Below are 53869 nucleotides of genomic sequence, written 5' to 3'. Positions count from 1 at the left end.
CAGTTCGACCCGGAGGTGCCAAGCAGCGGGAGCGGGCTACGGGTCCTGAATCTGCTATCCGGCGTGATCTTCCTCGGCGCCGGACAGTGTTTCGATGTCCAGAAGGATCGGCCCGGGCCCGGTCTCGCCGAGGACGTCGTGGGGATTGCGGAGCGGACAGTCCTGCATGGAGAGACAACCGCAGCCGATGCAACCGCTCAGTTGATCTCTCAACGCCGTAAGGCCGGCGATCCGCTCGTCAAGCTGGCGTTTCCAGGTCTCCGACAGCTTTTGCCAATCCTTGGCAGTGAGGGGGCGGTCGTGGGGCAACACGGAGAGGGCATCGCGGATTTCGGCCAGCGGCACGCCCGTCTTCTGGGCAACCTTGATGATGGCAACCCGCCGCAATATCGACCGCGGATAGCGCCGCTGATTGCCGCGATTGCGGCGGCTCTGGATTAGGCCCTTCTCCTCATAGAAATGGAGCGTCGAGACGGCAACGCCGCTTCTGCGGGCCACGTCTCCGACGGAAAGCTCGAGCTGGATCCGTTCATCGAAATTTTTCTGCATTGCAACCCTTGACCTCAATATTACTTGAGGTTCTATAGCAGGTGCTCTGGTGAAACAAAACCCAGGGAGCGTCGTCTGATGAAGACAGAAACTGCCGGCAGCCTGTCTGCCAATCCGCATTTTTCCCGCAATGCCACCCTGCTTTCGGTCAGCACCTTGACCTTCATGTCCGGGGCGACGATTTCCGCCTCGCTTCCTGGTATTGCCGCACGGTTCTCCGGCGTGCCGAATGTGGAACCGCTCAGGGAGGCGAGGGCCGAAGGAGGCCGCTCATGACCTCGCACGGCTCAGTTGCGCGGTTCGGCGAGGCGAAGGCGGCTTTCGACCAGCATGCCGCTGTCGTCGAGGATCGGATGGGCGACGGACACGATATGGGCGTTGATACGTTTGAGATCGCGCAGCAGATCGAGATGCAGCGAGCTCGTCTGGAGGCTTTCCATCCTGCCATCGCGAAGACGCTCCAGGTGGCGCTCCGCCGATCGTTTCTCGAGGCGGCGGACATCGACCTTGATCTCCATCAGCTGGCGGGCGAGGTTGAAGTCGCCCGTCACGAAGATGGTCTGGGCGGCGCGCAGATTGTCGATGGTCAGATTGAAGAGGCTTTCAAGTTCCTGGTAGCCGTCGTCGGAGAATTTCAGGCCATTCGAGACCTTCTTGCGCACCTGCTCGCAGAGGCCCTTTTCGATGATGTCGCCGATATGCTCGAGGTTGATGGCATAGTCGATGATGGCGATCGAACGGCGCGCGCTCTCGGCATCGAGGCCCTGACGGCCGAGCTTCGACAGGTAGATCTTTACCTCTTGCTGAAGGCTGTCGACACGCTGCTCCAACGCGGCAATCTCCGCAAGCGGCGCAAGGTCGTTGTGCTTGAAGGCATTTTGCGCACGGATCAGCATCCGTTCGATCGCGTCGCCCACGCCCAGCACCTCGCGGGTGGCGTTGGCGAGCGCCATGACGGGATTTCCGAGCGCCTGGGGGTCAAGGAAGCGCGGTTCGCTTTCGACTTCCGGATCCGCCGCGACGAGGCGGGCGGTGATGTCGGATAAAAGCCTTGAAAAAGGCCAGGCGACAAGCGCCAGAAGGATGTTGAAGGCAAGATGCGCGTCAACGGGCAGTTTCGCGGGCGAGAGCGGCAGCGATTGCATGATTTCCGCGCCGAAGCCCGCGAGCGGCAGCGCGATGGCGCAGCCGATGCCCCGGACGATCAGGTTGCCGAGCGTGATGCGCCGGGCAGGGGCCGGCCCGGAGAGTGTGGCGACCACCGGCGGAATGGCGCCGCCGAGATTGGCGCCGAGGACCAGCACGATGATCAGGCCCGTCGACAGGATTCCCGTCGAGGCGAGCGACAGGATGAGCACGATGGCCGCCAGACTGGACGAGGAGACGAAGGCAAGTGCCGCAGAGACGACAAGTGCAACCGGCCAGGCGTTGTCGAGGAGGCCGATGAACGCGCCGAGCGCCGGCGACTGGCGCATCGGTTCGGTCGCGAGGCCGAGCAGCTGCAGCGACAGCAGCATCAGGCCGACTCCGATCAGCGCCGTGCCGGCGCCTTGCCGCGTACCCGAGCGCGCCCGATGGAGAACGAGGCCGATGAGAATGATGAGCGGCGAAAGCCATTCGATGCCGGTAGCGACGAGCCAGGCCGTGACGGCAGTGCCGACATTGGCGCCGAGCAAAACGATCTGCGCCATGCGCGGGCGGATCAGGTTGCGGTCCGCGAAGGAGGCGACGGTGAGCGCGGTTGCGGTGGAGCTCTGGAGCGCGATGGTCGCGATCAGGCCGGACACGAAAGATCGCCAGCCGCTGCGGGTGCCCGTGGCAAGCCCGGCGCGGAGACGGGTGCCGAAAGCTCTCGTCACACCATGCTTCACCTGCCCAAGGCCGAACAGCAACAGCGAGACGGCGCCGAGGAGGTTGATGATGACGATCGTCGATTCCATGCGGATGCTCCTTGGTCCCCGACGGCCGGCGACGGCGCAAACAGGCGGGAATTATAGGTTGCCGGCTAATGAATATAGGCCGGCTGCACACCTGTGCACAGTGCCGTTCGCGACAGTATATGGCTATATTGGTGTAGGATTAGTTCCAGCTGGTTTGACGGAGCGCCTCGCCGGCGATCATCGCCGCCGACATGGCGACATTGATGGAGCGCTGGCCCTCGACCATGGGGATCAGGATACGCGCTTCAGCCGCCTCGTGCACGTGATCGGGCACGCCGGCGCTTTCGCGGCCGAAGAGAAGAATGTCGTCCGCCCGGAATTCAAAACGTGTATAGGGCAGGGCGGCCTTGGTGGAGGCAAGCACGAGGCGGCGGCCATTCTCCTTTCGCCATTCGTCGAAACGCTGCCAGTTGACGTGGCGCTCGAGAGCGACGCTTGCCAAATAGTCCATGCCGGCCCGCTTGAGATTGCGGTCGGAGATGTCGAAGCCGGCGGGCTCGATGACATCGACGCCGAGCCCCAGGCAGGCGGCGAGCCTGAGGATCGTACCGGTATTCCCGGCGATATCGGGCTGGTAAAGGGCGATGCGGAGCGTGGTCATTTCCGGTGCTTACGGGAAACCGGCAACAGGACACAAGTGTTTTCAGTACCCGGCATAGCTGTGACGATCGGGCAACATGAAAGCTGCGGAGGTAATGTTTGCGTCGATTTACCCTTTCCAAATTGTCGTGGACGGGATAGAAGGAACCTGCATTTCAACGCCAGCCGACGGAGGCCTACATGGATATGACCGTGCTCTCGCGCCTCCGCTGCCAGAACATTATTCGTCTGGCCTAGGCGTTTCGCGGTTTCACGCAAACTTTCCCATCTTTGATTCGTTCCGTGGCCGGCACAAGGCCGCGCTATCTTAAATTTCGCCGTCCGCCGCTGGTCTCTACCACGTCCACGGGAGAACGACGGCAGTCCGACTTACGGAGCTTTTTCATGTTCTCGTGGTTCGAACGGCGCATCAATCCCTATCCGGATGAGACGCCTACCTTGCCGCCTTCCGGCCTGCTGGCCTTCTTGTGGCATTATACCAAGCCGGTATGGCCATGGGTCGTGATCATGTCGATCTGCACGATGCTGATCGCGATCGGCGAAGTGATGCTCTTCCAGTTCCTCGGCGACATTGTCGACTGGCTGTCGAACGCCGATCGGGCGACCTTTCTTCAGAGGGAAGGGACGAAGCTCGTCTTCATGGCCTTCGTTGTCCTGATCGCGCTGCCGCTGATTGCCGGGTTCAATTCGCTGATCATGCACCAGATCCTGATGGGCAACTTCCCGATGATCGCCCGCTGGCAGATGCATCGCTTCCTGCTCCGGCACTCGATGACGTTTTTCGCCAACGAGTTCGCCGGCCGGGTGTCGACCAAGGTGATGCAGACCTCTCTCGCGATCCGCGAAACGGTGATGAAGGTGCTCGACGTCTTCGTCTATGTCGTCACCTATTTCGTGTCGATGGTGGCGGTGGTGGCGTCGGCCGACCTGCGCCTGGCCGCACCTCTGGTGTTGTGGATCATTGTTTATTCGCTGACGGTCGCCTATTACGTGCCGCGCCTGCGCAAGATCTCGTCCGAACAGGCCGATGCACGATCGATGATGACCGGCCGCGTGGTGGACAGCTATACCAATATCGCGACGGTGAAGCTGTTTTCGCACGCCGGTCGCGAGGAAGCCTATGCGCGCGATGCGATGGACGTCTTCCTCAAGACCGTTCACGCGCAGATGCGCAAGGTGACCGGCTTCCAGGCGCTGGTCTACTTCTACAACTGTGCGGCGCTGTTCGTCGTTGGAAGCCTGTCGATCTGGTTCTGGCTGGACAGCGCCATTTCGATCGGAGCCATCGCGATCGCCATCGGCCTCGCCATGCGCATCAACGGCATGTCGCAATGGGTGATGTGGGAGGTTTCCGCGCTCTTCGAAAACATCGGCACCGTCTATGACGGCATGTCGATGATGACGAAACCGCATGATGTTGTCGACCAGCGCGAGGCGACCGGGCTTGCCGCGAAGAAGGGTCATATCCGCTACGACAATGTCCGGTTCCACTACGGCAAGGGCAAGGGTGTCATCGATGGCCTGACGCTGGATATTCCGGCGGGGCAGAAGGTGGGCCTCGTCGGTCGCTCGGGCGCCGGCAAGACGACGCTGATGAACCTCCTTCTTCGGTTCTACGATCTGGAAGGGGGGCGCATCACGGTCGACGGTCAGGATATCTCCGCTGTCACCCAGGACAGCCTGCGCTCGCTGATCGGCGTGGTGACGCAGGATACCTCGCTGCTGCATCGCTCGATCCGCGACAACATCGCCTATGGCAAGCCGGATGCCAGCGATGCGGATATCATCGAGGCAGCAAAGCGGGCGAATGCCTGGGAGTTCATCGAGGGACTTTCCGACATGCAGGGGCGCCAGGGGCTCGAAGCGCATGTGGGCGAGCGGGGCGTGAAGCTCTCGGGCGGCCAGCGGCAGCGGATCGCGATCGCCCGCGTGTTCCTGAAGGATGCGCCGATCCTGGTGCTCGACGAGGCGACCTCGGCGCTTGACTCCGAAGTCGAGGCGGCGATCCAGGAAAACCTCTTTGCGCTGATGCAGGGAAAGACGGTAATCGCGATCGCACACCGGCTCTCGACCTTGACGGAAATGGACCGGCTGATCGTACTCGACCGCGGCCGGATCGTGCAGGCCGGGACGCATCAGGAACTGGTCGCTTCCGGCGGGATCTATGCCGACCTCTGGAACCGCCAGTCCGGCGGCTTCCTCGGCGATCACGCGCTCGAAGACGAGGCGGCGGAGTAATCCGCCGTCTCTTCCATCATTCTCCTTCCCTCGTGGCCGAAGTTACCAAAATGTAAGCCGGTCATCGGTCCATTCTCCTTTGCCGGAGAGGGGAATCCGCCTATATCGGGGTGATGTTGAAAACGGTCTTCCACACTTTCGAAAACTGGATCAAGCCGTTCGAGAGGCGGGACGACCTGAAGCCGCCTGCCGGTCTGGTCAGCTTCATCTGGTTCTACGTGCGGCAGGCCAAGCTTCCCTTCTTCGCCATGCTGGTGCTCGGCGGTCTCGCCGCGGGCGTCGAAGCGGCGATGTTCTGGTATGTGGGCCGGCTGGTCGATATCCTCGATACGGCCAAACCCGCGGACGGCTGGGCCGGGCTCTTTGCTGAACATGGGACAGAGCTGGTCCTCATGGCGCTGGTCGTTTTCATCGGCCGCTTCCTGATCGGCCTGTTCACCGCGCTGGTCGATCAGCAGATCATCACGCCCGGTTTCTACAACCTGGTGCGCTGGCAGTCGTATATCCATGTTTCCCGCCAGTCTCTGAGCTTCTTCCAGAACGATTTTTCCGGCCGGATCGTCACCAAGGTCTGGTCGGCGGGGCAGGCGACGGGGGACGTGCTGACGTCCTTCATGGAAAGCGTCTGGTTCGTCGGTATCTATTCGGTCTCGACGATTGCCCTGGTGGCGCAACTGGACTGGCGGCTGGCTGTCGTCGTGGTCGCATGGCTTTTGATCTTTGCCGTGCTTGCAAGATATTTCGTGCCGCGCATCCGCGAGCACTCCAAGGCATCGGCAGAGGCCGGTTCGATGATCAGCGGGAGGATGGTGGACGCCTATTCCAATATCCAGACGCTTCGTCTCTTCGGCCGCGACGAAGCGAACGACCGCTACATGCGGTCGGGGTTCGAGACTTTCCAGGAGACGATCATCGCTTTTACGCGCCTGCTCACCAGCGTGCGAGCCTCGATGGCTTTCCTCTCCGGCACGATGATCGTCACCATGGCCGCGATGAGCGTGCATCTCTGGCTGTCGGGGCTGATCAGCTCCGGCGCCGTCGCCTTCACGCTGGCGCTGATGCTGCGGCTGAACTTTCTCCTCGGCCGATTGATGACGCAGCTGAACAGTATCATGCGCAATATCGGCACGATCCAGAATTCCGCGGAACTGATCTCGAAGCCGATCGGGCTCATGGATGCGCCCGATGCGGTGCCGCTTGTCGTTACGCGTCCGGAAATCCGATTTGAGAATGTCAGCTTCCATTACGGGAAGGGAAGAGGCGTCATCGACAACCTGTCGCTGACCATCCGACCGGGAGAAAAGATCGGCATTGTTGGACGCTCGGGCGCCGGCAAGTCGACGCTCGTCAACCTGCTGCTGCGCTTCTACGACCTCGAAGGCGGGCGCATCCTCATCGACGGCCAGGATATTGCCAAGGCGACCCAGGAATCGCTGAGAGCGCAAATCGGCATGGTGACGCAGGACACTTCGCTGCTGCACCGGTCGATCCGTGACAATATCCTGTTCGGCCGGCCGGATGCGACGGAGGAGCAGCTTGTCGAGGCGGCGCGAAAGGCGGAGGCTGACGCGTTCATCGCAGCGCTGGAGGATCAGCGCGGCCGCAAGGGTTTCGATGCGCATGTGGGCGAACGGGGCGTCAAGCTTTCGGGCGGTCAGCGGCAGCGGGTTGCCATTGCCAGGGTGATGCTGAAGGACGCGCCGATCCTGGTTCTGGACGAGGCCACCTCGGCGCTCGATTCCGAGGTCGAAGCCGCCATCCAGTCCAATCTCCAGCGGCTCATGCACGGCAGGACGGTCATGGCGATCGCCCACCGGCTCTCTACGATCGCGGCGCTCGACCGGCTGATCGTCATGGACCAGGGACGGATCATCGAAGATGGTTCGCACGGCCAGCTCATCGGCCGCGGCGGCCTCTATGCCGAGCTCTGGGCACGGCAATCGGGGGGCTTTCTGGCGGCGGATGCGGCCCAATAGGGTTCAGGGCGCGGCGCCGGTAATGGCGATCTCGGCCATCAATCCGTAGTGGTTCGACCCGTGGGCGTTGGCAAGCCGCGTTAACGACTTTATCTTCAAGGGCGGCCGCGCATAGACGTGGTCGATGGGGACGCCGAAGACGCCCGCGCGAATGGGCCAGGTCGCCGGCTCCCATTCCACCGTCTTGAGCCCGGTCAGGCGCAGGAAACGCCGCATGTTCGGCGCGAGGCTCGACGCGTTGAAATCGCCCGACACCAGGAGTGGGCCTTCCGCTTCCGAAATCGCCAAAGCCGCCCGGATCAGTTCCTGTGAGTGAAAGTTGTCGAAATAGGGTTTCGTCGTGTGGATTCCGACGAGATTGATGGTTCGGCCGGCAACAGTGACCTTTGCGAGAATGAAGCGCGAGGGGAAGATGTCGCTGAGGCTGCGCACGATCGGCGTTTCGATCGGTGTCTTGGATAGCATCAGCTGATCGCAGAGCGGAATGATGACGCCGCAGCCCACGCGGTAGGGATATGTCTTCGCCAGTTCATCAAGGTGAACGCGCAGCGGAGCCGCCTCCATAATGTTGACGAGATCGGCGCCCGATCCCGCAATGGCGCGGACGATGTCCCCAGCGTTTTCGTAGTTGTCGTTGAGGATGTTGAAAGAGAGGAGACGGACGGTCGGCGCTTGGGCCTCCTCCGCGGACGGCACTGCGGCAAACTCCCGGCCCATCAGCACCGCGTGGCCGGTAAAAAGAAGTGAGGCGGCAAACAGCAACCAGACGAAGAAGTGCCGCTTCACCGCCAGGGCAAGGATCATGGCGAGGACGCACAGCGCCGCTGCATGCAGCTGCAGGCTGTAAAGCGTTGCCAATATCCAGTGAGGATGGACGTAGCGGGTGCCGATTGCGGCAAGAACAAGCGACACGATGACGCAGATGGCAACCGATAATGCTTGTCTCATTCAGGTCCGTCCGCAGCGGCCGCCTTTCGCCGTGCGGTTCGCCTATCATGCGCTCCGGTCTGTTGCAATGCGGTGGGCTCGAAAGCGGTTAACGGTCGGCCCGGCGATTTTCGAACGAGCGCCATGAAAAACCGAGATTTTCGGGAGGCGCGGGATCGGTCCATTCTCGTGTCTGGGAGGCTTGTAGCGACCGCGTTACTAGAGCGCCGCAACCGTTCAGTTTTCCCGCGACAAACTGGCCCGCAGCACTTGCCAAGACTGGACATATTTTGCGATCAAGCATAGAACGCGCCGAATTGCCGGGGAATCTATGTTCGAATTGTGTTCAACCGAGATTCGCCTGGGACGGGAGCAATGCGGTTTTCGCGAATTGCGTGAGAAGGAAGATTGAGCCGTGAGCGAGCACGAGACACATAGCGAAACACTGGGCGAGCCTACGCGCCGTGATTTCCTTTACCTGACGACCGGCATGGCCGGCGTAGTCGGCGCGGTATCGGTCGCTTGGCCTTTCATCGATCAGATGCGTCCGGATGCCTCGACGTTGGCGCTGGCTTCGATCGAGGTGAATGTCGGAGCGCTCGAGCCGGGCATGTCTCTGACCGTCAAATGGCGCGGCAAGCCGGTCTTCATCCGCAACCGTACGCCGAAGGAAGTGGAAGAGGCGAATGCCGTTGCCTTGGCTGACCTGAAGGATCCTGTCGCCCGCAATGCCAACCTTCCGGCCGATGCAGAAGCGACGGCAGTTGATCGTTCGGCTGGCGAAGGCAAGGAAAACTGGATCGTCATGATCGGCTCCTGCACCCATCTCGGTTGCGTTCCGCTCGGCCAGGCCGGCGATTTCGGCGGATGGTTCTGTCCCTGCCACGGCTCGCACTACGATACGGCGGGCCGTATCCGCAAAGGTCCGGCGCCGGAGAACCTTGCCATTCCGACTTTCACGTTTACGTCCGACACAGTGATCCAGATCGGGTGAGGGGATAAATACTTATGAGCGGTCATTCCACATACCAGCCATCGACCGGCATCGAAAAGTGGATCGATTCGCGGCTTCCGCTGCCGCGCATGATCCATGACAGTTTCGTTTCCTACCCCGTTCCCCGCAATCTCAATTACGCATACACCTTCGGCGCCATGCTGTCGGTCATGCTGATCGTGCAGATCCTGACGGGCGTTGTGCTTGCCATGCATTATGCCGCTGCGACCGGCGTCGCCTTCGACAGCGTCGAAAAGATCATGCGCGATGTGAACCACGGCTGGCTGTTGCGCTATATGCACGCCAACGGCGCGTCGTTCTTCTTCATCGCGGTCTATCTGCATATCGCCCGTGGCCTCTACTACGGCTCTTACAAGGCGCCGCGCGAAATCCTCTGGATTCTCGGCGTCGTCATCTACCTCCTGATGATGGCGACCGGCTTCATGGGCTATGTGCTTCCGTGGGGTCAGATGTCCTTCTGGGGCGCAACCGTCATTACCGGCTTCTTCTCGGCCTTTCCGCTGGTCGGCGAGTGGATCCAGCAGTTCCTGCTCGGCGGTTTCGCCGTCGATCAGCCGACGCTCAACCGCTTCTTCTCGCTGCATTACCTGCTGCCTTTCATGATTGCCGGCGTCGTCGTCCTGCACGTCTGGGCGTTGCATGTCACCGGCCAGACGAACCCGACCGGCGTCGAAGTGAAGACCAAGACGGATACCGTGGCCTTCACCCCATATGCGACGCTCAAGGATGCGCTCGGCGTATCGGTCTTCCTGATCGTCTATGCCTGGTTCATCTTCTACATGCCGAACTATCTCGGTCATCCGGACAACTACATTCCGGCTGACCCGTTGAAGACGCCTGCTCACATCGTTCCGGAATGGTACTACCTGCCGTTCTACGCGATGCTGCGCGCCATCACTTTCAATGTTGGCCCGATCGACTCCAAGCTCGGCGGCGTTCTGGTGATGTTCGGCTCGATCATCATCCTATTCTTCCTGCCCTGGCTCGATACGTCGAAGGTCCGCTCCGCCGTCTACCGCCCTTGGTACAAGCTGTTTTTCTGGCTCTTCGTGGTCGATGCGATCATGCTCGGCTGGCTCGGCGCCATGCCGGCAGAAGGCGGCGGTCTGCTGGCGCTCCTGTTCAAGGGCGAACTTGCGGGCAACTACGTCGGTTATTCCCAGCTCGGCACGCTCTACTACTTCGGCTTCTTCCTGGTCATCATGCCGTTGCTCGGCCTGTTCGAGACGCCGCGGCGCATTCCAAACTCCATCACGGAAGCTGTTCTCGAAAAGAACGGTAAATCCGCCGCAGCCGCTGCCACAGCCCGCGCCTGACAGTACGCGACCGAGAGGGATTAAAAAAATGAAAAAGCTTGTTGCAAGCCTCGTGTCGCTGGCCTTTCTGGCAGGGTTCGGCGCTGCTTCGGCGGTCGCGCAGGACGATCACGCTGCAGCACCTGCCGGCGGAGAGCACGCGGAAGGCGGCACGCCGCATTATCCGATCCAGCATCCGAAGCAGGTTGACTGGAGCTTTGCCGGTCCGTTCGGCCACTATGACAGGGGCCAGCTTCAGCGCGGCCTGAAGGTCTATACCGAGGTCTGTTCCGCCTGCCATTCCATGAAGCTGGTGTCCTTCCGCACGCTGGAAGACCTCGGTTATTCGGAAGCGCAGGTTAAAGCCTTCGCGGCGAACTACGAGGTTCAGGACGGCCCGAACGACGATGGCGAGATGTTTGCGCGCAAGGCCGTGCCGTCGGACTATTTCCCGTCGCCGTTCCCGAACGTGCAGGCCGCAGCCGCTGCCAACAACGGTGCGGCGCCTCCGGATTTCTCGCTGATCGCCAAGGCGCGCGGCGTCACCCGCGGCTTCCCGCAATTCGTCTTTGATATCTTCAGGCAGTATCAGGAAGGCGGACCGGACTATATTTATTCGCTGCTCACCGGTTATCAGGAGCCGCCTGCCGGTATGGAAGTCCCGGAAGGCACGCACTACAATCCTTATTTCGTTGCGTCCGCATCTCTTGCCATGGCTCCGCCGCTTAGCGCGGATCAGGTGACCTATGACGATGGGGCTCCGCAGACGGTCGATCAGTATGCCAAGGACGTTTCTGCCTTCCTGATGTGGGCTGCAGAGCCGCATCTGGAAGAGCGCAAGCGCACCGGCTTCATGGTTATGGTCTTCCTGGTGATCTTCACCGGCCTGATCTACCTGACGAAGAAGTCGGTCTACGCCAACAAGGAACACTGAGGCTTTCGTCTCGCATGAAAAAGCCGGCAGCGATGCCGGCTTTTTTGTTGGGAGAGGATTGCCGACTTGATTGGCTAGCCTCCTGCCATCTGCCATTTTTCTCTCGGGGTCTCATGTCCAAATCCGATCTCTCCGCCGCAATCCGTTCTATCCGGGACTATCCGAAGCCTGGCATCATCTTTCGCGACATCACCACGCTGCTCGGCGACGCGGTCGCCTTCCGGCAGGCTGTGGACGAATTGGTGCGGCCTTACGTGGGGCTGGGCGTTGACAAGATCGCCGGCATCGAGGCGCGGGGCTTTATCCTCGGCGGCGCGCTCGCGCACCAGCTCTCGGCTGGCTTCGTGCCGATCCGCAAGAAAGGCAAACTTCCGCATGACACGGTGCGCATCGCCTACAGCCTGGAATATGGCGTCGACGAAATGGAGATGCATGCGGACGCGGTGAAGCCCGGCGAGAAGGTGATCCTGACGGACGACCTGATTGCGACCGGCGGCACTGCCGAGGGCGCTGTGAAGCTGCTGCGGCAGCTGGGCGCGGAGATCGTCTCGGCCTGCTTCGTGATCGACCTGCCGGACCTCGGCGGCCGCAAGAAGCTCGAAGCGCTCGGCGTCGAGGTCAGGACATTGGTGGAGTTCGCAGGCCATTAGGGAGGAGGGCGAACGCCAGCCCGGCCTACGCAAACTCGAGAACAGTGCCTTCGTAGCGCATCACCACGTCGCCGTGCTGGTTCACGCCGTCGTTGATGGTTATGTTGATAAAGGTGCCGGAGCGCGAGGTGAGAGGGCGGCTTTCGGTGAGCTGGACGGAATAGGTGATAGTGTCGCCCGCATAAACCGGCTTCAGCCACTGAAGCTTCTTGAATCCGGCGGAGGGACCGAGCTTCGGAGCGATGAGACCTTCGCTCTCAAGGCGCGCGACCTCTTTCGTCCAATAGGCAATGTAGGTCTTCATCCAGCCGGCGCAGGTGTGCCAGCCGGAGGCGCAAAGGGCGCCGAAGACATAGTCCTTCGCCGCTTCCGCATCCACGTGAAAGGGCTGCGGATCGAACTTTTTCGCGAAACGGATGATATCCTCGGTGGTGAAAAGCAGGGTGCCGGTGACCACTTTGCGGCCCGGCGGGGAGAGTTCGATCAGCCTCATGCGGCGTCCTCGCGGGCCGCGCGCAAGCGCATCATGATGGGGTTTTCCCCGCGCATGACGATCTCGCCACGCTGGTTCTCCACCTGATGAAGGAACCTCACGAGGCCAATACCGGGGCGCGAGCGCAGGGGGCGAGACTCCAGAACGGTGGACCTGCCGGAAAGCGTATCGCCGGCAAGCACCGGCTTCTTCCATTCCATGAATTCGATGCCGGGAGAGCCTTCAGACGAGGAACGCGACAGCCAGCCGTCGAACATCATCCGCATGAATACACTGGCCGTATGCCAGCCGGAGGCCGATAGCCCGCCGAGAATGCTGGCCCTGCCGGCTTCCTCCGACAGGTGCATGGGCTGCGGATCGAACTCCCCGGCGAATTCGATGATTTCGCCGGCCGTCACCAGTTTCGACGCGAGGGGAAAAACCCGCCCGGCCGTAAAGTCCTCGAAATAGAATTCGTTTCCCGCCATGAGGCCCTCCCGCCCTCGATATCAGGTGTTGAAGCGGAAGTGGATGACGTCGCCGTCATTGACGACATATTCCTTGCCTTCGTCACGCCCCTTGCCGGCTTCCTTGGCCCCGACTTCACCCTTGAAGTTGATGTAATCGTCGTAGGAGATCGTGAACGCACGGATGAAGCCGCGTTCGAAGTCGGTGTGGATGACGCCGGCGGCTTGCGGCGCCTTGGTGCCGCGCACGATCGTCCAGGCGCGTGTTTCCTTGGGGCCGACGGTGAAATAGGTGATCAGGTCCAGCAGATGGTAACCGGCGCGGATCAGCCGGTCCAGGCCTGCTTCTTCAAGCCCGAGCGCGGAGAGAAATTCCTTGGCCTCCTCTTCCGGAAGTTGCGCCACTTCGGACTCGATCGCGGCCGAGATGACGACGCATTCGGCGCCCTGTTCCTTGGCCATCGCCGCGACGGCCTCGGTGTGCTTGTTGCCGGTCGATGCATCGGCCTCCGCGACGTTGCAGACGTAGAGAACCGGGTGCGAGGTCAGAAGGTTGAGGCCCTTCAGGATCTCGATCTCTTCGGGCGCCAGCGTCTTCAAAAGCAGCCGGGCCGGCTTGCCGTCGTTCAGGAGCTTGATCACCGCTTCCATCACCGGCAGCTGCGCGATCGAATCCTTGTCCTTGCCGGTCGCCCGCTTGCGGGTCTGCTCGACACGGCGTTCCAGGCTTTCCAGATCGGCGAGCATTAGCTCGGTCTCGATGGTGTCGGCGTCACCGACCGGATCGATGCGGCCTTCGACATGGGTGATGTCGTCGTCCTCGAAGCAGCGCAGCACATGCACGACCGCGTCGACTTCGCGGATGTTGGCCAGGAACTTGTTGCCGAGGCCTTCACCCTTCGACGCGCCGCGCACCAGGCCGGCGATATCCACGAAGGAGATGCGCGTCGGGATGATTTCCTTGGAGCCGGCGATTGCCGCAAGCTTCTGCATGCGGGGATCGGGAACGGCCACTTCGCCCGTGTTCGGTTCGATCGTGCAGAAGGGATAATTGGCGGCCTGCGCTGCCGCCGTCTTGGTGAGTGCGTTGAAGAGGGTGGACTTGCCGACATTCGGCAGGCCCACGATACCGCATTTAAAACCCATGGGTCCGGACCCTATATCGCTAGAAATTTCGTTGCTGTGGCTATGGGGGAAACTGTCCTGACGGTCAAGGCTTGGTCGGGACACTGCAAGGCGAAAGGGCCAGAGCGGTTGCCTTGCGGGCAGGGCCATTTGATCTTATTTTAACGGAGAAGGAGTCGGCAATGACCGTTTTCACAGTGACGAAAGAGGGCGAGGTAACGCTCACTCAGGATGTCCTGAAGCGTCTCGGGATGCGGCCGGGCGACCAGGTTGCCGTGGTGGAACGCGCCGACGGAACGCTCGAACTGTCAGCCCTGAAAACCACCGGTAAGGATGTCGTCAAAGATAAGAAGACAGGCGGACTCGAAGCATTTTTCGGAAGCCTCAAGAATAAGCACAACGTTCACTTGACCATCGAGGAAATCAACGAAGAGATCGCGAAGGCCTGGGCGGGCGAAAATGATCATCGCTGATACGAACCTGCTCCTACGGGCGGTGCTCGATGACGATGTATGGCAGTCCCACCTGGCAAGACGTTATCTTGCCGAGCTTGATGCAATCGCGTTGCCGCTCCCGGCGATTTGCGAATTTGTCTGGGTCCTTTCGCGAAGCTATAAGCTTGATGCACCCGATATAGCATTGTCACTGCGTAAGCTTGTCGATGATCCAAGGATCTCCTGCAATCGCGACGCCGTTGAGGCCGGCCTCGCCTTTCTTGATGCCGGCGGAGATTTCGCTGACGGCGTGATCGAATTCGAAGGTCGACGAGTAGGTGGTGATACGTTTGTGAGTTTCGACAAGCGTGCGGTCGCTATCATCCGCGCAAAAGGCCGCGACTGCCTGTTGCTTTCCGATGCAGGCTGACCTGCCGTTCACCAACCGGTTGCTTGAAATATGGCGGTTGCGGTGCGATATAGCCGGCATGTCTCCCGATAGGATTGCATCGTCAGGAGAGGCCGATGGCCGAGGACACTACCCTAAAACCGAAAACGACCACAAAGCCCAAAGTCGAGCGGCCGAAGCTCTACAAGGTGATACTCGTCAATGACGACTATACGCCGCGCGAATTCGTCATCATGGTGCTGAAGGCCGTCTTCCGCATGAGCGAGGAGACCGGTTATCGGGTCATGTTGACGGCGCATCGCATGGGCACATGCGTGGTCGTGGTCTGCGCCAAGGATATCGCCGAGACCAAAGCCAAGGAGGCCGTGGATCTCGCCAAGGATGCGGGTTATCCGCTGATGTTCACGACGGAACCCGAGGAATAGGGCTTATTCCCCGGCTTGGACGCCCAGTGCTTCGGCGCTGACCCAGAAGACGGCATCCTGGGATTCCGCCGTTTCCAGCCACAGCAGTTCGAGATCCGGAAATTCCTCTTCAAGGATCTCCCGCCCCGAGCCGATCTCGCAAAGCATGCCACCGCCCGGGTTGAGGTGCTTTGGCGCTTCGGCAAGCAGCTGCCGGACGATATCGAGCCCGTCTTCACCCCCATCGAAAGCCATGGCGGGTTCGGCGCGGAACTCGTCTGGAAAGCCTTCCATTGCCTCATGATCCACATAAGGCGGATTGGTGATGATCAGATCGTATTTCTTCTTGCCCAGTGGCGCGAACAAGTCCCCTTCATAAAGGCTGACCTGGCCCTCGACCCCGTGCTCCGTGACATTGAGTTTCGCGACTTCCAGCGCATCGGGAGAGAGGTCGACAGCGTCGACTTCCGCATTGGGAAAGAACTTGGCCGCCAGAATGGCAAGGCATCCGGAACCGGTGCAGATGTCGACCGCGCTTTCCACGCTGAGGGGATCCGGGAGGAAGGACGAGCCTTCCCCGCTCAGGTATTCGGAGAACAGGATTTCGCCGATATGCGAGCGCGGCACGATGACCCGCTCGTCCACGTGGAAACGCACGCCCTGAATATAAGCATGGCCGGTAATGTACGACGTTGGTTTGCGGGTTGTGACGCGCGCCTCGATCCGCTCGGCGAGGAGACGGCGTTCAGCCGGCAGCAGGCGCGCATCGAGAAACGGATCGAGCGCGTCGATCGGCAGGTCGAGCGAATCGAGGATAAGAAACGCGGCGTCGTCACCCGCCGTCGTCGTGCCGTGCCCGAAGCTCAGGTTGGCCGCGTTGAAGCGGGAGATGGCGTAGCGCCAGTAGTCGCGAAGCGTGAAGAGCTCGCCGGTGACGTCGCTCGGGTTGGTAGCCTTGTTCATTCCAGATTTTCCGATTGTATCTGTTTTCTCGGGAAGCAGCCGGAGCCGTCTCACTTACCCTTGTCGCCGAACATCTTCTTCAGGATCTCGGCCATCGGGCCGCTAGTTGGGATATTCGCCTTGGCGCCGCCGCGGGCCTGATGAATATGCGATTTGCCGGCCAGCTTCGGTTGCGTGGCCTTCTCGGCCTTCGGCTTCTCGTCGTCCGGTTTGCTGCCGATGGCAAGCGCCAGCTTATTCATCAGCTGCGAATCCTCGGCTCTCACCAGCATCTCGGCATTGTCCGCGATCGCGTCGAGGAGAGGCGAAAGCCAGGACTGATCGGCCTTGGCGAAATCGCCCAGCACGTGATTATGCACCAGTTCCTTGACGCCGGGGTGGCCGATGCCGAGGCGCAGGCGCCGATAGTCCTTGCCGCAATGGGCGTCGAGAGACTTGATGCCGTTGTGGCCCCCGTGGCCGCCGCCTGTCTTGATGCGGGCCTTGCCGGCGGGCAGGTCGAGTTCGTCATAGATCGCGACGACGTTTTCCGGGCCGAGCTTATAGAAACGCATCGCTTCGCCGACGGCTTCGCCGGAGAGGTTCATGAAGGTCTGCGGCTTCAGCAGCAGCACCTTTTCGCCGGCGAGTTCGCCTTCGGAGATTTCTGCCTTGAATTTCTTCGACCACGTGGAAAAGCCGGGCCGCCGCTGGATCGCGTCGACCGCCATGAAGCCGATATTGTGCCGGTTGCCCGCATATTTGGAACCGGGATTGCCGAGACCCGCAATGATAAGCATGAAGAAATCCGTCCTTCGCTGATGGTCTTCACCAACGCGAAACGCCGGCAATGTCAACCGGTTTCATTGTCGAGCAGTGCTACTTGGGCTGGTTGATGCCGTAACGGTTGAAGATGGCGGTCTGAACGCCGTCCTTGATGAGCCTGTCGAGATTGGCCTGCATCGTCGTGATCAGCTCATCGGGCGTGGCCCTGTTGCAGGCAATGCCGAGATCCTGCTCTGAAAACACAAACACTTTCTCGACTGCGGTTCCAGCCGCTCTAAGCTTTTCGTAGGCGCCTTCCGACATGGGCATCATCTCGATGCGGTCCTCAAGCAATTTGCGAAGCGTCGTATCGAAGTCGGAACTGAGGTCGATCTTCGGGAAGCCGAAGCTCCTTAGAAGACCTTCGGTATAATCGGCACGATGGGTGCCGACCGTATAGTGCTTGGCTTCGTCCATTGTGGTCGCCGAAACTTTCGAGCTGCCGTGCCGGACCAGAATATTGCGGTCAATGAAAAGCGGAACCACCCACTTAAACCGGGCCTCGCGCTCCGCTGTTCGGGCTGCCGCGAAGATACAGTGGTCGGCTTGCGTTTCCGCCATGGCGATCGCTCGGGCCCAGGGCAGGATTTCCAGTGTGTATGGAACCTGGGTCTCCCGCATGATGATCTCGATCTGGTCGATGCCGGCGCCGCGATATTTGCCCCCCGGTTCCTGATAGCTGAAGGGCGGGTAGGATTCGGTCATGAAGACAACGGGGGTCTGGGCAGCGATACCAGACGCGAAACTGAAACTGGCGAGAAGCAGTAATGCCCTTTTCATCTGTTCCCCTCCAAACGAGCACGTTGTCTTCCTGACTCAGCATGTCGTCCGGCGGAGACGATGCTCTAACTCGCCATGGACCTCACTTCGGCCTGCCGGGCAGATAGGGCCGAGACCAGTTCGGAAATTTCGCGGGGCCTCGAGAAGAGATAGCCCTGAGCGTAGTCGATGCCCATCTGGCGGAGCAGCGCGCGCTGATCTTCCGTTTCAACGCCCTCGGCGACGACCTTGCAATTCATCTTATGGGAAATCGCGCTTATCCCTTCGACCAGCATCCGATTCTTGGTGGAGATATCGCCGGCCTGTTCCGTCAGCGAACGGATGAAGGACTGGTCGATCTTCACGATGTCGACCGGAAAACGGCTCATGTAGCTGAGCGAGGAATAACCCGTTCCGAAGTCGTCAAGCGCAATCCGACATCCGAGATTGTGAAGATCGTTGAGGATGGTGCGGATCTCGGGATTGTCATGCATCAGCACCGCTTCGGTAATCTCGATGACGAGGCGCGATGGGGCGATGCCATGACGGCCGATCAGTCCGGCAAGGCGGGCGAGCAGGCCGGGCTCGAACTGCAGCGGCGAAAAATTGACGGCGACATAGGTTTCTTCCATCCCGGGCAGGTGCGACACCCGGGCAAGGTTGGCCATCGCCTCTTCCAGGATGAGGTTGCCGATCTGGCCGATAGTCCCGGTTTCCTCGGCGACGCTGATAATGCCTGCCGGCGACAGCAAACCTTTGCGCGGATGACGCATGCGCATCAGCGCTTCAAAGCCCGATGGCACGCCGGTGTCGATGTCGACGATCGGCTGGAAATGTGCCTCGAACCAGTTGGCGGCAATGCCGGCTTCGATATCACTTTCGATCTCGGCCCTTTCCCGTGTTTGGTCCAGAATGGCCGGATCATAGACCTGCGACCCATTCTTGCCGTCGCGTTTGCGCGCATACATGGCCATATCGGATTTCTGCAGGAGTTCTGCGGCGCTGGCGGCATGGGTGGGATAAAAGGCGAGACCGATGCTGGCGCTGAGCCGGACGCCGGTGCCGTGCGCGCAGAATGGCACCTCGAACATGCCGACGATCGTCTGGGCCAGGTCGATCGCGCGATGCTGGGCGTCGGCGCCAGCAATCAGGATTGCGAACTCGTCGCCGCCGAGACGCGATGCGCTGTCGTTCTCGTGCAGCATCGGTTTTGTTCGTTCGACAAACTGGCACAGGATAGCATCGCCGGCTGCATGGCCGAGATTGTCGTTGATCGCCTTGAATCGGTCGAGATCAACGAAAAGGCATGCGACTTCGGTTTGTGCCTCATCCGCCTCGGCAATCTTCCGGTCGAGCATCGCCTCGAAGCCCTGGCGGTTCAATAGCCCGGTCAGGTGATCGGATATGGCCTGCTGGTGATTGCGCAGTTCCGATTGCTTCAGTTCGGTGACATCGGTCATGACGCTGAGCGATCCGGGAATGCTGCCGCTTGCGGCACTCAATTCGGTTTCGACGATCAGAACGTCGATCATGCGGCCATCGGCACAAAGGAAGCGGACCGTCACCTCGATCACCGGACCGCTCGATTTTCCCTGTACCTTGCGCTGGTGGTAGATCTCCCTGTCTGCGGGAGCCACGAGATCGGCAAAGGGACGATTGATCACATCGTCGCGGCGATAACCGGTGGCAAGCAGCCAATAGTCACTGACGGCAGCTATCTGATCGTTGCGGTCAAGCGAGAACAACATGGCCGGAGTGAGATTGTAGATCTCCGTCGTCTGCTGATGTGCCCGTTTCAGTTCCCGTTCCTCGCGTTCGAGGAGGCTCTGCATCTCGTTGAAGCTTTTGGCCAGCCGGCCCATCTCGTCATTGGAGCGCCAGTCGACGTGGTGGCGCGAGCCGAGGCGGCGGGTTGCCTCGATAGCGGCCGTCAGCCGCATCAGCGGCTTGATCACCATCACGCGGTTGCCGAGGATGGCGGCTCCGAAAACGGTCAGGATCGCGATGATGAAGATGGAAATGAAGGCCATTTCCATCTCGTGCAGGGCGGAAAACCATCCTAGCTTCGGCACGTAGACGGTGATGCTGCCGACATTGCGCATTCCCTGCTGGGATTTGTAGAAGATCGGCTCGGAGATCGATTGCAGCCCGCGGAAATCAACCGGGTTGACATCCACCTCTGCAATATTGAGCTTGCCGGTGTTGTCGTTGATCTGCACGCCGAAAATGGCGGAGTCTGCGATGAGTACGGAGGCGATTTGGCGGATGCTGTCGGTGTCCAGGTCCCAAAGCGGCTTCCCAAGCGCCTGGGAGTTGGTGATCAGCATGACATTGACATGCTCACCCTGGTTCTTGGCTGCCTGTTGCGAAGAGAGCGCCAGAAACAGCGTGAAAAGCGGAGCGACGACGACCAGCAGGGCGCTAGAAATGATCGCGATGAAACGACTCTCCACAGAACGAGTCATTCGTCTTTCCCGCACTTATCCTCCGGCGATGCCGGATTGTTCCCTTATCCTAAAATTCAGGTCATGCTTTCATGCATTGATTAAACTTCACTGAACCGGGCCGGCGAGATTTGTCCGGTTGTAGAACCGTAGTAAAGAAGTTGTATATTCTGCAATAAAAAACCCGCCTTCCGACGAAGGCGGGTTCTTTTGTTGGATTGTCTGCTTCGTTATTCGGAAGCAGGCGCTTCTTCTGCAGCTTCTTCGACGCCGCCAGCCGGGGCAACGATCGTGGCGATGGTGAAGTCGCGGTCAGCGATGACCGGACGAACGCCCTTCGGCAGCTTTACCGCGGAGATGTGGAGGCTGTCGCCGATCTTGGCGCCAGCCAGATCGACCGTGATGAATTCCGGAATGTCGTTGGCCGGGCAGTAAAGCTCGACTTCGTGACGAACGACGTTCAGGACGCCGCCGATCTTGACTGCCGACTTCTCTTCGTTGACGAAGTGAACCGGAACTTCGACCGAAACCTCGGTGTCGCCGGAAACGCGCAGGAAATCGACATGCATGGTGAAGTCACGGACCGGATCCAGCTGGTAATCCTTCGGGAGAACCTGGATCTTCTGGCCTTCGACTTCAATGGTTGCGACGGTGGTCATGAAACCGCCGGCGTGGATGCGCTTCGTCACTTCGTTGGTCGAGAGTGCGATCGCGAGGGGGGCCTGCTTGTCACCATAGATGACAGCGGGAATCAAACCGTTGCGGCGAAGTTCACGGGAGGACCCCTTACCTACCCGTTCGCGCGCCTCGGCCTTGAGCTCGTATGATGCGTGGCTCATGGCATATCCTTTCGAGGTTGTCTGGAGAGTTTTTCCCGGCGAGGTCGCCGCGTCAAACCGAAGGGCATCGTCCGATGCGCTTCATCCGCGTTGCCTCCAAGGGTGTCTGCGCGGACGGGCGGGCTATAATACAAAGGCGCCGGAAGCGCAAGTATTGCGACAGCTCCAACAACGCGAGCTTGACTTCTCTTCTGCCATATCCAAATTCACGTCTCGGTCAGCGAGGGAAGGGGCCTCAGGAAATGCGACGGATATGGATTGCAGCGGGCGTAGCGGCAGTGTCTTTTGTGCAGCCGCTTGCAGCAGCAGAAATCAACGATCAGGGTGCTCGCAAACTTCGCGACGACCTCAGCCATTATTTGCCCGAGGAGGTGCGGAACGGCGGGTTTCTGACAGTTATCCCTTCCGGAGAGCGCTACGAAATCAAATACGATTTCGCCAAGCTTCTCGGCGATATCGGGAGTGGAGACTTTTCCATATCCGGCCTGACGCCTTTCTCCGTTTTTGCGGCGCCGGTGAACGGCGGGCTGTGGAAGCTCAACAGCGACAGCGACCTGAACGTCTCCATTCAGGGCAAGATGCCGGACGGCAAGTCCACCGATCTCACCTATTCGGTGACCGATGCGGTCTTTTCGGGAATTTTCGATCCGACAATCAGCTATCTCCGTTCGGGAGAGATGACGTCCGGGCCGATCCGTATCGTATCCAAGACCGGAGCCGAAGAGCTTGAGGCGAGCTTCGCCGCCATGAATTATTCCCTCACCTCGACTGGGGCTGCGATAGCTGGCGCCACTGATTTCCGGGGCAGGGGGGCATTTTCGAGATTCTACGAGCGGGTTACCACCGCCGAGAACGCGCCAATACAGATCCGTGCCGAGAGCCTCGACTTCGACGTTGGTGTCGAGGGCGTCGTGCCGGAAAAGATCCGAAATCTCGTTTCGTTCGGGCTTGAACTCGTCAAGAATGAAAAACCCTCGCCGGCCGAGCTCGCTGAGCTGAAGAAACTGATCCGTGGCGCGATGCCCTTCTTCAGTTCGCTGTCGGAAAAAATCACCTTCAACCGTTTCGTGGTGGCCAGCCAGATCGGCGATTTCGAACTGGGCAAACTGGATTATACGCTTGCCATGACGGAACCTTCCGAGGCGACGCGAATCGGCTTCGGCATCGGGGTGGAGAACATTTCCGCTCCGCCCGGCCTCATCCCAGAGCTTTACGCGCAGTTGGTGCCTGAAATCGCCGAGATACAGATGGGGATCACCGATCTCAACTTCACCCGCTTTGTCGACACCCTTATGGAAATCGACCTCTCGACCTCCGGCCCCTTGCCCGAGGCGCAAAGCGCGCGTCTTGGCGAAGCCTTCCTTCCGGACGGCCAGATCAAGATCGACTTTCCGAAGGTCGTTGCGAAATCCCCACTCTATGACGTCGAGGCTTCCGGAGCGATGAGCGGTTACCCGGACCAGAAGGATCGCTACACGCTCGAGACTTCGATTTTTGCCCGGGACGTGGATAAGCTCATCCAGTACTTCCAACAGGCCGCCAAGGCTGACCCGCAGTTCAACCAGGTCTCTTTCGCGGTGATGATGGCAAAGGGAATGGCAAAGACCGAGGCCGATGGCCGCCTGCGCTGGGACATCAAATTCGAAGATGGCAAAAGCCTGACCGTCAACGGGCAGGTACTCCAGTAGGCGGGCTTGGTAGCGCTTGCTGACCCGAGGCTGCGGGTCAGCGGCGAGGCTCGCCGCCTGGTGCATAGATCGTTTTCTGCTCGAAGCGGAACTTGTGTCCGCACTGGCCGCAACGCAGCATGTATTTGCGAGGGTCGGTCGACGGGAATTCGGTGAAGAAGCCGCGCGGTAGTTCGTCGATCCGGAAGTCGCGATTGTTCTGCCGCTTGTCGTCGGTCTCGGATACCTCGGCAAAGCCGGTATTCCCACACTGGGAGCATTCGAGTTTTCGGGAATAGCGGTCGCGTGCAGCCATGCGGAATCTCCTGCGTCTGGTCCTTACCTAGTCAAAGCAGCCCGGCAAAGCAAAACACCAGGACGGTTGCCCTGGTGTTTTGCAAGGAAACCTCGCCGTGCCCGCCGGTTCAGCGACGGCATTCTCCCGGCGTGACCGATCGGAAGCCGGCATTCGAGGCCTCGCAGGCATTCGGGAAGGTTCGCCGGGTTGGGCCAAGCTGCCCGCAGACGGGCCGGTATTCCCGGGTGCAGGCGCCGCCTTCATCGGGGCGCTCGGGCCTATCCCAATCCGGACGAGGCGGCCTGTCCCAATCGGGCCGGCCGGGACGATCGTCCCAGTCGGGCCGGTCCGGGCGACGCGAGCACTCGCCGGTGCCGACGATCCGAAAGCCGCGCTCGCGCGCCTGGCACGCATTGCCGAAGGTTTCCAGGCGCCCGCCGCGCTCGCCGCAGACCGGCCGATATTCCATCGTGCACATCTGCGGCCGCGGTTCGGGCCAGGGGCGTGGAGGCGGATTGTAACCGCCCGGACCGGGCCCGTCTTCGACACAGCTCGAAAGCACGGGAAGAAGAAGGGCAAGAGCCCATGTCTTCGATCGTCCGGAAAAGCCGTTCATCGCGAATCTCTCCTCGTTGTTGGTACGAGGACCTTATCGAAATACCTGCAGTTGAAAAGCTCAGTCGAACAGGCTGGAGACCGATGATTCCATCGCCGTGCGGTTGATGGCCTCGCCAAGCAGATTGGCGGTGGTGATCACCCGGATGTTGGGGGCCGACTGCACGGCCGTGGTCGGCTGGATGGAATCGGTGATCACCAGTTCGCGCAGCTTGGATGTCGCGATGCGCGTGACGGCGCCGCCGGAGAGGACGCCGTGGGTGATGTAGGCGGTGACGCTTGTCGCCCCGTTCTTCAGCAGCGCTTCCGCCGCGTTGCAGAGCGTTCCGCCGGAATCGACGATGTCGTCGATCAGAAGGCAATCCTTGCCGTGGACATCGCCGATGACGTTCATGACTTCGGACTCGCCGGCTCGTTCGCGGCGCTTGTCGACAATGGCGAGCTGACAGTCGATACGTTTGGCAAGCGACCTGGCGCGGACGACGCCGCCCACATCAGGCGAAACGACCATCACATTGTTGAGGTCGTAATGCTCCTTGACGTCGCGGGCGAGGATCGGCACCGCATAAAGATTGTCGGTCGGAATATCGAAAAAGCCCTGGATCTGGCCAGCATGCAGATCAAGCGTCAATACGCGGTCTGCCCCGGCTTCGGTGATCAGGTTGGCGACGAGCTTTGCCGAAATGGGAGTTCGAGGACCCGCCTTGCGATCCTGGCGCGCATAGCCGAAATAGGGAAGCACTGCGGTGATGCGCCGGGCGGAGGAGCGCCGGAACGCATCGATCATGATCAGCAGTTCCATCAGGTTGTCGTTGGTCGGAAAGGACGTCGACTGGATGACGAACACGTCTTCCCCGCGCACATTTTCCTGAATTTCAACGAAGATTTCCTGGTCTGCAAATCGCCTTACGCTGGCTTTTCCGACTGGTACATTAAGATAGCTGCAGATCGCGTCGGCGAGATGCCGGTTCGAATTGCCTGCGAAAACCTTCATTGCGGTCCGCCTGTTTTGAAGCTGGATGCGGGCCTTTTACCGCCGCCGCCTTCGAATGCAATAGCGTTTTGCGCCTCACCATGGATTTTTGTGAAGAAACCATGACCAGTGTCTTTTTGGGCGCTGCCGTTATCCGCTTCGCGACCGGCGCCAGCTCAGATAGTCCTGAATGGTTTTTGCGGCGATCGCCTCCATCGTGGAGGCGGGGACTGCGGCCCACGGGTCCGAACCTTTGGCCGGAATATTCTCCTGTCCCTGCATGCGGTGCAGGCGCGCACCGGAACCATCGAGAATGTCCCACACATAGATGATCGTCACCTTGCCGCTGTCGGCGAAAGCGGAGAAATAGCCTTTCAGGATGTGTTCCGTGCTCGTATCGCCGGACGGCCGTATCGTCAGCCCGCCGGCGCGCGCCTGCGCACCCAGCTGACGCGACAGCGGCGTGACCGCTTGCACCGGTGCGCCGATGATCGGCAGGAAGCGGATCGTCCCGGTTGAGGGACCGGATGACGGCAGCGATGCGCCCTGTTGAGGAGAAGGTTGTCCGGTCGCAGGGGATTGCTGGGTCTGCGGCGGTTGCGCTCCCTGGTCCTGCCATTGCGGAGGAGCGCCTGAGGACGCTGGTGACACGGCGTTTCCAGATTCCAATGCGCGCGCCTGCGCCTCCAGCGTGTTCTGAGGCCCGGATTGATAGACACCCCGCCCGCCGTCGCCGCTGAACGTCTCCGGCTGCGAAGATCGGGCCATGCGGTCGGTGTCGCCTTGCGTCACCGGCGTTGATGTCCGCGCATTTGCGCCCGCGACCTCCGCCTGCGGCGTCAACGCTTCCGTCGTGTTGCAGGATGAGAGGGCGAGCGCGACAAGCAAGGCGGAAAACAGTCCTCCGTAAAGCCGCATGCCCGCCCTCCTGCCAAAGATTCCCTAGGCCCGAAGCTTATGGTTCCTTCGGGAACTGTCAATCGGCAGATGAGAGACTGGAATCAGCGCAAAATAAGGTCGAGATCGTGGCGCGAAAGCGGCTGCGGATCTGATTCCGTCGTCAGATAGGTATGACCGAGCGTCATTGCTGCGCCGCCGTCGGAATCCATGATGATCATATGAATGAAAAGCGTCATGCCGGGCAGGATTTCCTGCGGGTTGCCGACGTGGAACATCTGGTGCTCCATCCAGGACGGGGAGAAGCGGGCGCCGAGCGAATAACCGCAGGCGTTCAGACGATGACGCGACAGACCGCGTTCGTCCAGGATACGCGCGTGGGTATCGAAGACGTCGCCAAAAACGTGACCGGGCCGCAGCACACCTTCGATCGCCTGGATGGTCTCGTAACAAGCCTTGAAAAGTTCCTGGTGGCGCATGGAAGGTTCGCCGATCAGGACCGTACGCATCATTGCCGCATGGTAATGGGCTGCAGCGCCGGCCCATTCGAGCGTCAATTGGTCGGTGGCATCCAGACGGCGGCGTCCGGCCTTGTAGCGGCAGAGCAGGGCATCAGCGCCGGAGCCGATGATGAATTCGTTGGCCGGATAGTCCCCGCCGCCCAGGAAGACCGCGCCCTGCATGGCCGCCAGGATTTCCGCCTCGTCGCCGCCGGCCTTGATCAAGGGCAGCGCTGCATCGAGCGCATCATCGGCCAGTTCGGCTGCGCGCTTCGCATAGGCTATTTCCGCCGTGCTCTTCACCAGACGCAAGCCGCTCACGAGATAGGACGCGTCACTGATCTGGCCGAAAGTGGAGAGCTGATTGTCGAGCAGGCGCGCGACCCGCCCGGTCATGCCATGCGTGTCATATTCGACGCCGATCCGTGCGCCGAGGAGATCCATGTCGCTCAACAGGTTCTTGAGGTCGAGCGTGGGATCGGCATTGGCACGATCCACCCAGACGACGATGTTGTCGATCGTCGAGGTGTGACGCGCCTGGCGCAGGTCCGCCGAGCGCGTGAGCAGCGTCATGGTTCCGTCCGCCTTGACGATCAGCGTCTGAAAAAAGCAGTAGCCGAATGTGTCGTAGCCGGTCAGCCAGTACATGCTCTCCTGTGCGAAGAGCAGGAGAGCATCGAGCTTCTCGGTTTTCATCCTCTCCGTGAGCCGCGCGAGGCGATCGGCATATTCGCTCCTCTCGAAATGCAGGGCCATGTCAATTCTCCCGAATAGCAATTGCTGAAATCTGGCGGCCGTAATCCGGCTCCTGGGCGTGCGTGGTGCGGCGATAGGAGAAGAATCTCCCGGCATCCGGATAGGTATCCAGTCCGAGATTTTCGGCCTGGATGCCGGCCGCGGCCAGCCGCCTCATCGTCAGCGCCGGCAGGTCGAACATAAAATGTTCCGGTTTTGCCGACGGGGTGAAAAAGATCTCATAGGAAGGGTCGACGGCCAAAAACCGGTCGATGAATTCCGGACCGACCTCATAACTTTGCGGGCCGATCGACGGTCCTAATACGGCGGCAATCTTTTCGCGGGCTGCACCGAGCGAAACCATGGCTTCGACCGTGTTTTCGAGAACGCCTCCGAGTGCCCCTTTCCAGCCGGCATGTGCCGCCCCGACCACGCCGTTTTCGGCATCTGCAAAGAGTATCGGGCCGCAGTCGGCGGAAAGGACACCCAGCACTACGCCGGAAACGCTGGTCACCATGGCGTCGGCTTGGGGGCGCTCGCCCGAATAGGTTGCGTCGACGACAAACACGTCCGGAGAATGCACTTGGTGAACGGTCGCGAGCTTTTCGACCGGGAGGCCGAACCAGGAAGCCACGCGGGCCCGGTTCTCCATGACCTTCTGGCGATCGTCGCCAGACCCGATGCCGACGTTGAGACCGGCATACAATCCTTCCGAAACGCCGCCCTGGCGGGTGAAAAAACCATGTTGGATGGCGGCGCCGCCTCTTTCGTTCAGTGAAGGGCTTTCAATCGGCGTCGGCAAGGGTCTGTCCTGCATCGGCGTTGTTTATCCCATTGATTTCAAGGAGTTTTACGCAAGCGTTTAAGATTGATCGCCGCTTCGATTTAGGGCGAGAGTGGCGTAAGGGAAGGGCGGATGTCAATCCACCGGACGGAAGGGCATCAAATTGAGAGCAGGGCTGGACACGGCAATCACCTTGAAGAGTTCGCCCATCTTGCCGGCACCTTCGCCGGCCAGCCGGTCGACGGCAGCGGCGATCAGACGCTGCTCGGGGGGCTCCTTGTCTTTGGCGAGCGCGGTTGCGCGTTCTGCCAGGCCAAGGCCGAACAGAAAGTCGCCCTGGCGGAGGCCGCCGTTGAGATGCACGCCCATCGAAACCGCGACCTTGGCGAGGTCCTCGAAATCCACATGGCTCGTCAGGTCGGCCTCGCCGGGATGAGCCAGCGGCGGGTCGAAGTCGTGGTTGCGGACCGCCTGAAGCGTATCGCCGAAGCCAGTGACCGTGTGGCCGTAGTCGATAACCAGCGCTGTTCCGCCGAAGGTTTTGAGCCGGTCGCACAGCGTCTGCATCACAGCCTGCCTGGCGGGCGCCACTTCGAAGACGGTGCCGTCCGGAATGGAGCCTGGTGGCGAGGGCAGCAGGCTCGGATCAAGCGTCGCCACGCCTGCAGCAAAGGTCAGTTCGTCATTCGCCCCGAGCCCCACGAGGCGCTCCCGGAAGCCCGTGGGCGTCTTCACGAACTGGCGGATCGGAATTGCGTCGAAGAGCTCGTTCGCCGCAATCAGGGTAAAACCTTCCGGCACTTCCTCGAAGGCATCATGCCAGGAGATCTTGGTGGAATAGGCCTCCAGCGTTACCCGCTGAACACCGCGCAGCCTTTCGCTGGTCTCGACCAGATGGACATGCAGCCCCTCGAAGAGCGGCGGCGCAATGCGCTTTATGACCCGCAACATGTCGGTCATCATCGTGCCTCGGCCGGGCCCGATCTCCACCAGCTGAACCGCACCGGGCGTGCCGTGACGTTGCCAGGCATGCACCATGAAGATGCCGATCATCTCGCCGAAGAGCTGGCTGATCTCGGGCGCTGTGATGAAATCGCCATGGCGGCCGAACGGTTCGCGCGTCCGGTAATAGCCGTAGTCGGGATCGGCAAGGCAAAGCGCGAAATAATCCGTCACGCTGATCGGGCCGTTGGTCCGGATCAGGTTCTTGATCTTGTCGGCGAGAGGGGTGCTCACGTGGCCGTGCCTCCGCTCAGGGCTGCGCCGATGCCGAAGCCGACGCCGCGGCACGGGCCCGAAGGATGGCCCAGAGACCCACGGCGATCATCGGCAGGGAAAGAACCATACCCATGGTAAGCCAATCGGTGTCAAGCAGGTAGCCGAGCTGCGCGTCCGGTTCGCGGAAGAACTCCACGAAAATGCGGCATAGCGCGTAACCGACGACGAAGGTTCCGGCGATCACCCCCGGCGCTTTCAGCGCCTTGAACCGGAAGATCATCAGGACGAGGACGAGCAGCAGGACTACGCCCTCGAGGCCGGCCTCGTAAAGCTGGCTCGGATGCCGCGCGAAGGGTCCGCCGGTCGGGAAAACCACCGCCCAAGGCGCATTGCTCAGGCGGCCCCAAAGCTCACCGTTGATGAAGTTCGCGATACGGCCGAAGAACAGGCCGAACGGAACGACGGCGGCGACCGTATCGAACATGCTCCAGACCGGGATGTCGTTCCTGCGCGCGAAAAGGATCATCGCCAGTGTGGCTCCCAGGAAGCCCCCGTGGAACGACATTCCGCCGTTCCAGATCTCGACGGCCCGAAGCGGATTGGCCGCAACCATCGGGAAGTCGTAAAACAGAATATAGCCGATCCGCCCGCCAAGCACGATGCCGGCGGCGACCCAGACCAGAAAATCGTCGAGATGGGCGGCAGTGATCGGCGGCCGGTCGTTTTTCCAGAGGGAAGCGTTTGCGGCAAGCCGGCGGGCATAGAGCCAGCCGAGCAGGATGCCGGCAACATAGGCAAGCCCATACCAGTGAACGGCCAAAGGGCCGACGGAGAACGCCACCGGATCGATGTTCGGGAACGGCATAAGGGCGAAAAGATGAAGGCCGTCGTGCAATCTACAGGGTTCCCTACTAACCGTATCGCCGCGGAACATGGCGTTGCGGCCATCGGCGGTCAAGGCGAATCTCAGCTGGCGCCCATGCTAACAGTGGATGATGCTTGCAAGCCGGCCGTTCAGGCCCTACTTCAGATCAAGGACATTGCCGAGCGATCAGCCGGCCAGACGATATGGGAGTTCAGAACCATGGCAACCGGAACGAACCGCATTCTCGACGATTTTGCCCGGCTGATGACGGATGCCGCCGGCGCCGCGCAAGGCGTGCGCAAGGAGGTTGAAACTGCGTTTCACGCTCAGGCCGAGCGGTTTCTCAACAATATGGACGTGGTCAAGCGCGAGGAATTTGAAGCCGTCCGCGAGATGGCCGCGAGAGCCCGCGACGAGAACGAAGCGCTGAGGGCCCGCATCGAAGCGTTGGAAGCGAAGCTTTCAGGGCAGTAAGGAAATTGCTCCCGGCCTGTCGGCCGGGGATAATTCAACTACGGTCAAAACGATTCCTCCAGCTTCATCAACGCCGCTCCGACATTTTTTCCTCCTCGGATCCTCGTCCTCCGGAACCTGGGCCATAATCCCCGGGTCATCGGATGGGAACCGGGTTCGCGAGCCGGCTGCCTCTTCGGGTTCGCAAGAGCTTGGTTTCCGGTGACGGCCGCTGCCGGACGATCGAAAGGGGCTGGGAAATCCCCTTGAGATCCAGGGCATGGTCGGGGCGGGCGGAAAGCCTGATGCCTAAAACCTGCTGATACCCTCCGTCTGCCCCATTCCTTTCCAACCGTGCCCGATGAACCGTCGGCGCGGCTGTGGGTGTTCCTCTTCAAATGCGGCCTGTTTCCCGGATCAGTTCGGGACGGCGTCGCGATTGCCGCGCGGGGCCGATTGACGACACAGGCGGCAGAGCTGCTTCGCTCCAAAAAAATGGCGCCCTGTGGACACTGCCAAAAAAGCCAGCGTCCAGAGTCAGTTATGAGTCCCTTCTGATCTCCGACACGAAGATGTTTCCACGGTTGATTGATCAAAATGGAGGGAAAGGGGCTGGCAGCCGGACTCCGTGTAGGTACACTGATTTTAAAGGATGATTCGAAACGGCTTGGTAAGCTCCAGACAGGGTGACTGCGTTATTCTGGTAGCATCGGGCGATCATCCAAAGTGTTGTTCCCGGTCATTGTTCGCGTGTTTGGCGTATCTCGCACCAATTCGCATTCATTCCGGTCAAGAAGGTGCCGCATGAGCCTTATGGAAATGGAAATCGAACGCCAGTCGAACCCGGTCGACATGATCGAGTTCGTTGCAGCTTCGAACGATTGGACGTTCGAACGGTCCGGCGAGGACGAAATCGCCATGACCGTGGAAGGCCGCTGGACTGACTACCATGTTTCCTTCTCCTGGATGGAGGAGTTCGAGGCGCTGCATCTGGCCTGCGCCTTCGACATCAAGATCCCCGACATGCGGGTCAACGAGGTGATCCGCCTGCTGTCCCATATCAACGGGCAGGTGTTGATGGGGCATTTCGATCTGTGGCGCCAGGAAGATGTCATCATTTTCCGACAGTCCCTGCTGCTCGCCGGCGGCGCGGAGCCCAACAACCAGCAGGTCGAAGTGCTGCTTTCCAGCGCTCTCGAAGCCTGCGAGGCCTATTACCAGGCATTCCAGTTCGTCGTCTGGTCGGGCATGGAAGCGAAGGCGGCCATGGATGCGGTTCTGTTCGAAACGGTGGGCGAAGCCTGATGGCCTTGGCGCAGTTGGGTTCGATCGTCCTCATCGGCGCCGGCAATATGGGCGGTGCCATGCTTTCCGGCTGGCTGAAGAACGGCGTGCCAGGATCGTCCGTGACTGTCATCGACCCGTCGCCCTCGGAAGCGATGAAGCTTACGATTGCCGAGGCCGGCGCCCGTCATTTTGCGGCGCCTACAAATGAGCTTGCAGCCGATATCCTGTTTCTCGCGGTCAAGCCGCAGTTGATGGATGCGGTGCTGCCGCCGCTGAAGCCGATGGTCGGCGCAGGCACCGTCGTCGTCTCAGTCGCAGCCGGCAAGACGCTCTCCTATCTGCAAGGTTATCTCGGCGACGCCGCCATGGTGCGGGCGATGCCGAATACGCCCGCCATGATCGGCAGGGGCGTGACAGGCGCCTATGCCAATCCCAAGGTCACCGAGGCGCAACGGGAAGCGGTTCAGGCTCTGCTCAAGGTCAGCGGTCCGGTGGAGTGGGTGGCGAGTGAGGCAGACATCGATGCGGTCACCGCCGTTTCCGGCAGCGGTCCGGCCTATGTTTTCTATCTCGTCGAGTGCATGGCGGAAGCGGGCCGGAAAGCAGGCCTGCCGGCGGACCTCGCCATGCGGCTTGCGCGGGAAACTGTCTCGGGGGCTGGTGAGCTCCTTCATCAGTCCCCCGATGACGCCTCGAAGCTTCGTCAGAACGTCACCTCTCCAGGTGGAACGACCGCGGCTGCGCTCTCCGTGCTGATGGCTGAGGACGGCATGCAGCCGCTGTTCGACAAGGCGATCGCCGCCGCTCGCAAGCGGGCCGAAGAGCTCGGAAGCTGAGCGACGCCGATGGCCGAAGAGATCACCTATGGCGATTTCGAGAGAGTCGATATCCGCGTCGGCACGATTGTCGAGGTTGAGCCGTTCCCGGAAGCGCGCAAACCGGCATTCAAGCTGAAGATCGACTTTGGCCCCGAAATCGGCATCAAGAAATCCTCGGCGCAGATCACGGTGCATTATACGCCGGAGACGCTTGTCGGCCGGCAGGTGCTGGGGGTCGTCAATTTCCCGCCGAGGCAGATCGGTCCTTTCCGCTCGGAGGTGCTCACCCTCGGCTTTGAGGACGAAAACGGCGCGATCGTGCTCGCCGCCGTGGAGCAGCCGGTGCCGAACGGCAGGAAGCTCATCTAGGCTTTCTCGGTATCAGTGGATATCGCGGCTCTTGACTTCGGTCAGGCTGAAGGAGCGAAATTCCACCTCGAATCCTTCCCGCTGCGGTGAACAGAACATCATGCCGACGGAAAGCTCGCTGAACTCCGGCGGGAAATAGGCGAGCCGCGCCATGCGCCAGTCCGGCCGGGTATCGGGGCGATACTGGATGAAGAGGGCGTCGCCCATGCGGGTGACCCTCACGAACATCTCGCTGAAATCCTCTGTCAGGCGGAACGCCGACCAATCCGAGTGACCATTGGTGACAACGACGCTGAAATGGCGGGCTCCGTCGGTGAATTCGATGCCGCATTTCATCCAGTGCGTTTCGTCGTGGCGGATCATCAGCCCGGCCTGATCGTAAAGCGTTTCGTAATGGCCAACGAAGGACGTTTCGGCCGTGAAGTCGCCGGACCGGCGCTGGAAGAGAAAATGGCCATTGTCGCGATGAAAACCGTAATAGGTGCCCTGCCAGAAATCGGTATCCTTGCCGGAGCGGACGACCAGCCGATCACGGTCGAGACGGCTTTCGATCGGTGGGTTCAACCATTGCATTTCGGAAAGGTCGAAGGACATTTTTTCTCGCTTTAGGCCGGTATTCGGACGACGGCCCGCAGGCCGCCTCTGGGACTGTCGGCGAGCGTTACATTGCCGCCGTGGGCACGGGCGACGTCGCGGGCGATGGCGAGCCCGAGACCTGTCCCGGACGCGTTCAGATTGCGAGCCTCGTCAAGCCGGTAGAACGGCTTGAACACATCCTCTCGCGCTTCGACGGGGATGCCGGGGCCGTCGTCGTCAAGCGTCAGCGTCAGCCATTTAGCGCTGTGCCGGGCATCGATATGCAGAGTGCTGGCATACCGCTCCGCGTTTGAAACCAGATTGCTGAGAAGCCGGGTAAAGGCGTTCGGACGGACGGCGATTTCGTCTTCACCGTCGATCTCGTAGGTCATCGTCTTGCCGCGGATGGAAAAGTCGTAGCGCAGCTTTTCAAGCAACTCGCTCAAACGCAGTTCGCCGAAATCCTCCTCCGCCTCGCCCTTGGCAAAGGCGAGATAACCTTCCAGCATCGACTGCATGTCATCGACGTCCTGGCCCATGCCGGCAAGCTCCGGCTTGTCGCCGGCCAGCGCGAGTTGCAGCTTGAAGCGCGTCAATATGGTCCTGAGGTCGTGGCTGATGCCGGCGAGCATCGCAGTGCGCTGCTCCATCTGGCGCTCGATGCGTTCGCGCATCTGGATGAAGGCGAGGCCGGCGCGGCGAATTTCATCGGCGCCGCGCGGCGAAAATCCCTCGGTCTTCTGTCCCTTGCCGAAGCTTTCGGCTGCCTGTGCGAGCGCCAGGATCGGCCGGATCTGGCCGCGCAGGAAGAGAATGGAAATGACCGCCAGCACAAAGGCCGTGCCGACCATCCAGACAAGAAAGATATGGGTGTTCGACGCATAGGTCGAGCCGCGGCGGGTGAATACTCTCAACACTCGGTCGTCGAACTTGATGCGGATCTCGACGAGCCGGCTGTCTCCCACCGTGTCGATCCAGAAGGGCATCTGGATCTGGCGGGTGATCTGTTCCGCCAGAATATCATCGAGGATCGAGAAGAAGGGGCGCGGGCGCGGCGGCGGCAGCTGGCCGTTTTCCTCGACGGCGACGGTGAGGTTCAATGCGTCGTCGGCGATGCGGGTGATCGCATCGTAATTTCCATCCTGCGGATAGCTCTTGATGACCTCGATGATGCCGGCGATGTCGCGGACCGTGCCCTCGGAAAGGCGCTCGGTAACCATGCGCCAGTGCCTCTCCATGAAGACGGCGGCAACGACCGTCTGCAAAAGCAGCATGGGCAGGATGACGATCAGCAGCGAACGGGTATAGAGGCCGGTCGGCAGGCGGCGGCGCAGCCATCGCGCGAACGGTCGCCAGCCGGGGATGACGAACCGGTCCATGTCGCGTTTGAGGGTGTCAAAAAAAGCCATCCGCCTTCCGCTGTGTCCGCTTTGTCGGACTAATCGATACTCAGTCGGTATCCGATGCCGCGCACCGTCTGAAGATAAACGGGATTGGCCGGATCTTCCTCGATCTTACGCCGCAAACGGTTGATCTGCACGTCAATCGTGCGTTCGCCGACCTCTGCATCGTCGCCGATCAGCTCGTGGCGGGGAATGGTGTCGCCCGCCCGCAGCGCGAAAAGCAGCATGATTTCCTGTTCCCGGTCGGTCAGCCTGATGGTTTCCGCCGCCCTGCGCAACTCCTTGCGCGGGATCGAGAATGTGAACGGCCCGAACATGATCTGCTCGATCTTCGGCGTATCGGGCGAGGAACTGCGGCGCAGGATGTTGTTGATGCGCAGCACCAGTTCGCGCGGGTCGAAGGGCTTGGCCAGATAATCGTCGGCGCCCGCCTCCAGACCCTCGATGCGCGACTGGGCCTCGGCGCGCGCCGTCAGGAGGATTACCGGAATGGTCTTCTTCTGATAAAGCGACTGCGTGAGCGAAAGGCCGGATTCGCCGGGCATCATCACATCGAGGATGATCAGGTCGAAATGCAGGCCTTCCAGCTTGCGGCGTGCTTCTGCAGCATCGCCTGCGACAGTAACCCGAAAGCCCTGTTCCATGAGGTAGCGATTCAGCAGATCGCGGATACGGGTATCGTCATCGACCACGAGGAGATGGGGGGCGTCGTCAGAAAGGGGCGTTTTCGTCATTTGCTCAATCCAGGTCACTGTCGATCGGCTCGAGATTTTCATCGCGTCCGCGCATTTTACGCAGGAACTGCTTTACCGCAGCCCGCATTTCAGGCGTCAAATCCTCCATGGCGAGAGCGATACGGCGCGATTGCGGCTCCGAAAGGGCGAGCGCGAGCTCCCGGCCAGCCAATGTCGGGTAAAGCCTGCGCTGGCGACGATCCTTGGCGCCTGCCATCTGACGGATATAGCCCAGCTCGATAAGCTGCTTCAGCACGCGCGCAAGGCTCTGTTTGGTGATTTGCAGGGTATCCAGAAGATCTGCCACCATCATGCCCGGCTGACGGCTTACGAAATAGACCACCCGGTGATGGGCCCGGCCCATGCCGATCTTGGCGAGGATTGCGTCGGGGTCGGACACGAAGTCGCGGTAGGCGAAAAAAAGCAACTCAATCGTCTCAAAGTCGATCTGTGCTTCATCCACCGCCGGCATCGGCGGCATGGCCTTCTGGACGGCTCTTCCCGTCGATGTGCGCGCCACTCGCATTCCCTTTCCTGACGGCTCCTTGCCAAAGGCTGAAGCTCTTTTTGCCGATTATCGATTGTAGCCTTACGTCCGTCATAAAGCGCGAACGGTTTGAACAATCAACAGCATTTGTTGGAAGAGGCGGTCACGCTGTCGGGGACAGGCGAAAGGGCGCCGGGGAGGCGCCCTTTGAGGAATGTCATTCGTAGATGTGAACGATGCGCCGGGTGCCGGGATCGACGAGGACGCGCCGATCGTTGACCACGACATAGTCGTAATCATAGTCAGGCACTTCGCTGACCACGACGTCCGGAGGAAGCGTGGCGCCAACCACCACTTCGTTTCGGACCTGGATCGATTGCGCCGGATGCTCCTCGATATAGCTGATGACCGTTTCCGGCGGCTCAACCACTTCCACCGCACCGACCGGACCAAGCAGGACATCGCCGGGGGCAGGGGATGGAGCGGCAGGGACGACGCTGGCCGTGGTCTCATAGGTCACCGTCGGAACGTCGTACTGGGTGCGGTATTCCTGAACTACCACCGGCGATCCTTTATGCCGTATCGTCAGGTATTCAGCGAACACCCAGCCCCGCATGCCGTTGACTTCGATGCGGCACCAGTTGCTGCCTTCGACACAGCCGTCCATCATGGCGGGGCTGCCTCGGGTGGCAAGGCCGATCTCGGGATATTCCTGACCGGGGCCGGAACGGACGACGATATCTGACGCGGTCGTGGTGGCCATCTGGGCCGCAGCAGGCAGAGCCAGCGCCGAAAAAACGGAGCCCAGGGCCAGGCATTTCAACCAAGTCGTCATGGACTTTCTCCTCATGTTGACTGGCGGGGAAACCCTTTCGCTCCTCGGTGGTTCCGTTCTGTCAGGGCAGATTCTTCAAGCTGTGTCGTGTCCGCAACAGCGTAAACGACGTGCGGAACTTTTGCGAGCGCCGGCCATTGATGTGGCCAAACAGGCTGGAGAAACGCCATGATCGCCCAGACATTTTCTGCCCTTCCTCCTATGAAGACGGACGCTGTTGCAGCGGGAAATCCGCTGAAGGGGGTTCTCGTCACCGTATTCACGCTAAAGATCATCGTGTCGGCATTCCTGCTCGCGACCGTATCGCTCGCTCCTCCCGTCGCGGCCAACGAGAACTATAAGACGCTCGCGCTCGTCGATTGATTTTTCCGCTGTCATGCCTCCCGTTTCTCGCTATACCCCGGCTGATCTATCAATTGAGCCGAGGCATCATGGGCAAGTTACAGGCGGGCATCATCCCGGTTACGCCATTTCAGCAGAACTGCACGATCCTCTTCGACGACGAGACCAAGGAAGGTGTCGTCATCGATCCGGGCGGCGATGTGCCTGAGATCCTCGAGGTGATCAAGGAGAACGGTATTACGCTCAAGGAGATATGGCTGACGCACGGGCATATCGACCATGCCGGGGGCGCGGATGAGTTGCGCGAGGCGCTGGGCATTGAGGTGATCGGGCCGCACAAGGCAGATCTTCCGTTGCTGCAGAACCTGGAGACCCAGGCGGAAAAGTTCGGAGTGAAGATGACGGTACGGAATCTCACGCCGGATCGCTGGCTCAACGAGGGAGACAGGGTTTCATTCGGCGATCACGTTTTCGAAGTCTTTCATTGCCCCGGTCACGCACCGGGCCACGTGATCTACTACAATCGCGATCAGGGTTTCGCCCATCTCGGCGATGTGCTGTTCAACGGCTCGATCGGCCGGACCGACTTGCCTGGTGGCGATCACGAGACGCTTCTGGCATCGATCCGCGACAAGGTCCTGCCTCTTGGAGATGAAGTCGGCTTTATCTGCGGCCACGGGCCGGGAAGCCGGATCGGCGACGAACGGAGAGGCAATCCCTTCCTTCGCGGGCTCTGACAGAGGCCATGGGATGCATAGACAAAAAGAAAACCCGGCATATCTGCCGGGCCTCAACTCGAATAGAAGCCTTTAAGGCTTAACCAGCGATCTGCAGGTTGACGGCCTTGGGGCCCTTGCCGCGACGATCCGGTTCCGTGTCGAAGCTTACCTTCTGATTTTCTGAGAGACCGGACAGGCCGGAAGCCTGTACGGCAGAGATATGGACAAAGATGTCGGCGCCACCACTATCAGGCTTGATAAAGCCGAAGCCTTTGTCGGTATTGAAGAATTTTACAGTGCCAGTCTCGGCCATGCAGCAGGTCCTTTTCTTTCTGTCCGTGTTCAGCGGCGGACAGCATCGTGGTATTGCCCCGAAGGGCGGCGGCAGGCAGCTTTAAGAAAGGGTCCCTGTGTTTACCGCGGCGACCGGCAGGAATAGCTTTGAAAATCTCTGCCCCCAGCCCCCGCCCGAAGTCTTGGCGCCTTCGGAGCGCGTCATTATAGGTCTTCCCATGCTCGTAAATTGCCCGAACTTGGACAGAGTGCTGTGTTTATGGAAAATTGGCAAGAAAAAGTTTTTCGAAACCTGACGCCGAGCTAAAATTTGAAATCGCTGAAACCCCTGGGAATGAGGGGGTTGCGCCCTTTCGGCAGCAGCAGGATGGGCGAATCATCGCCGGCAATGTTTCCTTAACCCTCTTCCGTTCCATTTCGAGACAGACGGCGGTAAGGGAAAAGCTTCTGTCGTTGGCGGGCCAGTCTTGGAAAGAGCAGGAACAGCCCCGAGGCAGCGGGCCGCCGTCCGCCAGGGGGTATCAATCATTGGCCGATTGCCGCCGCCCGAAGGCGCGTGCAGGTCTTGCCGACGAATGCCTGACATTGTGGGGGTGCGAAGGGGCCGCATATGGGGTGGAGGTCAATGGTTCAAACCGGGCTTCTCCCACGGTGTCCGGGAGGCTTTCGGGAAAGCTCTCATTGAAGGTGGTCGGCGCCAGTTCCGGTCGTGCGAGCGCGTAGCCTTGCACCAGAGGAACGCCGAGTTCCTTGCACAGATCAACCTGCCAAACTTCCTCAAGCCCTTCGAAAATGGGCTCGATGGCATCATCCAGCATCTGCCGGACGATGACGCGCAGAAGCGCAAAGCCGGCGGAATTGTCGAGAAAGTCGCGCACCCAGGAGGCGTCGAACTTGGCATAATGCGGCCGGATGCGCTTTAGGCGGGCAAGGTCGGAATCCCCCGCACCATAGTCGTCGATTGCCACCTGGAAGCCGATTGCCCGCATCTGCTCGGTAAAGGCCACGACGATATCGTCCGAGGCACCGGATTTTTCCGAAATCTCGCAGACGATGCGCTCCGTTCCAAAGCCCGCCTCGTGTGCCGCGAGCTTGATGCGTTCGACTTCCTGGCGCATCTCGGAAGAGGTGCGAAAGAGACCTGGATGGAATTTTACGAAGATCCTGGCGCGGGCACGATTGAGCCGTCCGGTGTTGAGGATGTGGATCGTTCGCGAGATGCTGTCGACGTCGGCGATGTCGGCTGGCGAGACCAGCCGGAAAAATTCGGCCGGGGATACAGGCTCGTTGTCGCGGGAGACGCGCACAAGCCCTTCCAGCGCATCGATCTCCAGCTTGTTCTCGGATGTCAGGCGGAAGATCGGCTGCAGCGCCGACTGCAGCACAAAGGGACCATAGGCGGTGGAGAAGGCGCCGTCTTCGCTACGCACCAGATTGGCAAAGATGCTTCTCTGCGTCATGCCATCGGACTTTCCTTGCTTGTCCTTCTGGTTGTAGCAGGCAAGGGTTACGCGGTTGTAAAGAAGGTTTCGAAGGTTTTAATCAGCTTCTTTGATCGGTCGCATTCAAGCTTTCCGCTTGAAACCCCGTCATAGTTTAGACATAGAGCGTGGGGCGGTTTCGGCGCGCGATGCCGCCCTTGTTCAACAGCTCTTCAGGACGAAGATTATGGCCTTTCTTGCCGACGCTCTTTCCCGCGTAAAGCCCTCCGCCACCATCGCCGTTTCCCAGAAAGCCCGCGACCTCAAAGCGAAAGGCCGCGACGTGATCGGGCTCGGTGCGGGCGAGCCGGACTTCGATACGCCGGACAACATCAAGAAAGCTGCCATCGACGCGATCAATCGCGGCGAAACAAAATATCCGCCCGTCTCCGGCATTCCCCAGCTTCGCGAAGCGATCGCAAGGAAGTTCAAGCGCGAGAACAATCTCGACTACACGCCCGCCCAGACGATCGTCGGCACGGGTGGAAAGCAGATTCTTTTCAATGCTTTCATGGCAACCTTGAATCCGGGTGACGAGGTCGTCATCCCCGCGCCATACTGGGTGTCGTATCCTGAGATGGTGGCGATCTGCAACGGCACGTCGGTCTTCATCGAAACCAAACAGGCAAACAATTTCAAGGTAACCGCCGAAGATCTCGAAAAGGCGATCACTCCCAAGACCAAGTGGTTTCTGTTCAATTCGCCGTCCAACCCTTCCGGCGCGGCCTACAGTTATGACGAGCTCAAGGCGCTGACGGACGTTCTTTTGAAGCATGAGCATGTCTGGGTGCTGACCGACGACATGTACGAGCACCTGACCTATGGCGATTTCCAGTTCGTGACTCCGGTGGAAGTGGAGCCGAAGCTCTATCACCGCACGCTGACGATGAACGGCGTCTCCAAGGCCTATGCGATGACCGGCTGGCGTATCGGTTATGCGGCCGGTCCCGTTGAACTCATCAAGGCGATGGACATGATCCAGGGCCAGCAGACGTCGGGTGCCTGCACGATCGCCCAATGGGCGGCCGTCGAGGCACTCAACGGCCCGCAGGACTTCATCCCGGCGAACAAGAAAATCTTCGAAGGCCGTCGCGACCTCGTCGTGTCGATGCTGAATCAGGCTAAGGGCATCGTTTGCCCGTCGCCCGAAGGCGCCTTCTATGTCTATCCGTCCTGTGCCGGCCTGATCGGCAAGACCGCGCCGTCCGGCAAGGTCATCGAAACCGACGAGGATTTCGTGACGGAACTGCTCGAGACCGAAGGCGTTGCCGTCGTTCACGGATCGGCCTTCGGCCTCGGCCCGAATTTCCGCATCTCTTATGCGACCTCGGAAGAGCTGCTGGAAGAGGCCTGCAAGCGCATCCAGCGCTTCTGCGCCAACTGCAAGTAAGCGTTTTCAACGTGATTTGACGAAAGGCCTGCCGGCAACGGCGGGCTTTTTGCTTTTCAATGAGCGCGCGTTGACGGTTAGACGGCGCGTGGCTACATTTCCCTTCATGAGAACCGTCTCCATCCGTGAAGCTCAGAACCGTCTTGACGAACTTGCCCATGATGTGGAGCAGGGCGAGACCGTGATTGTGACCCGAGATGGAAAACCGGTCTTCGATCTCGTGCCGCATAAAAAGCGCGGCGGCATCAATTGGGAGGCGGGTCAGGCTTCACTGCGGGCGCGGGGGATAACGAATCCGGTGCCTTATATCGCCGATGATTTTGACGAGCCATTGCCGGAAGATTTTCTGATCAGGCCGCTGCCGGAAAAATGAGGCTGCTCCTGGACACGCATGTCGTCTTGGCGTTCCTCCGGCGGGAGTTTGCCGGCAAATTCCCGCAATTCCACCGTTTGTCTACCGAGGGGATGCATGACGGTTTCGTCAGTGTCGCGAGCCTTTGGGAGATCGCGATTAAGTCTAGGCTCGGTAAACTCGATCCTGGTATGCCGCTGGAGGATATGCCGGGAGTATTGGAAGACGCCGAGCTGATTATCCTTCCGATCTCTACCCCTCACGTCATAACCGCGGCCGAACCGGAGCCGGAGACGCGCGATCCCTTCGACCGCCTGCTTTTGGCTCAATGCCAGATCGAAGGGCTATTGCTGGTTACCGTAGACCGGGCGCTGGCGGACCATCGGCTGGCTTTCAAGCTCTAGCCACGGCGCCACCTGCCGAAACGCTTCAGCCTTTCGTCAACCGCAGGATGGTCGACTTCCCGCCACCGCGCTGTTCGGTGACGGCATAGACGGCGCCGTCGGGTCCGACCTTCACATCGCGGATACGTGCTTTCAGGGGCACGCGCTCCTCGGAAGCCACCTTGTCGCCGTCCATGTGGAGGACGACGATCCCTTGCGAGACAAGGCCGCCGACCAGGAATGAGCCTTTCCATTCCGGTATGGCGTCGGCATTGTAATAGGCCATGCCGGAGGGCGCGATGACCGGATCCCAGTAATAGACCGGCTGTTCGGTTTCGGCGTTCTGCGTAATCCCTTTACCGACCGGATCACCGCTATATTCGATGCCGTAGGTCACTTCCGGCCAACCGTAGTTTTTGCCCGCTTCGGGCCGGTTCAATTCATCGCCGCCGCGAGGCCCATGCTCGACAGTCCATAAACGGCCCTGTCCATCGACGGTTGCCGACTGCAGGTTCCGGTGCCCGAGGCTCCAGATTTCCGGCTGGGCCCCTTGCCGATTGACAAAGGGGTTGTCGGCCAGCGCCTTGCCATTGGTGTCGATGCGGAAGATCTTTCCCAGGCCGCTGTTCAGATCCTGGGCCTGCACGCGGGGCTCGGGATCGGAGCGTTCGCCGACGGTCACGTAGAGTTCGTTCCTGGGGCCGAACGTCAAACGGGAGCCGAAATGATTGTTGCCGTCATAGCTCGGCATCTGGCGGAAGATGACCTTGACGTTCTCCAGCTTTCCGCCGCCGCGGTCGTCCGGGACGAGCTTGGCGGAGGCGACGGAAGTGCCGTTGCCCTGGTCTCGCTGCTCGGAGAAGGAAAAGAGGATCAGGCCCGAGGTCGCGAAATCGGGGGCAAGAGCGACATCCAATAGTCCACCTTGCCCGCGGGCGAGGACATCGGGAACACCCTCGATTTCAGGTCCCGCTTCACCTTCAGCAGAGACGATATGCATGGCGCCGGCCTTTGCCGTCACCAGCATGCGGCCATCGGGCAGGAATTCCATCGACCAGAGGTGCGGCAGGTCCTCGGCGACGGCTTCGGCTTTGATCTCCGGCATCCGGTCCGGCTGTGGGGCGCGTGTCTGTCCGGTAAACGCCGGCTTCTGGTCCGGCGCATTCGGTCGCTTGGTCTCGGCTGAGCGACCTTGCGTCTGTGCGGCCAGCGGGCTGACCATCAAGACAGCGGAGAGCATGGACCCGGTCACAAGTAAGGCAAGGCGTTTCATTTCAAAACTCCTGGATGCGCGGCCGGAGAGCCGCAAAAGCTTCTCATCTCTGCGCGGCGTGCAGCTCGCGGCATAGTCGTGATCGCTTCAATCTAGGGCGTTCGTTGCGAATGGCCTTACACGCGGCATTCAAGATTATTTTATCGACGCTGCGGAGCGTCCCAGGAGGCACCCGGGGCGCTCAACGCTGGCGGCTTTCGCCTGCCGCGTCGCCTGTCGAACACTCAGTCCATCAGTTCAGCGGGAACCTTGCCGCCGTTTTCGCTCAGCCTCTTCATCAGTGCCTTGTGCAGCCACATGTTCATTTCGGCCGAGCCGTCTTTTTCACCGGTATAGCCGAGCTCGTCAGCCAGTTCCTTGCGGGCAGAAAGGCTCGAATCCAGATCGAGCGCCTTCATCAAGTCGACGATGGATTTGCGCCAGTCGAGCTTCTGGCCGCTCTTCTTGACGGCGGCGTCCAGGATCGGCGTGATGTCCACGGGACCGGCGGATGGGGCAGCGTTTGGTGCCGGGGTGGTTGTGGGCGAGGGGTTGGCCGAAGGCGTTGCCGCTGAGGGGGCGGAGGTTGCCGTTGGTGCCGCCGAGGCCTGGGTGGCCACGGCAGGTTTCGGGGTGGCGGCCTGAGCCTGTCCGCTACCGAAAATCGCGTTCTTGATTTTGTCGAAGATACCCATTTTCGTCTCCCTGCAAATGCGTTTGCCGGAAGGACATCGGGCGCGATCGGCAATTCTCAAGAGCGCGGCCGCAGGCAAAGCAAATTTCCTGCGGCCGCCGGATTGGATCAGGCCGTACCCCAGATCGCCTCTGCTGTCCTGACCACCAGTTCCAGCTTGCGCTTCTGGTCGTCTTCGGTGATCGAGTTGCCTTCTTCCGTGGAAGCGAAGCCGCATTGCGGCGCGATGCCGAGCTGGTCGATATCGGCATATTTCGCGGCTTCGTCGAAGTGGCGGCGCAGCGAATCCAGGCTTTCCAGTTCACCGGTCTTGGTGGTGATGAAGCCCGGATAAACGCGCTGCTTGCCCTTTTGAAGGAGGCTCAACGGTTGGAGCCCGCCGGCGCGTTCGGTATCGTATTCCATGAAGAACATGTCGACGCCGGTGTGGTTGAAGATCGCATTGGCTGCCGCATCATAGCCGCCTTCGGCAGCCCAGGTGGAGCGGAAGTTGCCGCGGCACATATGCATGCCGATTAGCATGTCCTTCGGGCGGTCCTTGATGGCCTCGTGCATCATCCAGGCGTATTTCCTGATCAGCCAATCCGGATCAAAACCTTCCTCGCGTTTCATGGCGCGCTGCTTTTCGTCGCCGAGATAGGCGAAATAGATGTCGTCCATCTGCAGGTAACGGCAGCCGGCCTCGTAGAATTTCTGCACCGCCTTGGCGTAGGTCCTCGCGAGATCGGCAAACAGCGCCTCGACGTCCTGATATTCGGCCGGATAGATATCGGCCTTCGCCGTACGGTAATGCGCGACACTTGGGCCGGGAATGGAGATCTTCGGCGTCACATTGGTGACCGAAGCCAGGTATTTGAAGTGTTCGAGATGCGGATGATCGTCCGGGAAGTCGAGCCGACCGGTGATGGTCGGGAAGGTTGGGGGAAGTTTGACTCCGTGGAAGGTGACGCCCTTGTGGGCTTCGCGGGTGACGAATTCCATGCCATCCAGCTCACCCAGAAAATCGTAGTGCCAGAAGTGGCGGCGCGCTTCGCCGTCGGTCACGACCTTGAGGCCGACGTTCTCCTGCAGCTTGACCAGGTCCTTGATCGCCTCGTCCTCGACCGCCTGGAGTTCGGATGCCGGAATGCTTTTTTCCTCGTAGAACTTCTTGCGGGCTTCCTTGACAGAAGCGGGGCGCAACAGCGACCCGACGTGATCGGCTCTGTAGGGTGGTGTCGACATGAGGTTCCTCCACTGGAATAGAACGAAGGCTCGAAGAATCCTTCCGAATGCCTGACTTTATACTCGCCGCCCGCCCTCCGAGGCAAATGGAGAAACGGGTTGAAGAGGTTTTCAATGTGATTCCGGACTGGGTGGCAAGTATTTGGCGGAAATGGCTTTTCTACAGGCCCAGAAGGGTCAGCATGATGAACGTGGCGAACAGAACGAAGTGGGTCATGCCTTCGATGGCATTGGTCTGGCCGTCGTTCAAGTTGATGGCTGCCACGACCAGCGTGATCACCACCATCACGGTCTGAACCGGCGTCATCGCCATGATGAAGGGCTGTCCTGTATACAATGCAATACCCTCCATGACCGGCACGGTCAGGATCACGGTGGACAGCGAAGCGCCCATGGCGATGTTGACGACCGATTGCATGCGGTTTTTCAGTGCCGCCCGCAAGGCAGTCAGGATTTCGGGGGCGGCCGAGATGACCGCCACGGTGACCGCCATCAGCGCCGGCGGCGCGCCACTGCCTTCTAGACCGGTATTGAGGAAGGCCGACATGAACTCGGCGAGGAAACCGATGATCAGGACGCCCGCGAGGATGACGGCGATCGAGAGCGCCGAGGATTCCTTTTCGGCTTCTTCGTGGGGCGTCGGTTTGCCAGATGGCTGGCCGGATCGGGGATAGCTGTAACTGAAGAAATAGCTGTGCGTGCCGACCTGCATGCGCAGGAAAAGGGTGTAGAGGGCGATCATCGCGCCGATGGTGAAGGCTGAATAATAATGCCATTTGGCCGCGGGAATGAATTCCGGCACCATCATGGATATGCCCATGGCCGTCAGGATCATGACGCTGTAGGTGCGGCTGGAATCGTCGTTGTAGGGCTGTTCCCCGTGCCGCAGCCCTCCAAGCAAAGCAGCGAGTCCCAAGATGCCGTTGATGTCGAGCATGACGGCCGAATAGATCGTGTCCCTGACCAGCGTGGGAGATGTGGTGGTCCTCATCATGATGGCGAGGATCAGAACCTCCACGGCGACTGCCGAAAGGGTCAGGATCATCGTGCCGTATGGATCGCCGACCTTGTGAGCAAGGATTTCCGCGTGATGAGCGACACGTGTGGAGGCGAGTATGATGACGCAGATCAGTGCGGCCGCTGCAATCACGGACGCCGTCTTGCCAGCCTCCAGGATGGCGTGTTCGGTCAAAAAGCTTATCCCGACTGCCGCGAGAGCAATGACAAGAAATTTTTCCTGCTTCACGAGAGAGGGCAATGCCACTGGAGGCTCCTGCTGTTGGTTTTGGCGAACTTAATGCCGCCGGGAGCCGCATCAAGGGCGCCGTTCTCCATTCACGGTTTGCGGCAGGCGCGTTTTGATGACATAATTTCGTCGTGGCCTGGAACTTCGCGGCACCCTTTTCGCTTTCCCACCCCGATGCCGCGGCCGGACCTGGTTCCGGAAGGAACAATGCGGCCACAAGGAACACGGAGGGAGTATGACCAAGGTTGTCTACAAAGTCGTGCAGCACGATGGTGGCTGGGCCTACCGTCTGGGTGACGTCTATTCGGAAACTTTTCCTACTCATTCCGATGCCCTGCAGGCGGCGCGCATCGTCGCGGCCGAGCAGCAGATAGGAGGCGAGCCGGAAGAAATCAGCTGGCAGGACGAAAAAGGCGTCTGGCATACCGAATATAGCGATGGGGGCGACCGCCCCGAGGCGGAAGTGGTGGATGGCGACGAAGGCGCCGACGCCCGGTAGATCTCAGCCGCGGACGTATTCCAACAAGCCGCGGTCGAGCGCGTGGAATGCGACGCGCCAGCGCGGGGAGGACTTTCAGGTTCTCGTGCATCGCCACCCAGGTATCACGCCTCAATTCGAAGACCTGAGGAAGAAGGCGCACAAGCTCCGGATTTCGCGCCGCGACGCCGACCTGCCAGATGTCTCATGTCCCTTTGAGATGTGGGATCAGATCCGGCGCCGCTCGCGGTTTCCGCGAACACGGTCTTGAATGTCATGGCAGGAATTCGATGCGTTTCGTCAATCCCATCCCTTTCGTCCGCGACATCGATCGCTCCAGGGAATTCTACCGGAAAATACTGGGCCTGGAGATCCTGGAGGATTTCGGAAACTTTGTCCTGTTCGAGACAGGCTTTGCCATCCACGAGGGGCGTTCGCTCGAGCAGACGATCTGGGGACAAGCATCCGTCACCAAGGAACCCTATGGCCGCGGGAATTTGCTGCTGTATTTCGAGCACGAGGATATTGAAGCGGCCTTCGAAAACGTCGCCCCGCACGTGGAGCTGATACATCCCATAGTGCGGCAGGCATGGGGACAGCGCGTCTTCCGTTTTTACGATCCGGACGGGCACGCGGTCGAGATCGGGGAGCCGCAGGAGCCTGGATCTCAAGGCAAGTCTTCCCACTCTTAAATTCGCAAGCAGCAAAGAAAATCGGCCGTAGAGCTATGAAACTCTGCGACCGATTTAGGGGCGGGGAGGTGTTTAACGGCAGTCAGGGGGTGTGATGCTTATCAGCCCCTTCTCCCCACGTCAGGCGACTGCTTCGAGTGCCGGGTAGTCCGTGTAGCCCTTGGCGCCGCCGCCGTAGAAGGTGGACTTGTCGGCTTCGTTGAGCGGCGCATTGTCCTTGAAGCGCTGCACGAGATCGGGATTGGCGATGAAGAGCTTGCCGAAGGCCACCGCATCGGCATAACCGCTCTCGACAACCGTCTTGGCGCTTTCGCGATCATAGCCATTGTTGACCAGCCAGCCGCCGGTGCCGCCGGCGTTGCGATAGGCGGCCTTCATCTCCTGATAGTCGAAGGGCTTGTCACCCTGGAAGAAATTCCGGTCTCCGCCGGTCGCACCTTCGATCACATGAATGAAGGAAAGGCCGCGGGAGCCCAGCTGCCTGGCCACATAGTTGAAGAGCGGCTGCGGGTCCGTTTCGACAATGCCGTTGGCGGGGGTGACAGGCGACAGGCGGATGCCAACGCGACCGGCGCCGATTTCCTTGGCAACCGCGTCGACCACCTCAAGGAGGAAGCGGGCACGGTTTTCGATCGACCCGCCGTATTCGTCGGTGCGTTGATTGGCGCCGGACTTCAGGAATTGGTCGATCAGGTAGCCGTTGGCACCGTGGATTTCGACGCCGTCGAAGCCGGCGTCGATCGCGGCGCGTGCCCCCTTGCGGAAGTCTTCAACGATGCCGGGGATTTCGGACAGTTCTAGCGCCCGGGGATCGGACGTGTCGACGAATGCGCCGCTGCCGTCCGGATTGATGATATAGGTCTTGCTTCCCGCAGGGATGGCGGACGGTGCGACCGGAGCGCCGCCGTTCGGCTGAAGCGAGGTGTGCGAGACGCGGCCCACATGCCAGATCTGGGTAACGATCTTGCCGCCCTTGCGATGCACTGCATCGGTGACCTTCTTCCATCCATCGATCGCCTGCGACAGGTAAAGGCCGGGCACATCCGCGTAACCCTGACCCTGCTGACTTACCGGGGTGCCCTCGGTGATGATCAGACCCGCTGCGGCGCGTTGTTCGTAATAGGTAACATTGAGGTCGTTCGGAACCGCCTTGGGTGAACGGTTGCGGGTCAGGGGCGCCATCACGATGCGGTTGGCAAGTTGAATATCGCCGAAGGCGGTCGGATCAAAAAGCTTGGCCATTAGAAATTCCTTTGTCTGCAGTTGGGAGAAGTGAGCCGGGTCAGAGCGTCGACCGGAGCTCGTTGAGGAAGGCTGCAATGGTATCCTCATTGCGGTGATAGAACGCCCATTGGCCGACGCGATTGATCTTGAGCAATCCGGCCCTTTCGAGCGTCGAAAGATGGGCCGAGACCGTGGACTGGGAGAGGCCGCAGCGTTTTTCGAACTGGTTGGCGCAGATCCCCATACTCAGCGGGTGCACCTGGTCGCAGAAATTAAGCTCCGGCTCCTTCATCCATTCCAGAAATTCGATCCGGGTCGGATGCGCGAGGGCTTTGAGGATTTCCGTCTTGTCCATTGTCGATCTCGTATCGGTCATGAACGATATATAGATCGTCAGACGACGATATAAAGGATGAGCGTTTCAAAGGAGTGGGATTTTTTAAAAAAAATGGGCCGCCGGATTTCTCCAGGGCCCGTCAGTTGTGAAGGTCAAAACCTCCAGAGGGGAACAGCTGGCGCGGACGACGGGGAGGTCGCCGATGGCGTCAGCTGTCAGCTATATGGGGAGGTGATATCGGCTCGACAAGATGCAATCTTCGGTTTTGGAGAGAAGTTTTTGTCGGTGGCGTCTTGCCGAGCTCACGGCGCTGCCGGGCAAAAAAAGAGGGCCACCGGATCGCTCCAGGGCCCTATAAGTGTGAAGGTCAAAAACCTCCAGAGGGGAACAGCTGCTGCGGTGGAACTGGGAGGAAAAGCCACCATGTGCATCAGCTGTGTGCGATATGGTGGTTTTTTGTGCAGTGAACAATGCTCTTTTGTGCAGGTCAGCCATGCGTGATGCGCATCACTTACGGCGACATGGAGCAACCTCCACATATCTGGCTGCCGTATATACCTGAAATCCCTGGGGGATAAGCCGCTTTACCGCCTCGCACGGAAGTGCGACGAAATCAGAAATTCCAGTTTCGCGCCTTGCCTACGATGAAATCGCGGAAGACTTTGAGCTTCGCAGCGTTCTTCATTTCGTCGGGATAGCAGAAGTAGGTGTCGAAAGAGGGGATGTCGGCGTTGATCGCGAGTTGAATGAGGCCGGGATCGCGCCCGACGATGTAGTCGGGAAGGCAAGCTATACCGATGCCGAGCAGACAGGCGCGCTTGATCGAAGTCTGGCTGTTGATCTGAAGATGCGGCGTGCGGCTGTTGTCGGACGAGCGACCGGCATATTCCAGCCAGTTCACGTCGAGCAGGTAGCTCGGCGCCGGTTCGCCAAACGTGATGATCCGATGCGTGTCGAGGTCCTCAACCGACTGCGGTTCGCCATAGCGGTTGATATAGGAGGGGGCCGCGTAGACGTGCATATGGACTGTGAACAGCTTGCGCTGGATCAGGTCGGACTGTTGCGGCTGGCGCAGGCGAATGGCGCAGTCCGCGTGGCGCATGTTCACGTCCACTTCCTCGTTGTCGAGGATGAGCTGGATCGACATTTCGGGATAAAGCTGCAGAAACTCCTGCACCTTGTCGGTGAGCCAGCCCTGGCCAAGGCCGACCGTCGTCGTGACGCGCAGCTTGCCGGACGGTTTTTCCGTCGTCTCGGTCAGCTGCATCTTCACCGTTTCGAGCTTCAGGAGAACGTCATGGGCGGTGCGGTAGAGGAGTTCGCCCTGTTCGGTGAGGATCAGGCCGCGCGCATGCCGGTGAAACAGCTTGACACCGACATCCTGCTCAAGCGCGCTGACCTGGCGGCTGATGGCCGACTGGGAAAGGTGGAGTTTGTCCGCCGCATGGGTGAAGGAGCCTGCCTCCGCCGCCGCATGAAAAATTCGCAACTTGTCCCAGTCGAGCGGCACACCCATGTTTCAATGTCACTCCGCGGCCACGGCCACCGGCAGAATGCCGGCAAGGTAACGTTCGGCCTCGAGTGCGGCCATGCAGCCCATGCCCGCGGCGGTGATCGCCTGGCGGAAGGTGTCGTCGGTCACGTCGCCGGCGGCGAAGACCCCCGGCACGTCGGTCGCCGTCGAGTCCGGTGCGGTCCAAAGGTAGCCGTTCGGCTTCATCTTCAGCTTGCCCTTGAAAAGTTCGGTCGCGGGCGCATGGCCGATCGCCACGAAGACACCGTGGATCGGAAAGTCTGTGATGGCGCCGGTCAGGGTATTGCGCAGCTTCACTCCTTCGACAGACGGCGGCATCGGAGGCTTGGCGGGCTTGCCGGTGATCTCGGCGATTTCCGTGTTCCAGAGCACGCTGACATTCGGGCGCTGGAAGAGGCGTTCCTGCAGGATCTTCTCCGAGCGGAACGAGTCGCGGCGATGAACCACGGTGACGGACTTGGCGATGTTAGAGAGATACAGTGCCTCTTCCACGGCGGAATTGCCGCCGCCGACCACGATCACGTCCCTGTTGCGATAGAAGAAGCCGTCGCAGGTGGCGCAGGCGGACACGCCGAAGCCCTGGAAATGCTGCTCGCTTTCGATGCCCAGCCATTTGGCTTTGGCACCAGTGGAAATGATGATCGTCTCCGCCGTCCAGACGGCACCGGAATCGGTGCGCACGGTGAAGGGGCGACGGTCGAGATCGACCTCGGTCACCAAATCGTTGACGATTTCGGCGCCCACATGGGTCGCCTGTTTCAGCATCTGCTCCATGAGCCAGGGCCCTTGGATCGGATCACCGAAACCGGGATAATTTTCCACATCGGTGGTGATCATCAACTGGCCACCCTGTTCCATGCCGGCGATCAGCACCGGCTTCAGCATGGCGCGGGCGGCGTAGATTGCGGCGGTGTAGCCGGCCGGGCCGGAACCGATGATCAGGACCTCGGTGTGACGGGCGGACATATGTGCTTCCTTTCAAAGACCGATCGACTCGTATTTTATTGCCCCTCATATAGGGGGTCGATTTCCGGTCTGCCGCTTTCAAAATGCCATGTAAGGTCGATCCATGCAGCAATGCAAGGGCAGCCTTGCGTTAATAACAGATCAGTTCGCATCGCGGCATGCTCCTTGCGTTAAATCCCGTTTTCGCTAAAAGCCTTGCCGAGAAAAGGGGAAAGCCGTGTTCCGCGCCGATCTGGACGCCATCGACATCAAGATCCTCAGGGAGCTCCAGCGTGACGGGAGAATGACGAATGTCGATCTCGCCGAACGCGTCGGCATTTCCGCGCCGCCCTGTCTGCGACGTGTCCGCAAGCTCGAGGAAGCGGGAATCATCGAAGGTTATCACGCGCTCCTCAACGGCCCGAAACTCGGCTTCGATCTGGTCGCCTTCTGCATGGTCGGCCTCAAGCGCCAGTCGGACGCGGATTTGAAGGGCTTTGCTTCCAAGGTGCAGCAATGGCCGCTGGTGCGCGAGGCTTGGATGGTCAACGGGGACAGCGATTTCCTGCTGCGTTGCGCGGCACAGAATCTGACCGTTTTCCAGGATTTCGTCATCGAAGTCCTGACTGCCGACGAGCATGTGGACACCGTTCGGACCATGCTGACGATCCGGCAGGTGAAGCAGCTCGGCCTGGTGGAGATCTAGCGGGTGCTGGCCCTGGCTGTCCGGATCTATGAAAGAGAGTCGAATGCCTGAGACGGTCTATCCAGCGCCGGGCATGAAAGGCCCGCTTTGGCGGCGTTCCCCGCTCGAGCGGCTGTTGACGTGGAACGGGACGAGGAGGTCGCGAAAGCGCATCGTTGCCCTGAGCAAGGCCAGTTCTCTGGGTCTGGCGTCGCCGCAGCAGTTGAGAGCGCTGGCCACGGACGACATGCCGCTGGTTTTCTTGTGCCGCAACGATCGCCGCCTGCTGCCGTCATTCTTCGCCCATTACCGCCGGCTCGGCGTCACGCGCTTCATATGTGTGGACGACCAATCCACCGACGGGACCGCCGAATATCTGGCCGCGCAGGCCGATACCGATCTCTGGGCTTCTCCGCTTCGCTACAAGGATGCCAGGCGCGGGAAAAGCTGGCGGGAGGAACTGTTTTCAATCTACGGCTTCGACCGCTGGTACCTGAACGTCGATTCGGACGAATTCCTGATCTACGACCGCTGTTTCGAGATGCCGCTGCCCAGGCTGATTGCGCGCCTGGAAGAGCGCGCCATCCGGCGGCTCGCGGCGCCGATGATCGACATGTATCCCTCAAGCGACATTTCGGCCGCCGAATTTACCGGCGAGGAGGGACAGATGCCATGGCAGGTCGCGGACTGCTACGACCGCGACGGATATACGGTCGTCAGGAACGCCCGTTTCCAGCGCATCCGCGGCGGGGCGCGAAAACGCCTGTTCGGTTCCAATGTGGACCTGATGAAATATCCGCTGATGTTCTGGGACAAGGAATGTTCGCTCGGGGAGAACATCCATCAGCCTTTGCCCTACCAGCGCAATTTTTCCCCTATCTTCGGTGTCCTGCTGCATTTTAAGTTTTTCTCCGACTATCAGGAGCGCGTGCAGGAGGCGATCTCGAGCGGGCAGCACTTCGGTGGCGCCCAGGAATACGTGAAGATCATGCAGAAGATTTCTGCCGATCGCGAAATCGAGTTCGGCTATTCGGGAAGCGCGCACTTCCGCGACCCCGGCCAATTTGTCGAGCAGGGGTTTGCGGCGTCTCCCTTCGAACCGTCCGATGGCCCCCGCCATGGCTAAGCTTCCCATATCGGCTTTCATCATCTGCCAGGACGAGGAACGCTATCTCGGCAACTGCATCGAGAGCCTTGCCGACTTTTCCGACATCGTCATCGTCGATTCAGGGTCGTCCGACGGCACGATCCGTCTCGTCCAGTCCTATATCGACAACGGGTGGCCGATCAGGCTCTTTCACGAGCGATGGCGCGGTTACGCGGCCCAGAAGCAGTTTGCCCTGGAGCTTTGCCGGGAAAACTGGTGCTTCAGCATCGATGCCGACGAGCGCCTCGATCAGCCATTGCGGAAACTTCTTCCGGAGATGATCGCGGCGGATGAGGATGTGGTCGGCTGGAGGATGGCGCGGCGCCCCTATCTGATCGGCTACGGTTATACGCCGGAGCGGGTGAGAGAACGCAAGATCCTGAGGTTGATCCGAAAGGGCAAGGGAGCGTTCGACCTGACGCAGGCGGTACACGAGGGTATCGTTCCCGAGGGGCGGGTGGAGAAAACGAACGCGGGCAGCCTGCTGCACTACCGGCCGATCGTCATCGACGAACAAATTCTCAAGGAAAACAAATATTCGACGCTCAAGGCGGACCAGAAATTTGCAGCGGGCAAGAAACCAAAGCCGGTCAAGCTGCTCGTCTCGCCGTTGCTTTACTTCTACCGGCTGTATCTGAGAAACGGGCTCTGGCGCTGCGGGGCGCCCGGGTTCATCGAGGCGACGACGGTCG

At 60.3% G+C, this 53869-nt stretch carries 61 protein-coding genes (1 of these 61 running past the window's edge); 26 read left to right on the top strand and 35 right to left on the bottom strand.

Annotated features, from left to right (window positions below; genetic code table 11):
• Positions 1-54: 54 nt before the first annotated feature.
• Positions 55-549 (bottom strand): redox-sensitive transcriptional activator SoxR, encoded by a 495-nt coding sequence (soxR, locus tag C5L12_RS01865; protein ID WP_105370296.1) that lies wholly within the window; start codon positions 547-549, stop codon positions 55-57.
• A 78-nt stretch (positions 550-627) separates the two neighbouring features.
• Between soxR and C5L12_RS01860 the strand changes: the two genes are divergently transcribed.
• The gene (locus tag C5L12_RS01860; RefSeq protein WP_105370295.1) at positions 628-825 is read left to right on the top strand and encodes a hypothetical protein; all 198 of its coding nucleotides are present in this window, start codon (positions 628-630) and stop codon (positions 823-825) included.
• An 11-nt stretch (positions 826-836) separates the two neighbouring features.
• On the opposite strand, the gene C5L12_RS01855 is transcribed toward C5L12_RS01860, so the two are convergent.
• Positions 837-2489, bottom strand: a complete 1653-nt coding sequence (locus C5L12_RS01855) for a Na/Pi cotransporter family protein (RefSeq protein ID WP_105370294.1) — start codon at positions 2487-2489, stop codon at positions 837-839.
• Between the two features lie 139 nt (positions 2490-2628).
• The gene (locus C5L12_RS01850; protein ID WP_105370293.1) at positions 2629-3090 is read right to left on the bottom strand and encodes a tRNA (cytidine(34)-2'-O)-methyltransferase; all 462 of its coding nucleotides are present in this window, start codon (positions 3088-3090) and stop codon (positions 2629-2631) included.
• 383 nt (positions 3091-3473) lie between these two features.
• Between C5L12_RS01850 and C5L12_RS01845 the strand changes: the two genes are divergently transcribed.
• Both C5L12_RS01845 and C5L12_RS01840 read left to right on the top strand, forming a co-directional pair.
• Positions 3474-5327 (top strand): ABC transporter ATP-binding protein, encoded by a 1854-nt coding sequence (locus C5L12_RS01845; protein ID WP_105370292.1) that lies wholly within the window; start codon positions 3474-3476, stop codon positions 5325-5327.
• A 113-nt stretch (positions 5328-5440) separates the two neighbouring features.
• Positions 5441-7303 carry an ABC transporter ATP-binding protein gene (locus tag C5L12_RS01840; RefSeq protein ID WP_170109035.1) on the top strand — a complete coding sequence of 621 codons (1863 nt, stop codon included), beginning with the start codon at positions 5441-5443 and terminating at the stop codon, positions 7301-7303.
• Between the two features lie 3 nt (positions 7304-7306).
• Here C5L12_RS01840 and C5L12_RS01835 read toward each other — a convergent pair whose 3' ends face one another.
• Complete coding sequence (locus C5L12_RS01835; protein WP_105370290.1) at positions 7307-8251, bottom strand: endonuclease/exonuclease/phosphatase family protein; 945 nt, start codon at positions 8249-8251, stop codon at positions 7307-7309.
• 394 nt (positions 8252-8645) lie between these two features.
• On the opposite strand from C5L12_RS01835, the gene petA reads away from it, so the two are divergent.
• The 4 genes from petA to C5L12_RS01815 all read left to right on the top strand — a co-directional run bounded on the left by petA (position 8646) and on the right by C5L12_RS01815 (position 12124).
• On the top strand, positions 8646-9224 hold the full coding sequence (petA, locus tag C5L12_RS01830) for a ubiquinol-cytochrome c reductase iron-sulfur subunit (protein ID WP_105370289.1): 579 nt from the start codon (positions 8646-8648) through the stop codon (positions 9222-9224).
• A gap of 14 nt (positions 9225-9238) precedes the next feature.
• Entirely contained in the window at positions 9239-10561 is a 1323-nt protein-coding gene (locus C5L12_RS01825; protein WP_105370288.1) for a cytochrome b, read from the top strand.
• Positions 10562-10589: 28 nt separating this feature from the next.
• Positions 10590-11474 carry a cytochrome c1 gene (locus C5L12_RS01820; RefSeq protein ID WP_105370287.1) on the top strand — a complete coding sequence of 295 codons (885 nt, stop codon included), beginning with the start codon at positions 10590-10592 and terminating at the stop codon, positions 11472-11474.
• A gap of 113 nt (positions 11475-11587) precedes the next feature.
• A complete protein-coding gene (locus C5L12_RS01815) occupies positions 11588-12124 on the top strand; it encodes an adenine phosphoribosyltransferase (protein WP_105370369.1) in 537 nt (178 codons plus the stop codon).
• A 25-nt stretch (positions 12125-12149) separates the two neighbouring features.
• Here the strand turns inward: C5L12_RS01815 and C5L12_RS01810 are convergent, their stop codons facing one another.
• Genes C5L12_RS01810 through ychF form a run of 3 tightly spaced genes read right to left on the bottom strand, consistent with a single transcriptional unit; the run spans position 12150 to position 14209 of the window.
• Positions 12150-12617 (bottom strand): MaoC family dehydratase, encoded by a 468-nt coding sequence (locus tag C5L12_RS01810; RefSeq protein ID WP_105370286.1) that lies wholly within the window; start codon positions 12615-12617, stop codon positions 12150-12152.
• Positions 12614-13084, bottom strand: coding sequence for a MaoC family dehydratase (locus C5L12_RS01805; RefSeq protein ID WP_105370285.1), 471 nt, complete (start codon positions 13082-13084; stop codon positions 12614-12616). Before C5L12_RS01805 ends, C5L12_RS01810 begins: the two co-directional genes overlap by 4 nt.
• Positions 13085-13105: 21 nt before the next feature.
• Positions 13106-14209, bottom strand: a complete 1104-nt coding sequence (gene ychF / locus C5L12_RS01800; RefSeq protein ID WP_105370284.1) for a redox-regulated ATPase YchF — start codon at positions 14207-14209, stop codon at positions 13106-13108.
• 161 nt (positions 14210-14370) lie between these two features.
• Here ychF and C5L12_RS01795 point away from each other — a divergent pair, with 161 nt between their 5' ends.
• From C5L12_RS01795 to clpS, 3 genes are all read left to right on the top strand, one after another.
• The gene (locus C5L12_RS01795; RefSeq protein ID WP_105370283.1) at positions 14371-14661 is read left to right on the top strand and encodes an AbrB/MazE/SpoVT family DNA-binding domain-containing protein; all 291 of its coding nucleotides are present in this window, start codon (positions 14371-14373) and stop codon (positions 14659-14661) included.
• Entirely contained in the window at positions 14648-15052 is a 405-nt protein-coding gene (locus C5L12_RS01790; RefSeq protein ID WP_105370282.1) for a type II toxin-antitoxin system VapC family toxin, read from the top strand. Before C5L12_RS01795 ends, C5L12_RS01790 begins: the two co-directional genes overlap by 14 nt.
• 95 nt (positions 15053-15147) lie before the next feature.
• Complete coding sequence (gene clpS, locus C5L12_RS01785; RefSeq protein WP_105370281.1) at positions 15148-15456, top strand: ATP-dependent Clp protease adapter ClpS; 309 nt, start codon at positions 15148-15150, stop codon at positions 15454-15456.
• Between the two features lie 3 nt (positions 15457-15459).
• Here the strand turns inward: clpS and prmB are convergent, their stop codons facing one another.
• From prmB to C5L12_RS01760, 5 genes are all read right to left on the bottom strand, one after another.
• Entirely contained in the window at positions 15460-16398 is a 939-nt protein-coding gene (prmB, locus tag C5L12_RS01780; RefSeq protein ID WP_105370280.1) for a 50S ribosomal protein L3 N(5)-glutamine methyltransferase, read from the bottom strand.
• Positions 16399-16448: 50 nt separating this feature from the next.
• On the bottom strand, positions 16449-17177 hold the full coding sequence (gene pth, locus C5L12_RS01775) for an aminoacyl-tRNA hydrolase (RefSeq protein ID WP_105370279.1): 729 nt from the start codon (positions 17175-17177) through the stop codon (positions 16449-16451).
• A gap of 79 nt (positions 17178-17256) precedes the next feature.
• A complete protein-coding gene (locus tag C5L12_RS01770; protein WP_105370278.1) occupies positions 17257-17982 on the bottom strand; it encodes a substrate-binding periplasmic protein in 726 nt (241 codons plus the stop codon).
• A 65-nt stretch (positions 17983-18047) separates the two neighbouring features.
• Entirely contained in the window at positions 18048-20426 is a 2379-nt protein-coding gene (locus tag C5L12_RS01765) for an EAL domain-containing protein (protein WP_105370277.1), read from the bottom strand.
• 209 nt (positions 20427-20635) lie between these two features.
• Positions 20636-21244 carry a 50S ribosomal protein L25/general stress protein Ctc gene (locus C5L12_RS01760; protein WP_105370276.1) on the bottom strand — a complete coding sequence of 203 codons (609 nt, stop codon included), beginning with the start codon at positions 21242-21244 and terminating at the stop codon, positions 20636-20638.
• 242 nt (positions 21245-21486) lie between these two features.
• Between C5L12_RS01760 and C5L12_RS01755 the strand changes: the two genes are divergently transcribed.
• Positions 21487-22932: a hypothetical protein gene (locus tag C5L12_RS01755; protein WP_105370275.1), complete on the top strand. Its 1446-nt coding sequence runs from the start codon at positions 21487-21489 to the stop codon at positions 22930-22932.
• Between the two features lie 37 nt (positions 22933-22969).
• Here the strand turns inward: C5L12_RS01755 and C5L12_RS01750 are convergent, their stop codons facing one another.
• From C5L12_RS01750 to lgt, 8 genes are all read right to left on the bottom strand, one after another.
• On the bottom strand, positions 22970-23227 hold the full coding sequence (locus C5L12_RS01750; protein WP_105370274.1) for a hypothetical protein: 258 nt from the start codon (positions 23225-23227) through the stop codon (positions 22970-22972).
• A 109-nt stretch (positions 23228-23336) separates the two neighbouring features.
• Positions 23337-23825 (bottom strand): Kazal-type serine protease inhibitor family protein, encoded by a 489-nt coding sequence (locus C5L12_RS01745; RefSeq protein WP_105370273.1) that lies wholly within the window; start codon positions 23823-23825, stop codon positions 23337-23339.
• A gap of 60 nt (positions 23826-23885) precedes the next feature.
• Positions 23886-24818: a ribose-phosphate pyrophosphokinase gene (locus C5L12_RS01740; RefSeq protein WP_105370272.1), complete on the bottom strand. Its 933-nt coding sequence runs from the start codon at positions 24816-24818 to the stop codon at positions 23886-23888.
• Between the two features lie 129 nt (positions 24819-24947).
• Entirely contained in the window at positions 24948-25715 is a 768-nt protein-coding gene (locus C5L12_RS01735) for a hypothetical protein (RefSeq protein ID WP_105370271.1), read from the bottom strand.
• Positions 25716-25798: 83 nt separating this feature from the next.
• Complete coding sequence (locus C5L12_RS01730) at positions 25799-26950, bottom strand: M24 family metallopeptidase (protein ID WP_105370270.1); 1152 nt, start codon at positions 26948-26950, stop codon at positions 25799-25801.
• A 1-nt stretch (position 26951) separates the two neighbouring features.
• The gene (gene pgeF, locus C5L12_RS01725; protein ID WP_105370269.1) at positions 26952-27746 is read right to left on the bottom strand and encodes a peptidoglycan editing factor PgeF; all 795 of its coding nucleotides are present in this window, start codon (positions 27744-27746) and stop codon (positions 26952-26954) included.
• 102 nt (positions 27747-27848) lie between these two features.
• On the bottom strand, positions 27849-28949 hold the full coding sequence (locus tag C5L12_RS01720) for a class I SAM-dependent methyltransferase (protein ID WP_105370268.1): 1101 nt from the start codon (positions 28947-28949) through the stop codon (positions 27849-27851).
• 16 nt (positions 28950-28965) lie between these two features.
• Positions 28966-29796 carry a prolipoprotein diacylglyceryl transferase gene (gene lgt / locus C5L12_RS01715; RefSeq protein WP_105370368.1) on the bottom strand — a complete coding sequence of 277 codons (831 nt, stop codon included), beginning with the start codon at positions 29794-29796 and terminating at the stop codon, positions 28966-28968.
• A gap of 219 nt (positions 29797-30015) precedes the next feature.
• Here lgt and C5L12_RS01710 point away from each other — a divergent pair, with 219 nt between their 5' ends.
• The 4 genes from C5L12_RS01710 (at position 30016) to C5L12_RS01695 (ending at position 32723) form a co-directional block, all read left to right on the top strand.
• Positions 30016-30270, top strand: a complete 255-nt coding sequence (locus C5L12_RS01710) for an accessory factor UbiK family protein (RefSeq protein WP_105370367.1) — start codon at positions 30016-30018, stop codon at positions 30268-30270.
• Positions 30271-31053: 783 nt separating this feature from the next.
• A complete protein-coding gene (locus tag C5L12_RS01705) occupies positions 31054-31554 on the top strand; it encodes a type III secretion system chaperone family protein (protein WP_105370267.1) in 501 nt (166 codons plus the stop codon).
• Positions 31554-32372: a pyrroline-5-carboxylate reductase gene (gene proC, locus C5L12_RS01700; RefSeq protein ID WP_105370266.1), complete on the top strand. Its 819-nt coding sequence runs from the start codon at positions 31554-31556 to the stop codon at positions 32370-32372. Before C5L12_RS01705 ends, proC begins: the two co-directional genes overlap by 1 nt.
• A 9-nt stretch (positions 32373-32381) precedes the next feature.
• A complete protein-coding gene (locus C5L12_RS01695; protein WP_105370265.1) occupies positions 32382-32723 on the top strand; it encodes a tRNA-binding protein in 342 nt (113 codons plus the stop codon).
• Between the two features lie 12 nt (positions 32724-32735).
• On the opposite strand, the gene C5L12_RS01690 is transcribed toward C5L12_RS01695, so the two are convergent.
• The 5 genes from C5L12_RS01690 to C5L12_RS01670 all read right to left on the bottom strand — a co-directional run bounded on the left by C5L12_RS01690 (position 32736) and on the right by C5L12_RS01670 (position 36758).
• Entirely contained in the window at positions 32736-33317 is a 582-nt protein-coding gene (locus tag C5L12_RS01690) for a DUF1349 domain-containing protein (protein ID WP_105370264.1), read from the bottom strand.
• 11 nt (positions 33318-33328) lie between these two features.
• Positions 33329-34708 carry an ATP-binding protein gene (locus C5L12_RS01685; RefSeq protein WP_105370263.1) on the bottom strand — a complete coding sequence of 460 codons (1380 nt, stop codon included), beginning with the start codon at positions 34706-34708 and terminating at the stop codon, positions 33329-33331.
• A gap of 29 nt (positions 34709-34737) precedes the next feature.
• On the bottom strand, positions 34738-35436 hold the full coding sequence (locus tag C5L12_RS01680; protein ID WP_105370366.1) for a response regulator: 699 nt from the start codon (positions 35434-35436) through the stop codon (positions 34738-34740).
• A gap of 4 nt (positions 35437-35440) precedes the next feature.
• On the bottom strand, positions 35441-35962 hold the full coding sequence (locus tag C5L12_RS01675) for a MarR family winged helix-turn-helix transcriptional regulator (RefSeq protein ID WP_170109034.1): 522 nt from the start codon (positions 35960-35962) through the stop codon (positions 35441-35443).
• Positions 35963-36140: 178 nt separating this feature from the next.
• The gene (locus C5L12_RS01670; RefSeq protein WP_105370262.1) at positions 36141-36758 is read right to left on the bottom strand and encodes a DUF1236 domain-containing protein; all 618 of its coding nucleotides are present in this window, start codon (positions 36756-36758) and stop codon (positions 36141-36143) included.
• Between the two features lie 168 nt (positions 36759-36926).
• Between C5L12_RS01670 and C5L12_RS01665 the strand changes: the two genes are divergently transcribed.
• Positions 36927-37121, top strand: a complete 195-nt coding sequence (locus C5L12_RS01665; RefSeq protein WP_105370261.1) for a hypothetical protein — start codon at positions 36927-36929, stop codon at positions 37119-37121.
• A gap of 68 nt (positions 37122-37189) precedes the next feature.
• Positions 37190-37837: an MBL fold metallo-hydrolase gene (locus C5L12_RS01660; protein ID WP_105370260.1), complete on the top strand. Its 648-nt coding sequence runs from the start codon at positions 37190-37192 to the stop codon at positions 37835-37837.
• A 79-nt stretch (positions 37838-37916) separates the two neighbouring features.
• Here the strand turns inward: C5L12_RS01660 and C5L12_RS01655 are convergent, their stop codons facing one another.
• Both C5L12_RS01655 and C5L12_RS01650 read right to left on the bottom strand, forming a co-directional pair.
• Positions 37917-38132, bottom strand: a complete 216-nt coding sequence (locus C5L12_RS01655) for a cold-shock protein (protein ID WP_085424902.1) — start codon at positions 38130-38132, stop codon at positions 37917-37919.
• A 502-nt stretch (positions 38133-38634) separates the two neighbouring features.
• Positions 38635-39573, bottom strand: a complete 939-nt coding sequence (locus C5L12_RS01650; RefSeq protein WP_105370259.1) for an EAL domain-containing protein — start codon at positions 39571-39573, stop codon at positions 38635-38637.
• Positions 39574-39781: 208 nt separating this feature from the next.
• Between C5L12_RS01650 and C5L12_RS01645 the strand changes: the two genes are divergently transcribed.
• The 3 genes from C5L12_RS01645 to C5L12_RS01635 all read left to right on the top strand — a co-directional run bounded on the left by C5L12_RS01645 (position 39782) and on the right by C5L12_RS01635 (position 41740).
• On the top strand, positions 39782-40984 hold the full coding sequence (locus C5L12_RS01645) for a pyridoxal phosphate-dependent aminotransferase (RefSeq protein ID WP_105370258.1): 1203 nt from the start codon (positions 39782-39784) through the stop codon (positions 40982-40984).
• 106 nt (positions 40985-41090) lie between these two features.
• The gene (locus C5L12_RS01640) at positions 41091-41357 is read left to right on the top strand and encodes a type II toxin-antitoxin system Phd/YefM family antitoxin (RefSeq protein WP_105370364.1); all 267 of its coding nucleotides are present in this window, start codon (positions 41091-41093) and stop codon (positions 41355-41357) included.
• Positions 41354-41740 (top strand): type II toxin-antitoxin system VapC family toxin, encoded by a 387-nt coding sequence (locus C5L12_RS01635; RefSeq protein WP_105370257.1) that lies wholly within the window; start codon positions 41354-41356, stop codon positions 41738-41740. The genes C5L12_RS01640 and C5L12_RS01635 overlap by 4 nt, the downstream gene beginning before the upstream one ends.
• Positions 41741-41765: 25 nt before the next feature.
• Here C5L12_RS01635 and C5L12_RS01630 read toward each other — a convergent pair whose 3' ends face one another.
• From C5L12_RS01630 to C5L12_RS01615, 4 genes are all read right to left on the bottom strand, one after another.
• Positions 41766-42992, bottom strand: coding sequence for a PQQ-dependent sugar dehydrogenase (locus C5L12_RS01630; RefSeq protein WP_105370256.1), 1227 nt, complete (start codon positions 42990-42992; stop codon positions 41766-41768).
• A 224-nt stretch (positions 42993-43216) separates the two neighbouring features.
• Positions 43217-43666 carry a DUF3597 domain-containing protein gene (locus C5L12_RS01625; protein WP_105370255.1) on the bottom strand — a complete coding sequence of 150 codons (450 nt, stop codon included), beginning with the start codon at positions 43664-43666 and terminating at the stop codon, positions 43217-43219.
• Positions 43667-43773: 107 nt separating this feature from the next.
• Positions 43774-44889: a 5-methyltetrahydropteroyltriglutamate--homocysteine S-methyltransferase gene (locus C5L12_RS01620; RefSeq protein ID WP_105370254.1), complete on the bottom strand. Its 1116-nt coding sequence runs from the start codon at positions 44887-44889 to the stop codon at positions 43774-43776.
• Positions 44890-45049: 160 nt separating this feature from the next.
• Positions 45050-46153 carry a calcium:cation antiporter gene (locus tag C5L12_RS01615; RefSeq protein WP_105370253.1) on the bottom strand — a complete coding sequence of 368 codons (1104 nt, stop codon included), beginning with the start codon at positions 46151-46153 and terminating at the stop codon, positions 45050-45052.
• Positions 46154-46370: 217 nt separating this feature from the next.
• Between C5L12_RS01615 and C5L12_RS01610 the strand changes: the two genes are divergently transcribed.
• Together C5L12_RS01610 and C5L12_RS01605 are read left to right on the top strand one after the other, a co-directional pair.
• The gene (locus C5L12_RS01610) at positions 46371-46634 is read left to right on the top strand and encodes a DUF2188 domain-containing protein (protein WP_105370252.1); all 264 of its coding nucleotides are present in this window, start codon (positions 46371-46373) and stop codon (positions 46632-46634) included.
• A gap of 269 nt (positions 46635-46903) precedes the next feature.
• Positions 46904-47305, top strand: a complete 402-nt coding sequence (locus C5L12_RS01605) for a VOC family protein (RefSeq protein ID WP_105370251.1) — start codon at positions 46904-46906, stop codon at positions 47303-47305.
• A gap of 120 nt (positions 47306-47425) precedes the next feature.
• Here the strand turns inward: C5L12_RS01605 and C5L12_RS01600 are convergent, their stop codons facing one another.
• Both C5L12_RS01600 and C5L12_RS01595 read right to left on the bottom strand, forming a co-directional pair.
• Positions 47426-48547, bottom strand: coding sequence for an alkene reductase (locus C5L12_RS01600; protein ID WP_105370250.1), 1122 nt, complete (start codon positions 48545-48547; stop codon positions 47426-47428).
• A 40-nt stretch (positions 48548-48587) separates the two neighbouring features.
• Complete coding sequence (locus C5L12_RS01595; RefSeq protein ID WP_105370249.1) at positions 48588-48884, bottom strand: ArsR/SmtB family transcription factor; 297 nt, start codon at positions 48882-48884, stop codon at positions 48588-48590.
• Positions 48885-48941: 57 nt separating this feature from the next.
• Here C5L12_RS01595 and C5L12_RS28020 point away from each other — a divergent pair, with 57 nt between their 5' ends.
• Positions 48942-49367: a hypothetical protein gene (locus C5L12_RS28020; RefSeq protein WP_112823769.1), complete on the top strand. Its 426-nt coding sequence runs from the start codon at positions 48942-48944 to the stop codon at positions 49365-49367.
• A 112-nt stretch (positions 49368-49479) separates the two neighbouring features.
• Here the strand turns inward: C5L12_RS28020 and C5L12_RS01590 are convergent, their stop codons facing one another.
• Both C5L12_RS01590 and trxB read right to left on the bottom strand, forming a co-directional pair.
• Complete coding sequence (locus C5L12_RS01590; RefSeq protein ID WP_162711247.1) at positions 49480-50376, bottom strand: LysR family transcriptional regulator VtlR; 897 nt, start codon at positions 50374-50376, stop codon at positions 49480-49482.
• 15 nt (positions 50377-50391) lie between these two features.
• Entirely contained in the window at positions 50392-51366 is a 975-nt protein-coding gene (trxB, locus tag C5L12_RS01585) for a thioredoxin-disulfide reductase (RefSeq protein ID WP_105370247.1), read from the bottom strand.
• A 217-nt stretch (positions 51367-51583) separates the two neighbouring features.
• Between trxB and C5L12_RS01580 the strand changes: the two genes are divergently transcribed.
• The 3 genes in view from C5L12_RS01580 to C5L12_RS01570 are tightly spaced (at most 43 nt apart) and all read left to right on the top strand, a layout consistent with a single transcriptional unit that may run on beyond the window.
• Positions 51584-52051, top strand: coding sequence for an Lrp/AsnC family transcriptional regulator (locus C5L12_RS01580; protein WP_105370246.1), 468 nt, complete (start codon positions 51584-51586; stop codon positions 52049-52051).
• 43 nt (positions 52052-52094) lie between these two features.
• Positions 52095-53156, top strand: a complete 1062-nt coding sequence (locus tag C5L12_RS01575) for a glycosyltransferase family 2 protein (protein WP_105370245.1) — start codon at positions 52095-52097, stop codon at positions 53154-53156.
• Positions 53149-53869, top strand: the 5' portion of a protein-coding gene (locus tag C5L12_RS01570; RefSeq protein ID WP_105370363.1) for a glycosyltransferase family 2 protein. The gene runs 89 nt beyond the window's last position; only the first 721 of its 810 coding nucleotides appear in the window; the start codon lies at positions 53149-53151; its stop codon lies beyond the right edge, outside the window. The genes C5L12_RS01575 and C5L12_RS01570 overlap by 8 nt, the downstream gene beginning before the upstream one ends.

It is taken from the genome of Neorhizobium huautlense (assembly GCF_002968575.1).
GTDB classification, from domain to species: Bacteria; Pseudomonadota; Alphaproteobacteria; order Rhizobiales; family Rhizobiaceae; genus Neorhizobium; species Neorhizobium huautlense.
The sequence above is the reverse complement of the archived record's forward strand: the minus strand, read 5'-3'. Positions and strand labels throughout refer to the sequence as shown.

Bases quoted from the DNA above. Each gene is read 5' to 3' on its own strand.
- C5L12_RS28020 (WP_112823769.1), top strand. From the start codon at position 48,942: ATGAGCGTTTCAAAGGAGTGGGATTTTTTAAAAAAAATGGGCCGCCGG.
- C5L12_RS01820 (WP_105370287.1), top strand. From the start codon at position 10,590: ATGAAAAAGCTTGTTGCAAGCCTCGTGTCGCTGGCCTTTCTGGCAGGG.
- C5L12_RS01805 (WP_105370285.1), bottom strand. From the start codon at position 13,084: ATGGCGGGAAACGAATTCTATTTCGAGGACTTTACGGCCGGGCGGGTT.
- C5L12_RS01815 (WP_105370369.1), top strand. From the start codon at position 11,588: ATGTCCAAATCCGATCTCTCCGCCGCAATCCGTTCTATCCGGGACTAT.
- lgt (WP_105370368.1), bottom strand. From the start codon at position 29,796: ATGCCGTTCCCGAACATCGATCCGGTGGCGTTCTCCGTCGGCCCTTTG.
- C5L12_RS01660 (WP_105370260.1), top strand. From the start codon at position 37,190: ATGGGCAAGTTACAGGCGGGCATCATCCCGGTTACGCCATTTCAGCAG.
- C5L12_RS01630 (WP_105370256.1), bottom strand. From the start codon at position 42,992: ATGAAACGCCTTGCCTTACTTGTGACCGGGTCCATGCTCTCCGCTGTC.
- pgeF (WP_105370269.1), bottom strand. From the start codon at position 27,746: ATGCAGGACAGACCCTTGCCGACGCCGATTGAAAGCCCTTCACTGAAC.
- C5L12_RS01710 (WP_105370367.1), top strand. From the start codon at position 30,016: ATGGCAACCGGAACGAACCGCATTCTCGACGATTTTGCCCGGCTGATG.
- C5L12_RS01650 (WP_105370259.1), bottom strand. From the start codon at position 39,573: ATGACGCAGAGAAGCATCTTTGCCAATCTGGTGCGTAGCGAAGACGGC.
- C5L12_RS01675 (WP_170109034.1), bottom strand. From the start codon at position 35,962: ATGCGAGTGGCGCGCACATCGACGGGAAGAGCCGTCCAGAAGGCCATG.
- C5L12_RS01735 (WP_105370271.1), bottom strand. From the start codon at position 25,715: ATGCGGCTTTACGGAGGACTGTTTTCCGCCTTGCTTGTCGCGCTCGCC.
- C5L12_RS01635 (WP_105370257.1), top strand. From the start codon at position 41,354: ATGAGGCTGCTCCTGGACACGCATGTCGTCTTGGCGTTCCTCCGGCGG.
- C5L12_RS01770 (WP_105370278.1), bottom strand. From the start codon at position 17,982: ATGAAAAGGGCATTACTGCTTCTCGCCAGTTTCAGTTTCGCGTCTGGT.
- C5L12_RS01740 (WP_105370272.1), bottom strand. From the start codon at position 24,818: ATGAAGGTTTTCGCAGGCAATTCGAACCGGCATCTCGCCGACGCGATC.
- trxB (WP_105370247.1), bottom strand. From the start codon at position 51,366: ATGTCCGCCCGTCACACCGAGGTCCTGATCATCGGTTCCGGCCCGGCC.
- C5L12_RS01670 (WP_105370262.1), bottom strand. From the start codon at position 36,758: ATGACGACTTGGTTGAAATGCCTGGCCCTGGGCTCCGTTTTTTCGGCG.
- C5L12_RS01825 (WP_105370288.1), top strand. From the start codon at position 9,239: ATGAGCGGTCATTCCACATACCAGCCATCGACCGGCATCGAAAAGTGG.
- C5L12_RS01795 (WP_105370283.1), top strand. From the start codon at position 14,371: ATGACCGTTTTCACAGTGACGAAAGAGGGCGAGGTAACGCTCACTCAG.
- C5L12_RS01850 (WP_105370293.1), bottom strand. From the start codon at position 3,090: ATGACCACGCTCCGCATCGCCCTTTACCAGCCCGATATCGCCGGGAAT.
- C5L12_RS01840 (WP_170109035.1), top strand. From the start codon at position 5,441: ATGTTGAAAACGGTCTTCCACACTTTCGAAAACTGGATCAAGCCGTTC.
- C5L12_RS01640 (WP_105370364.1), top strand. From the start codon at position 41,091: ATGAGAACCGTCTCCATCCGTGAAGCTCAGAACCGTCTTGACGAACTT.
- C5L12_RS01755 (WP_105370275.1), top strand. From the start codon at position 21,487: ATGCGACGGATATGGATTGCAGCGGGCGTAGCGGCAGTGTCTTTTGTG.
- C5L12_RS01790 (WP_105370282.1), top strand. From the start codon at position 14,648: ATGATCATCGCTGATACGAACCTGCTCCTACGGGCGGTGCTCGATGAC.
- C5L12_RS01600 (WP_105370250.1), bottom strand. From the start codon at position 48,547: ATGGCCAAGCTTTTTGATCCGACCGCCTTCGGCGATATTCAACTTGCC.
- C5L12_RS01690 (WP_105370264.1), bottom strand. From the start codon at position 33,317: ATGTCCTTCGACCTTTCCGAAATGCAATGGTTGAACCCACCGATCGAA.
- C5L12_RS01765 (WP_105370277.1), bottom strand. From the start codon at position 20,426: ATGACTCGTTCTGTGGAGAGTCGTTTCATCGCGATCATTTCTAGCGCC.
- C5L12_RS01855 (WP_105370294.1), bottom strand. From the start codon at position 2,489: ATGGAATCGACGATCGTCATCATCAACCTCCTCGGCGCCGTCTCGCTG.
- C5L12_RS01835 (WP_105370290.1), bottom strand. From the start codon at position 8,251: ATGAGACAAGCATTATCGGTTGCCATCTGCGTCATCGTGTCGCTTGTT.
- clpS (WP_105370281.1), top strand. From the start codon at position 15,148: ATGGCCGAGGACACTACCCTAAAACCGAAAACGACCACAAAGCCCAAA.
- ychF (WP_105370284.1), bottom strand. From the start codon at position 14,209: ATGGGTTTTAAATGCGGTATCGTGGGCCTGCCGAATGTCGGCAAGTCC.
- C5L12_RS01705 (WP_105370267.1), top strand. From the start codon at position 31,054: ATGAGCCTTATGGAAATGGAAATCGAACGCCAGTCGAACCCGGTCGAC.
- C5L12_RS01595 (WP_105370249.1), bottom strand. From the start codon at position 48,884: ATGGACAAGACGGAAATCCTCAAAGCCCTCGCGCATCCGACCCGGATC.
- C5L12_RS01685 (WP_105370263.1), bottom strand. From the start codon at position 34,708: ATGGCTTTTTTTGACACCCTCAAACGCGACATGGACCGGTTCGTCATC.
- C5L12_RS01575 (WP_105370245.1), top strand. From the start codon at position 52,095: ATGCCTGAGACGGTCTATCCAGCGCCGGGCATGAAAGGCCCGCTTTGG.
- prmB (WP_105370280.1), bottom strand. From the start codon at position 16,398: ATGAACAAGGCTACCAACCCGAGCGACGTCACCGGCGAGCTCTTCACG.
- C5L12_RS01655 (WP_085424902.1), bottom strand. From the start codon at position 38,132: ATGGCCGAGACTGGCACTGTAAAATTCTTCAATACCGACAAAGGCTTC.
- C5L12_RS01605 (WP_105370251.1), top strand. From the start codon at position 46,904: ATGCGTTTCGTCAATCCCATCCCTTTCGTCCGCGACATCGATCGCTCC.
- C5L12_RS01645 (WP_105370258.1), top strand. From the start codon at position 39,782: ATGGCCTTTCTTGCCGACGCTCTTTCCCGCGTAAAGCCCTCCGCCACC.
- soxR (WP_105370296.1), bottom strand. From the start codon at position 549: ATGCAGAAAAATTTCGATGAACGGATCCAGCTCGAGCTTTCCGTCGGA.
- C5L12_RS01845 (WP_105370292.1), top strand. From the start codon at position 3,474: ATGTTCTCGTGGTTCGAACGGCGCATCAATCCCTATCCGGATGAGACG.
- C5L12_RS01760 (WP_105370276.1), bottom strand. From the start codon at position 21,244: ATGAGCCACGCATCATACGAGCTCAAGGCCGAGGCGCGCGAACGGGTA.
- proC (WP_105370266.1), top strand. From the start codon at position 31,554: ATGGCCTTGGCGCAGTTGGGTTCGATCGTCCTCATCGGCGCCGGCAAT.
- C5L12_RS01750 (WP_105370274.1), bottom strand. From the start codon at position 23,227: ATGGCTGCACGCGACCGCTATTCCCGAAAACTCGAATGCTCCCAGTGT.
- C5L12_RS01745 (WP_105370273.1), bottom strand. From the start codon at position 23,825: ATGAACGGCTTTTCCGGACGATCGAAGACATGGGCTCTTGCCCTTCTT.
- C5L12_RS01730 (WP_105370270.1), bottom strand. From the start codon at position 26,950: ATGGCCCTGCATTTCGAGAGGAGCGAATATGCCGATCGCCTCGCGCGG.
- C5L12_RS01860 (WP_105370295.1), top strand. From the start codon at position 628: ATGAAGACAGAAACTGCCGGCAGCCTGTCTGCCAATCCGCATTTTTCC.
- C5L12_RS01625 (WP_105370255.1), bottom strand. From the start codon at position 43,666: ATGGGTATCTTCGACAAAATCAAGAACGCGATTTTCGGTAGCGGACAG.
- C5L12_RS01695 (WP_105370265.1), top strand. From the start codon at position 32,382: ATGGCCGAAGAGATCACCTATGGCGATTTCGAGAGAGTCGATATCCGC.
- C5L12_RS01610 (WP_105370252.1), top strand. From the start codon at position 46,371: ATGACCAAGGTTGTCTACAAAGTCGTGCAGCACGATGGTGGCTGGGCC.
- C5L12_RS01620 (WP_105370254.1), bottom strand. From the start codon at position 44,889: ATGTCGACACCACCCTACAGAGCCGATCACGTCGGGTCGCTGTTGCGC.
- pth (WP_105370279.1), bottom strand. From the start codon at position 17,177: ATGCTTATCATTGCGGGTCTCGGCAATCCCGGTTCCAAATATGCGGGC.
- C5L12_RS01810 (WP_105370286.1), bottom strand. From the start codon at position 12,617: ATGAGGCTGATCGAACTCTCCCCGCCGGGCCGCAAAGTGGTCACCGGC.
- C5L12_RS01680 (WP_105370366.1), bottom strand. From the start codon at position 35,436: ATGACGAAAACGCCCCTTTCTGACGACGCCCCCCATCTCCTCGTGGTC.
- C5L12_RS01665 (WP_105370261.1), top strand. From the start codon at position 36,927: ATGATCGCCCAGACATTTTCTGCCCTTCCTCCTATGAAGACGGACGCT.